At 62.3% G+C, this 56879-nt stretch carries 52 protein-coding genes and 2 pseudogenes (1 of these 54 running past the window's edge); 24 read left to right on the top strand and 30 right to left on the bottom strand.

Annotated features, from left to right (window positions below; all coding sequences use genetic code 11):
* The 8 genes in view from trbE to ACS3WB_RS12550 are tightly spaced (at most 21 nt apart) and all read left to right on the top strand, a layout consistent with a single transcriptional unit that may run on beyond the window.
* A protein-coding gene (gene trbE, locus ACS3WB_RS12585; protein WP_046845509.1) for a conjugal transfer protein TrbE crosses the window boundary here: on the top strand, positions 1-1503 show its 3' portion. Its footprint begins 951 nt before the window's first position; only the last 1503 of its 2454 coding nucleotides appear in the window; its start codon lies beyond the left edge, outside the window; its stop codon occupies positions 1501-1503.
* The gene (trbJ, locus tag ACS3WB_RS12580; RefSeq protein WP_046845797.1) at positions 1503-2264 is read left to right on the top strand and encodes a P-type conjugative transfer protein TrbJ; all 762 of its coding nucleotides are present in this window, start codon (positions 1503-1505) and stop codon (positions 2262-2264) included. The genes trbE and trbJ overlap by 1 nt, the downstream gene beginning before the upstream one ends.
* Before the next feature lie 21 nt (positions 2265-2285).
* Entirely contained in the window at positions 2286-2573 is a 288-nt protein-coding gene (gene trbK-alt / locus ACS3WB_RS12575) for a putative entry exclusion protein TrbK-alt (RefSeq protein WP_046845796.1), read from the top strand.
* Positions 2574-2576: 3 nt separating this feature from the next.
* On the top strand, positions 2577-3944 hold the full coding sequence (gene trbL, locus ACS3WB_RS12570; RefSeq protein WP_046845508.1) for a P-type conjugative transfer protein TrbL: 1368 nt from the start codon (positions 2577-2579) through the stop codon (positions 3942-3944).
* Positions 3941-4630 (top strand): conjugal transfer protein TrbF, encoded by a 690-nt coding sequence (gene trbF / locus ACS3WB_RS12565; protein ID WP_046845507.1) that lies wholly within the window; start codon positions 3941-3943, stop codon positions 4628-4630. The genes trbL and trbF overlap by 4 nt, the downstream gene beginning before the upstream one ends.
* Positions 4627-5601: a P-type conjugative transfer protein TrbG gene (gene trbG / locus ACS3WB_RS12560; RefSeq protein WP_046845506.1), complete on the top strand. Its 975-nt coding sequence runs from the start codon at positions 4627-4629 to the stop codon at positions 5599-5601. Before trbF ends, trbG begins: the two co-directional genes overlap by 4 nt.
* A complete protein-coding gene (locus ACS3WB_RS12555) occupies positions 5601-6752 on the top strand; it encodes a TrbI/VirB10 family protein (RefSeq protein WP_046845505.1) in 1152 nt (383 codons plus the stop codon). Before trbG ends, ACS3WB_RS12555 begins: the two co-directional genes overlap by 1 nt.
* A gap of 4 nt (positions 6753-6756) precedes the next feature.
* A complete protein-coding gene (locus ACS3WB_RS12550; protein ID WP_046845504.1) occupies positions 6757-6984 on the top strand; it encodes a DUF2274 domain-containing protein in 228 nt (75 codons plus the stop codon).
* Between the two features lie 74 nt (positions 6985-7058).
* Here the strand turns inward: ACS3WB_RS12550 and ACS3WB_RS12545 are convergent, their stop codons facing one another.
* The 13 genes from ACS3WB_RS12545 to ACS3WB_RS12485 all read right to left on the bottom strand — a co-directional run bounded on the left by ACS3WB_RS12545 (position 7059) and on the right by ACS3WB_RS12485 (position 20887).
* On the bottom strand, positions 7059-8024 hold the full coding sequence (locus ACS3WB_RS12545; protein WP_083983989.1) for a LysR family transcriptional regulator: 966 nt from the start codon (positions 8022-8024) through the stop codon (positions 7059-7061).
* Positions 8021-8308, bottom strand: coding sequence for a copper-binding protein (locus tag ACS3WB_RS12540; protein ID WP_046845794.1), 288 nt, complete (start codon positions 8306-8308; stop codon positions 8021-8023). Before ACS3WB_RS12540 ends, ACS3WB_RS12545 begins: the two co-directional genes overlap by 4 nt.
* A 44-nt stretch (positions 8309-8352) precedes the next feature.
* Entirely contained in the window at positions 8353-8724 is a 372-nt protein-coding gene (locus tag ACS3WB_RS12535) for a hypothetical protein (protein ID WP_101536103.1), read from the bottom strand.
* A gap of 121 nt (positions 8725-8845) precedes the next feature.
* Positions 8846-9217, bottom strand: a complete 372-nt coding sequence (locus ACS3WB_RS12530; protein ID WP_046845503.1) for a hypothetical protein — start codon at positions 9215-9217, stop codon at positions 8846-8848.
* A complete protein-coding gene (locus ACS3WB_RS12525) occupies positions 9214-12423 on the bottom strand; it encodes an efflux RND transporter permease subunit (RefSeq protein ID WP_046845502.1) in 3210 nt (1069 codons plus the stop codon). Before ACS3WB_RS12525 ends, ACS3WB_RS12530 begins: the two co-directional genes overlap by 4 nt.
* Positions 12416-12781 carry a P-II family nitrogen regulator gene (locus tag ACS3WB_RS12520; protein WP_046845501.1) on the bottom strand — a complete coding sequence of 122 codons (366 nt, stop codon included), beginning with the start codon at positions 12779-12781 and terminating at the stop codon, positions 12416-12418. Before ACS3WB_RS12520 ends, ACS3WB_RS12525 begins: the two co-directional genes overlap by 8 nt.
* Positions 12774-13718: a divalent metal ion exporter adaptor subunit IhpB gene (gene ihpB, locus ACS3WB_RS12515; RefSeq protein WP_046845792.1), complete on the bottom strand. Its 945-nt coding sequence runs from the start codon at positions 13716-13718 to the stop codon at positions 12774-12776. The genes ACS3WB_RS12520 and ihpB overlap by 8 nt, the downstream gene beginning before the upstream one ends.
* Complete coding sequence (ihpA, locus tag ACS3WB_RS12510) at positions 13718-14992, bottom strand: divalent metal ion exporter subunit IhpA (protein WP_046845500.1); 1275 nt, start codon at positions 14990-14992, stop codon at positions 13718-13720. The genes ihpB and ihpA overlap by 1 nt, the downstream gene beginning before the upstream one ends.
* A gap of 62 nt (positions 14993-15054) precedes the next feature.
* Entirely contained in the window at positions 15055-15357 is a 303-nt protein-coding gene (locus ACS3WB_RS12505; RefSeq protein WP_046845499.1) for a hypothetical protein, read from the bottom strand.
* Between the two features lie 141 nt (positions 15358-15498).
* Positions 15499-16401, bottom strand: coding sequence for a lipid kinase (locus tag ACS3WB_RS12500; RefSeq protein WP_046845791.1), 903 nt, complete (start codon positions 16399-16401; stop codon positions 15499-15501).
* Between the two features lie 84 nt (positions 16402-16485).
* The gene (locus ACS3WB_RS12495; protein ID WP_046845498.1) at positions 16486-17220 is read right to left on the bottom strand and encodes a cytochrome c biogenesis CcdA family protein; all 735 of its coding nucleotides are present in this window, start codon (positions 17218-17220) and stop codon (positions 16486-16488) included.
* Positions 17221-17222: 2 nt separating this feature from the next.
* A complete protein-coding gene (gene lspA / locus ACS3WB_RS12490; RefSeq protein WP_244465968.1) occupies positions 17223-17747 on the bottom strand; it encodes a signal peptidase II in 525 nt (174 codons plus the stop codon).
* Between the two features lie 83 nt (positions 17748-17830).
* The gene (locus tag ACS3WB_RS12485) at positions 17831-20887 is read right to left on the bottom strand and encodes a heavy metal translocating P-type ATPase (RefSeq protein ID WP_101536102.1); all 3057 of its coding nucleotides are present in this window, start codon (positions 20885-20887) and stop codon (positions 17831-17833) included.
* Between the two features lie 185 nt (positions 20888-21072).
* Here ACS3WB_RS12485 and ACS3WB_RS12480 point away from each other — a divergent pair, with 185 nt between their 5' ends.
* On the top strand, positions 21073-21495 hold the full coding sequence (locus ACS3WB_RS12480) for a MerR family transcriptional regulator (RefSeq protein ID WP_046845497.1): 423 nt from the start codon (positions 21073-21075) through the stop codon (positions 21493-21495).
* A 36-nt stretch (positions 21496-21531) separates the two neighbouring features.
* Here the strand turns inward: ACS3WB_RS12480 and ACS3WB_RS12475 are convergent, their stop codons facing one another.
* The 3 genes from ACS3WB_RS12475 to ACS3WB_RS12465 form a co-directional block, all read right to left on the bottom strand.
* Positions 21532-22089 carry a phosphatase PAP2 family protein gene (locus tag ACS3WB_RS12475; RefSeq protein ID WP_046845496.1) on the bottom strand — a complete coding sequence of 186 codons (558 nt, stop codon included), beginning with the start codon at positions 22087-22089 and terminating at the stop codon, positions 21532-21534.
* A gap of 59 nt (positions 22090-22148) precedes the next feature.
* Positions 22149-23366: an MFS transporter gene (locus tag ACS3WB_RS12470; protein WP_046845495.1), complete on the bottom strand. Its 1218-nt coding sequence runs from the start codon at positions 23364-23366 to the stop codon at positions 22149-22151.
* A gap of 84 nt (positions 23367-23450) precedes the next feature.
* The gene (locus ACS3WB_RS12465; protein ID WP_348270886.1) at positions 23451-24107 is read right to left on the bottom strand and encodes a Chromate resistance protein ChrB; all 657 of its coding nucleotides are present in this window, start codon (positions 24105-24107) and stop codon (positions 23451-23453) included.
* Between the two features lie 909 nt (positions 24108-25016).
* Here ACS3WB_RS12465 and ACS3WB_RS12460 point away from each other — a divergent pair.
* The 4 genes and pseudogenes from ACS3WB_RS12460 to ACS3WB_RS12445 form a co-directional block, all read left to right on the top strand.
* Positions 25017-25277 carry a hypothetical protein gene (locus ACS3WB_RS12460; protein ID WP_244465967.1) on the top strand — a complete coding sequence of 87 codons (261 nt, stop codon included), beginning with the start codon at positions 25017-25019 and terminating at the stop codon, positions 25275-25277.
* Positions 25270-28413 (top strand): annotated as a pseudogene (locus ACS3WB_RS12455) (efflux RND transporter permease subunit). Before ACS3WB_RS12460 ends, ACS3WB_RS12455 begins: the two are co-directional and overlap by 8 nt.
* A 427-nt stretch (positions 28414-28840) precedes the next feature.
* Entirely contained in the window at positions 28841-29068 is a 228-nt protein-coding gene (locus ACS3WB_RS12450) for a helix-turn-helix transcriptional regulator (protein WP_046845494.1), read from the top strand.
* Positions 29069-29171: 103 nt separating this feature from the next.
* Positions 29172-29336, top strand: a pseudogene (locus tag ACS3WB_RS12445) (JAB domain-containing protein); the annotation flags it as partial.
* A gap of 59 nt (positions 29337-29395) precedes the next feature.
* On the opposite strand, the gene ACS3WB_RS12440 reads toward ACS3WB_RS12445, so the two are convergent.
* The 5 genes from ACS3WB_RS12440 to ACS3WB_RS12420 are packed head-to-tail and all read right to left on the bottom strand — an operon-like array spanning position 29396 to position 33827.
* Positions 29396-30118, bottom strand: a complete 723-nt coding sequence (locus ACS3WB_RS12440) for an AprI/Inh family metalloprotease inhibitor (RefSeq protein ID WP_438275867.1) — start codon at positions 30116-30118, stop codon at positions 29396-29398.
* Positions 30119-31102, bottom strand: coding sequence for a 2-hydroxyacid dehydrogenase (locus ACS3WB_RS12435; RefSeq protein WP_438275866.1), 984 nt, complete (start codon positions 31100-31102; stop codon positions 30119-30121). It lies immediately after the preceding gene.
* Positions 31102-31941: an ABC transporter permease gene (locus ACS3WB_RS12430; protein ID WP_438275865.1), complete on the bottom strand. Its 840-nt coding sequence runs from the start codon at positions 31939-31941 to the stop codon at positions 31102-31104. The genes ACS3WB_RS12435 and ACS3WB_RS12430 overlap by 1 nt, the downstream gene beginning before the upstream one ends.
* The gene (locus ACS3WB_RS12425; protein ID WP_438275873.1) at positions 31938-32744 is read right to left on the bottom strand and encodes an ABC transporter ATP-binding protein; all 807 of its coding nucleotides are present in this window, start codon (positions 32742-32744) and stop codon (positions 31938-31940) included. The genes ACS3WB_RS12430 and ACS3WB_RS12425 overlap by 4 nt, the downstream gene beginning before the upstream one ends.
* A 12-nt stretch (positions 32745-32756) precedes the next feature.
* Complete coding sequence (locus ACS3WB_RS12420) at positions 32757-33827, bottom strand: ABC transporter substrate-binding protein (protein WP_438275872.1); 1071 nt, start codon at positions 33825-33827, stop codon at positions 32757-32759.
* Positions 33828-33952: 125 nt separating this feature from the next.
* On the opposite strand from ACS3WB_RS12420, the gene ACS3WB_RS12415 reads away from it, so the two are divergent.
* From ACS3WB_RS12415 to ACS3WB_RS12405, 3 genes are all read left to right on the top strand, one after another.
* On the top strand, positions 33953-34765 hold the full coding sequence (locus ACS3WB_RS12415; protein ID WP_438275864.1) for a creatininase family protein: 813 nt from the start codon (positions 33953-33955) through the stop codon (positions 34763-34765).
* Between the two features lie 136 nt (positions 34766-34901).
* Positions 34902-35162, top strand: coding sequence for a hypothetical protein (locus ACS3WB_RS12410; RefSeq protein WP_438275863.1), 261 nt, complete (start codon positions 34902-34904; stop codon positions 35160-35162).
* A 423-nt stretch (positions 35163-35585) separates the two neighbouring features.
* The gene (locus ACS3WB_RS12405) at positions 35586-37604 is read left to right on the top strand and encodes a carbohydrate porin (RefSeq protein WP_438275862.1); all 2019 of its coding nucleotides are present in this window, start codon (positions 35586-35588) and stop codon (positions 37602-37604) included.
* 16 nt (positions 37605-37620) lie between these two features.
* Here the strand turns inward: ACS3WB_RS12405 and ACS3WB_RS12400 are convergent, their stop codons facing one another.
* The gene (locus tag ACS3WB_RS12400) at positions 37621-39246 is read right to left on the bottom strand and encodes an FMN-binding glutamate synthase family protein (protein ID WP_438275861.1); all 1626 of its coding nucleotides are present in this window, start codon (positions 39244-39246) and stop codon (positions 37621-37623) included.
* A 341-nt stretch (positions 39247-39587) separates the two neighbouring features.
* On the opposite strand from ACS3WB_RS12400, the gene ACS3WB_RS12395 reads away from it, so the two are divergent.
* Positions 39588-39746, top strand: a complete 159-nt coding sequence (locus tag ACS3WB_RS12395; protein ID WP_438275860.1) for a hypothetical protein — start codon at positions 39588-39590, stop codon at positions 39744-39746.
* Between the two features lie 184 nt (positions 39747-39930).
* Here the strand turns inward: ACS3WB_RS12395 and ACS3WB_RS12390 are convergent, their stop codons facing one another.
* The 4 genes from ACS3WB_RS12390 to ACS3WB_RS12375 all read right to left on the bottom strand — a co-directional run bounded on the left by ACS3WB_RS12390 (position 39931) and on the right by ACS3WB_RS12375 (position 45838).
* Positions 39931-41148 carry an MFS transporter gene (locus tag ACS3WB_RS12390; RefSeq protein ID WP_438275859.1) on the bottom strand — a complete coding sequence of 406 codons (1218 nt, stop codon included), beginning with the start codon at positions 41146-41148 and terminating at the stop codon, positions 39931-39933.
* A gap of 105 nt (positions 41149-41253) precedes the next feature.
* Positions 41254-41781, bottom strand: coding sequence for a PRC-barrel domain-containing protein (locus ACS3WB_RS12385; protein WP_438275858.1), 528 nt, complete (start codon positions 41779-41781; stop codon positions 41254-41256).
* A gap of 43 nt (positions 41782-41824) precedes the next feature.
* Positions 41825-44032, bottom strand: coding sequence for an amylo-alpha-1,6-glucosidase (locus ACS3WB_RS12380; protein WP_438275857.1), 2208 nt, complete (start codon positions 44030-44032; stop codon positions 41825-41827).
* A gap of 42 nt (positions 44033-44074) precedes the next feature.
* Positions 44075-45838 (bottom strand): ABC transporter ATP-binding protein, encoded by a 1764-nt coding sequence (locus ACS3WB_RS12375; RefSeq protein ID WP_438275856.1) that lies wholly within the window; start codon positions 45836-45838, stop codon positions 44075-44077.
* Between the two features lie 276 nt (positions 45839-46114).
* On the opposite strand from ACS3WB_RS12375, the gene ACS3WB_RS12370 reads away from it, so the two are divergent.
* A complete protein-coding gene (locus tag ACS3WB_RS12370; RefSeq protein WP_438275855.1) occupies positions 46115-47182 on the top strand; it encodes a glycosyltransferase family 4 protein in 1068 nt (355 codons plus the stop codon).
* A 157-nt stretch (positions 47183-47339) separates the two neighbouring features.
* Positions 47340-47576 (top strand): DUF3551 domain-containing protein, encoded by a 237-nt coding sequence (locus ACS3WB_RS12365; RefSeq protein ID WP_438275854.1) that lies wholly within the window; start codon positions 47340-47342, stop codon positions 47574-47576.
* A gap of 149 nt (positions 47577-47725) precedes the next feature.
* Here ACS3WB_RS12365 and ACS3WB_RS12360 read toward each other — a convergent pair whose 3' ends face one another.
* The 4 genes from ACS3WB_RS12360 to acnA all read right to left on the bottom strand — a co-directional run bounded on the left by ACS3WB_RS12360 (position 47726) and on the right by acnA (position 53275).
* Entirely contained in the window at positions 47726-48334 is a 609-nt protein-coding gene (locus tag ACS3WB_RS12360) for a hypothetical protein (protein ID WP_438275853.1), read from the bottom strand.
* A 274-nt stretch (positions 48335-48608) separates the two neighbouring features.
* Positions 48609-48980 (bottom strand): DUF2794 domain-containing protein, encoded by a 372-nt coding sequence (locus ACS3WB_RS12355; RefSeq protein ID WP_438275852.1) that lies wholly within the window; start codon positions 48978-48980, stop codon positions 48609-48611.
* 626 nt (positions 48981-49606) lie between these two features.
* Positions 49607-50383 carry a DUF1223 domain-containing protein gene (locus tag ACS3WB_RS12350; RefSeq protein ID WP_438275851.1) on the bottom strand — a complete coding sequence of 259 codons (777 nt, stop codon included), beginning with the start codon at positions 50381-50383 and terminating at the stop codon, positions 49607-49609.
* A 174-nt stretch (positions 50384-50557) separates the two neighbouring features.
* A complete protein-coding gene (acnA, locus tag ACS3WB_RS12345; protein ID WP_438275850.1) occupies positions 50558-53275 on the bottom strand; it encodes an aconitate hydratase AcnA in 2718 nt (905 codons plus the stop codon).
* A gap of 222 nt (positions 53276-53497) precedes the next feature.
* Between acnA and ccmA the strand changes: the two genes are divergently transcribed.
* The 5 genes from ccmA to ACS3WB_RS12320 all read left to right on the top strand — a co-directional run bounded on the left by ccmA (position 53498) and on the right by ACS3WB_RS12320 (position 56374).
* Entirely contained in the window at positions 53498-54112 is a 615-nt protein-coding gene (gene ccmA / locus ACS3WB_RS12340) for a heme ABC exporter ATP-binding protein CcmA (protein ID WP_438275849.1), read from the top strand.
* Positions 54109-54777, top strand: a complete 669-nt coding sequence (gene ccmB / locus ACS3WB_RS12335) for a heme exporter protein CcmB (RefSeq protein WP_438275848.1) — start codon at positions 54109-54111, stop codon at positions 54775-54777. The genes ccmA and ccmB overlap by 4 nt, the downstream gene beginning before the upstream one ends.
* A gap of 94 nt (positions 54778-54871) precedes the next feature.
* A complete protein-coding gene (locus ACS3WB_RS12330) occupies positions 54872-55603 on the top strand; it encodes a heme ABC transporter permease (RefSeq protein WP_438275871.1) in 732 nt (243 codons plus the stop codon).
* A 4-nt stretch (positions 55604-55607) separates the two neighbouring features.
* Positions 55608-55787 carry a heme exporter protein CcmD gene (gene ccmD, locus ACS3WB_RS12325; RefSeq protein WP_438275847.1) on the top strand — a complete coding sequence of 60 codons (180 nt, stop codon included), beginning with the start codon at positions 55608-55610 and terminating at the stop codon, positions 55785-55787.
* A complete protein-coding gene (locus ACS3WB_RS12320; protein ID WP_438275846.1) occupies positions 55784-56374 on the top strand; it encodes a DsbE family thiol:disulfide interchange protein in 591 nt (196 codons plus the stop codon). Before ccmD ends, ACS3WB_RS12320 begins: the two co-directional genes overlap by 4 nt.
* Positions 56375-56879: the final 505 nt, after the last annotated feature.

Below are 56879 nucleotides of genomic sequence, written 5' to 3'. Positions count from 1 at the left end.
GCCTTGCAGGAGCTTGGGCAGGATGTCGCCGGCATGGCCTATGTCACCGCGACGATCACGGTCTGGGACGCCGATCCGCGTCTCGCCGACGAGAAGCTGCGGCTGGTCGAGAAGGTCATTCAGGGCCGCGACTTCACGGCCATGATCGAAGGTGTGAACGCCGTCGATGCCTGGCTCGGCTCGCTCCCCGGACATGCCTACGCCAATGTCCGCCAGCCGCCCATCAGCACCTTGAATCTCGCCCACATGATCCCCCTGAGCGCCGTGTGGGCGGGGCCGGAACGGGATGAGCACTTCGGGTCGCCCCCCTTGCTCTATGGCAAGACCGATGGAAGCACCCCGTTCCGGTTATCCCTTCATGTCGGAGACGTCGGCCACACGCTGGTCGTCGGCCCGACCGGCGCGGGCAAGTCCGTGCTGCTCGCGCTGATGGCGCTTCAGTTCCGGCGCTACGATCGTTCTCAGGCCTTCGCCTTCGATTTCGGCGGCAGCATCAGGGCGGCTGCGCTCGCCATGGGAGGCGACTGGCACGATCTCGGCGGCGGCCTGACCGAAGGCTCCGACGCTTCCGTTTCGCTCCAACCGCTCGCGCGCATCCACGACACCTATGAGCGTGCCTGGGCGGCCGATTGGATCGTGGCGATCCTGATGCGCGAGGGCATCGCGATCACCCCCGAAGCCAAGGAGCATATCTGGACGGCGCTGACCTCGCTCGCCTCCGCGCCGGTCGAGGAACGCACCATTACGGGCCTCAGCGTCCTGCTCCAGTCGAACGACTTGAAGCAGGCATTGCGCCCGTATTGCGTCGGTGGCGCCTATGGCCGGCTGCTCGACGCCGAGGCCGAGCAGCTCGGCCGTGCCGCCGTGCAGGCATTCGAGATCGAGGGGCTGGTCGGCACCGGGGCGGCTCCGGCCGTACTGTCCTACCTGTTCCATCGCATCGGCGACCGGCTCGACGGACGGCCGACGCTGCTCATCATCGACGAAGGCTGGCTTGCGCTGGACGATGAAGGCTTCGCCGGCCAGCTCCGCGAATGGCTGAAGACCCTGCGCAAGAAGAACGCATCTGTCATCTTCGCCACGCAGTCGCTATCGGACATCGACGGGAGCAATATCGCGCCGGCCATCATCGAGAGCTGCCCGACACGGCTGCTCCTGCCGAACGAACGCGCGATCGAGCCGCAGATCACGGCGATCTATCGCCGCTTCGGTCTCAACGATCGCCAGATCGAGATCCTGGCGCGGGCGACGCCCAAACGCGACTATTACTGCCAGTCGCGGCGCGGCAACCGCCTGTTCGAGCTGGGCCTGTCCGAAGTCGGCCTCGCGCTCTGCGCCGCCTCCTCGAAATCCGACCAGACGCTGATCGCCAACCTCGTCGCCGAACATGGCCGCGAAGGCTTCCTCGCCGCGTGGCTGCGCGCCCGCGACGCCGGATGGGCGGCCGATCTCATCCCGACTTTCCCGTCCCTCATCCCCCAAGCCGAAAAGGAGATTGCATGATGAAGACCCGTTTTATCCGCTCGCGCGCCGTAATGCTGGCCGCGACCATGCTCGCGGCGCCCATCGCGCTCACACCGATGCTCGCAACGCCCGCGCACGCACTGATCGTGTTCGATCCGTCGAACTATGCGCAGAACGTGCTGACCGCCGCGCGCTCACTCGAACAGATCACCAATCAGATCACGTCGCTCCAGAACCAAGCGCAGATGCTCATCAACCAGGCGCGCAATCTGGCGAACCTGCCGTATTCCGCGCTCCAGCAGCTTCAGCAGAACGTCCAGCGCACCCAGCAGCTTCTCAGCCAGGCGCAGAACATCGCCTTCAATGTCCAGCAGATCGACCAGATTTTCAGCCAAAAATACGGGAGCGTCTCGATGTCGGCGACCGATCAGCAACTCATCACCGACGCGCGCTCGCGCTGGCAGAACACGGTCGGCGGTTTGCAGGACGCGATGCGCGTGCAGGCGGGTGTCGTCAGCAATATCGACAGCAACCGCACGCAGATGTCGGCGCTGGTCAGCCAGAGCCAGTCGGCGACCGGCGCGTTGCAAGCGACACAGGCCGGCAACCAGCTCCTCGCGCTTCTCGCCCAGCAGCTTGCCGATCTCACCGCTGTCGGCGCCGCCAATGGCCGCGCGCAGATGCTGACCGAAGCCGAGCGCACGGCTGCCGCCGAACAGGGCCGCGAGCGGCGCCGCCGCTTTCTAGCGCCGGGCAGCGGCTACCAGCCCGGCAACGCGCAGATGTTCAACGGCAACTGAGAACCAGAAGTGAGCATCGTCATGGACGGCAAGATGCTGGCGCGCATCGGCGCAATCATGTTCGTCGCGGTCGCCATTACGGCGACGGCGATCGAGCTGACCCGCAAGGACGACGCGCCGACATCTTCGTCAATGCCGCAGCTCCGCCCCGCAACCGATCCGCTGCGCGACGCGCAGCGCCGCTGTCAGCAGCTCGGGCAGGCCGCGGCGAACGACGCCGAATGCCTGCGCGTCTGGGCCGAGACCCGCGACCGCTTCCTCGGAAAGACGCCGGCGCCCACCGCGCCTCTCACTCCGGAAGGGCGGTGATGCATGGGTAGCGGCGTTATCGACAATTTCCTCGGCGTTTTTACCCGCTATATCGACTCCGGCTTCGGGCTGCTGTCCGGCGAGGTCGCATTCGTGGCGAGCACGCTGATCGTCATCGACGTGACGCTGGCGGCCCTGTTCTGGAGCTGGGGCGCCGATGACGACATCATCGCGCGCCTCGTCAAGAAGACGCTGTTCGTCGGTGTCTTCGCCTATCTGATTTCCAGCTGGAACAATCTCGCCAAGATTGTCTTCGACAGCTTCGCCGGCCTCGGCCTGAAGGCGAGCGGGACGGGGTTTTCGGCGGCGGACCTGATGCGTCCCGGCAAGGTCGCGCAGACAGGCCTCGACGCCGCCCGGCCGTTGCTCGACGCGATCTCGCCCCTGATGGGCTGGATCTCGGTATTCGAGAACCTGATTCAGATCGTCTGCCTGCTCTTCGCCTGGGCGCTGGTGATCCTCGCCTTCTTCATTCTGGCGATCCAGCTCTTCGTCACCCTCATCGAATTCAAGTTGTCGACGCTCGCCGGCTTCGTGCTGATTCCCTTCGGCCTGTTCGGCAAGACCGCCTTTATGGCCGAGCGGGTGCTCGGCAATGTCATCTCCTCCGGCATCAAGGTTCTCGTCCTTGCGGTCATCATCGGCATCGGTTCGACGCTGTTTTCGCAGTTCACGCAGAGCGCCAGCGCGCAGACGCTGACTGTCGATCAGGCCATGGCCATCGTGCTGGCCGCGCTGTCGTTGCTCGGTCTCGGCATCTTCGGTCCCGGCATCGCCAATGGTCTCGTCTCCGGCGGTCCGCAGCTTGGCGCGGGCGCCGCCGTGGGAACCGGCCTTGCAGTCGGGGGCGCGGCAGTGGCTGCCGCCGGAGCGGCGGGCCTGGCCGCCAAGGGAGGAGCAGCGGCCATCTCGGGCGGCTCGGCGGCCGTTCGTGGCGGCGCCACGGCTGCCGGCGCCGCTTCGTCAGCCTACACTCTTGGTTCTCTCGGGCAGTCTGGCGCATCCCGCGTGGCCTCCGGCCTTGGTGGCGTCGCGCGCGCCGCCGGCTCGGCCGTCGCATCACCGCTACGCCGCGCCGCCGCCCGCGCCGGCGAGAGCGTCAAATCAAGCAACGCTGATGGCGCGAAAGCCGGATTCGCCATGACAGGCGGCGCCTCGACCAAGGGAACGGTGGGGAGCGCCCCTGCAGCCGATGCCTCATCCGCCGAAAGCCAGGCAACGGTAAGCGGCGGCGCGCCCGGCTGGGCCAGGCGCATGAAGCGCCATCAGGCCGTGAGCCACGGCGTCAGCGCCGTTGCTCATGCCGTCCGCTCCGGCGACAGCCACGGCTCCGGCTCCTCCGTCAACCTCTCCGAAAGCGACCGCTCATGAACCCCTTCAGACGCCCCGCCGCACATTACGGCAAGACACCACAACCCGAGACGCCCTACCAGCGCGCTGCCCAAGTATGGGACGAGCGCATCGGCTCGGCCCGCATACAGGCGAAGAACTGGCGCTACATGGCCTTCGGATCGCTGATCCTGTCGGCCGGCTTCGCCGCCGCGCTTGTCTGGCAATCCGTTCGCGGGACCGTCGTGCCGTGGGTGGTGCAGATCGACAATCTCGGCCAGGCGCAAACCGTCGCGGCCGCTACGGCCGACTATCGCCCGACCGATCCGCAAGTGGCCTGGCATCTCGCCCGCTTCGTCGAACAGGTCAGGAGCATTCCAGCCGATCCGATCATCGTCCGGCAGAATTGGCTGCGCGCCTATGAATGGACAACCGATCGCGGCGCGGCCGCGCTCAACGATTATGCCCGCGCCAACGACCCCTTCGCCAAGGTCGGCAAGCAGCAGGTCGCGGTGGAAGTCTCCAGCGTCATCCGCGCTTCGGCGGATTCCTTCCGCGTCGCCTGGATTGAGCGTCGATACGAGGACGGAAAACTCTCCGCGACCGAGCGCTGGACCGCGATCCTGACCATCGTGGTTCAACCGCCGCGCGACGCCGAACGGCTCAAGGCCAATCCGCTCGGCATCTACATCCACGCAATCTCATGGTCGCGGGAGATGAGCCAATGACCGGGCCGACGATCCGCAAAGGCGGGATGCCATCTTTCCGTAAATACGCAATCGCGGCTTTGCTGCTTTCCGCAAGCGCGCTTGCGGGCTGCGCCAGCAAGCCGCCGGAGATTACCTACGATTCAAGCGTGCCGCCTTTGCCCGCCGTTCCGGCCGCTGTCACCGATGACCGCCCGAAGCCGCTGCATGTTCCACCAGCGTGGACGCCTGCACGCGGAGGTGTCGCCGCAGGCACGCCGACAGCCCGCGTTGAGAACGCCAACGCCGCCGCCCGCGTTCAGCCGCGCCGCGAAAGCTATTACAACGCGATCCAGATTTATCCGTGGTCGGATGGCGCGCTCTACCAGGTCTATGCCGCGCCGGGACAGATCACCGACATCGCGCTCGAGCCCGGTGAAAGCCTGACCGGCGCAGGCCCGATCGCAGCGGGCGACACCGCGCGCTGGATCATCGGCGACACCGAGAGCGGCAGCGGCGCCACGCGGCGCGTCCATGTGCTGGTGAAGCCTTCGCGCGCCGACATCACGACCAATCTCGTCGTCACCACCGACCGGCGCACCTACATGCTCGAACTGCGCTCCGGCCAGAAGCCCTATATGCCCGCTGTCGCCTGGGCTTATCCGCAATCCCCCAGCCAGCGGCAGGCCATGCCGGCGACGCCGGTCATTCCGGCCGCCGCCGAGCGCAACTATCGCTATGGCCTCACCGGCGACAATCCACCTTGGAAACCCATCGCTGTCTATGACGACGGCCGCCGCGTCTATGTCGAATTCCCGCGTGGCATCGTGCAAGGCGAGATGCCGCCGATCTTCGTGATCGGCCCTGAGGGCGAGACACAGATCGCCAATACACGCATCCATCAACACATTCTGATCGTCGATCGCCTGTTCGGCGCGGCCGAGCTGCGCCTCGGCAGCGGCGACCGCCAGCAGACCGTTCGTATCGTCCGGACCGACGGGAGGCCGTCATAATGAGCGACAATTCAACCAATACCGCTGCCCCGATGCGTCTTCGTGCCGAGCCGCCGCGCGTCACCCGCCTGTCGCGCAAGGTGCTCGCCAGCGTCGCGGCCGTTGCCCTGGTCGGCATCGGCGGATCGCTGATCTACGCCCTCCAGACCCGCAATGCCGGAAAGGAGGGCGAGGAGCTGTATTCGACCGGCAACCGGCAGCCCGCCGATGGTCTCGCCGGCCTGCCGCGCGACTATACTGGCCCCGTTCTCGGGCCGCCGCTGCCGGGCGATCTCGGTCGGCCGATCCTGTCCGCACAGAATGCAGGCCAACCCGTCGTGCCGCCTGTCGTTCCGGCGCCCGCCGTCGACGAGACCGAGCAACGCCGTCGCGCCGAGGAGGAAGCCGCCCGCACCAGCACCGTGTTCTTCCAGTCGCGGGCAGGTTCGCCGGCCGCGGCCGGAACACCAACGCCGGGCTTTGCCGGCTTCGACATGCCGGGCCTGTCAGGGCTGCCCGGTCAGCAGACGGCGCAGGACAAGCAACTCGCATTCCTGAACGCGCCCGTCGATCGCCGCACGACCTCGTCGGATCGCGTCATGGCGCCAGCTTCGCCATTCGTGCTCCAGGCCGGCGCCGTCATTCCGGCCGCGCTCATCACCGGCATCCGTTCCGATTTGCCAGGTCAGATCACCGCGCAGGTGACCGAGAACATCTATGACAGTCCCACGGGCCGCATCCTGCTCGTGCCGCAGGGCGCCCGCATGATCGGCCAATATGACAACAACGTGCAGTTCGGGCAGCGCCGTGTGCTGCTCGTCTGGAACCGCATCATCATGCCGAACGGTCGCTCCATCGTGCTGGAGCGCCAGCCCGGCGCCGACACGCAAGGCTATGCCGGGCTTGAAGATGGCGTCGATTACCACTGGTGGGATCTCGCCAAGGCTGCCGGCCTCTCCACTTTGCTCGCGGTTGGCTCCGAACTCGCCATCAGCGACGAGAACCGGCTGCTGCGCGCAATCCGCAGCGGCGGGCAGAACACCATCAATGACGCTGGCCAGCAGATCGTCCGCCGTCAGCTCAATGTCGCGCCGACGCTGACCATCCGGCCGGGATTCCCGGTCAGGATTGTAGTGACGAGAGATTTGATACTCGAGGCATACAGAGGATAATCCCATGACCAAACTAAAACTCGGCCCCATCGCCGACGACAGACCGGTGAAGATCGCACTGGAACTGCCGGCGGCCTTGCATCGCGATCTCTTGGAATATGGCCGTCTGCTGGCCGAAGGCGCGACGCCGATCGAACCCGCCAAGCTGATCGTGCCGATGCTGGAGCGCTTCATCGCCACGGATCGCGGATTCGCGAAGGCGCGGCGCATCTCCGGTTCCGCGAAGCTTTGACCTGCACTGGCGCCGGATTTCCTTCCCCCTCGACCGCTCTCGCTCCCCCAATCGTATTGTCATCGGAGCGGGTTCTATGTCCGAATCTTTGAGGCCATCAAACGCGCGAGGTTCAACAGCCGGTCGGCAGCGGGATTGTTGTTCATCGGCGACCACACAACGCTGAACGGCAGGATTTCGTTGCGCATCGGCCGATAGCTGATCCCCGGAATCTGCATCGCGGTCGTCGCCTCGCTGGTCAGCGTCAATCCTCGCTCGGGGGAGACGAATGCCAGAATACTATCCCGCCCGACGAATTGCGCATTGATTTCCGGATGCTGGCCCAGGTCCGCAAGGTGCTGGACCAGATAGTCGCGGATCTCCTCGCCGGGCGCCCTGTCGCTGACGATGAACTTTTCTCCCAACAGATCCACCCAATCCAATTCGTCATGTTTGCAGAGAGGATGTCCACTCGGCAGCACCAGAAACACACGCTCAGACCAGAGCTGCTCAGTCTCGCATTCCGACCAATGGATTGTTCCGGTAATGAAGGCCACGTCCAGCCGAAGCTGTCGAATTGCCGCGATATGTTCGGAAGGATTTCCGTCGATCAGTTCGACATAGACCCCAGGATGCACCTTCGCGAAAGCATCCAGAAGTTCGCGTAGAAAGCCGGAGGCTATCGAGGAGAAAATGCCAGTTCTGATCCTTCCTTCTCGCCCGTGCGCGACGACGGCGGCGTCTCCAGCTCCCTCCTGAACATGGCGAAGCGCGCGTTTCGCTCGCGGCAAAAAGCGCTCACCGGCGCTTGTGAGCTCAACGCCCCAACTGCATCGCTGGAAAACGGCGACGCCGAGATGCCCCTCAAGGTCGCGAATGCGGCGGCTGATTGCCGATTCCTGGACGCGAAGCGCAGCACTGGCCTTGCGGAAGCTGCCATGCTCGACCGCCGCTACAAAATAGCGCAGGTGTCGAAGTTCGATCGCAGAAATCCGTGTGCCATTCGCGCAATCTCCGCGCAGGGAGCCGGCAACAGCACTCCCTGCACGGGACGCTGTCATTTTGCCCTTTCTCTTTTCGTGACAGTGAGACGACCGTTGACCCCTTCCGCCTCGAACTTCACCTCGTCTCTGACCTTCACCGCCTTCAGCATTGCCGGGGCGGCGGCAACGAACACCATGGCCATGCCATCCATATCCAGATTCTCGATCGGCCCGTGCTTGAGCGTCACCTTGTTCTGGCCTTGATCGATTTTGGTCACTTGGCCTTGGGTCGGAATCGTCTGGGCCGACACGGCCGTTGAGAAGATAGCTGCGGCCCTGGCTATGGTAAGTTTACGCCCCATCCCTTGTATGCGGGCGCGCGCCGCCGATAACAGCATGACAGTATTCACGTCTTGCCCTCCTGACGCAGCCGCTTGTAGAGGGCTTCGACGGCATCGGAAAAATCCAGCAACGTGTTTTTCGCGCAATGATCTTCCAGAAACTGAAGTTGATTGACGAGGCCGAAGGTTGCGGGATTAAGATCCAACCCCTCATCGACGCCGGGAGGCCTGCTCAGGATGATTCCGCTCATGTAGCCTTGAGCCCACGCCAGATAGTCTCTCCGAACCAACGGATTCGATCTGACGTCATCGTTGAACTGGCGGCATGTCGCAGCGCCCAAGCCGACAATCTTTGCCTTTGGCGCTTCCGCCCGCAGGTCCCGCCCTGCGTCGGCTGCAAGCAAGGCAAGCGAAGACAGGGTCAGTAGACCAAACAAGCGGCCAACGCTCCCGCCGGCGAACCGGACGAATTTGGTCGCATTGCGGATGCGGCGGCACGATGCTGCGTTTCCAATCACCATTCGATCCACCAAGGGATTCGGGTCACGATCGGCGTTTCTATTTTTTGAATTTGGCCTGGCCGGATTTTCCGTCTGCGGTCTTGATCGTCAATGTGATAGTCGCGCCCGCAGCTATCGCGTTCTTCGCGTCTCCCTTCAACGAATTTTCGCCCTGGGGAGCGAGCGTGATCGTCTCCCGTCCGCTACCGCCCGCAATAAGCACTGCCGCAGTAAAGCCCTTTGTAGAAACCGGCTTTGGGGTGTTTGGGACGAAGACGTTGATGGTGACGGTATTCCCGGCGGTAAGAAGCTCAGCGTCAATGCCGGCGACGTCGAGCATGAGGCCGCCGTTTGGTCCTTTTTCGTATTCTTCGGCGCAAACCGGGGCGGCAAACGTCAAAGCGGCGACAAGCAGCAAAACGTATTTCATGATTTCACTCCGTTCGGTTCCGGCGTTTTCAATTCACCGCTCTCGATGTCCTCGCGCCGGAACAGGACATAGAGAGCAGGCAGCACAAGCAGCGTAAGAATGGTTGACGAGATGATTCCTCCGATGACGACCGTGGCTAGCGGCCGCTGCACCTCCGCACCGGCGCCGGTCGCGATCGCCATCGGCACGAACCCGAGGGAAGCAACGAGCGCAGTCATCAGGACGGGCCTCAGCCGGGTCAGCGCGCCCTCGCGGACCGCATCCACAAGGGCGTGTCCCTCCCTGCGGAGGCGCTCTATGAACGTGATGATAACGAGGCCGTTGAGCACCGCGACGCCCGATAGAGCGATAAAGCCGATGCCCGCGCTGATCGACAGCGGAATGCCTCTGAGCAAGAGGGCCACGATGCCTCCGGTAAGGGCCAGCGGTACGCCGCTGAACACCAGCAGCGCGTCGGGCATCGAGCCAAGGCTGATGAAGAGCAACAGGAAGATCAGCGCCAACGCGATCGGTACCACTATCGTTAGCCTCTGCGTGGCCGAAACCAACTGTTCAAATTGGCCGCCCCAGCCAATCCAGTAACCCGCGGGCAGCTTCACCTTTTGCTCGACTTGACGCTGAGCGTCCGCGACGAACGACCCGAGGTCGCGGCCTCTGACGTTCGAGGTCACGACGATCCGCCGCTTGCCGTCTTCGCGACTGATCTGATTGGGACCGGGCGCGAGATCGATTTGCGCGAGCTCCGACAACGGCACGTAACGGATTTGGGCAAGTGGCGAGTGGCCCCACACTGCAGGCACCGCCTTGGATTGGTTCTCAAGGGGTGGTAGCGGTATCGGTAACGACCTGATAGCCTGAATATCCGCGCGCAAATGCTCCGGAAGCCTGACGACAATGCTGAAGCGGCGGTCGCCCTCGAAGACCAGCCCGGAGCTCTTTCCTCCGACGGCGATTTCGACCAGGTTTTGGACATCACCGACGCTGATTCCGTAGCGCGACAAGGCCTGACGGTTGAGCTTGACCGTGAGAACCGGAAGACCCGCGGCCTGTTCGGTCTTTACGTCCGCTGCTCCCTGAATCGTCTGCAAAACGGCCTGCACCCGTGCCGCAGACTGGACCAATATTTCGAGATCGTCTCCGAATATCTTGACCCCGACGTCGCTTTTGACGCCGGATATCAGTTCGTTCATGCGTTGCTGGATCGGCTGCGAAATCCCATAGACGCTTCCGGGAACATCTTCGGCGGCCTGCTGAATTTCCGAAACCACAGCCGCCTTCGATTTTTCTGGATTAGGCCAGTCCTTCCGTGGCTTCAGCATCACGTAGCAGTCCGATGTTGACGGCGGCATCAGGTCGGTCGCAACCTCCGCCGTGCCGGTGCGCGCGAACACCTCCTTGACTTCGGGCAGCTTAAGCAGCCGCCGCTCGAGCATCGCCTGCATCTCAACCGACTGCGTCAAGCTCGTCCCTGGGATTCGCACCACCTCCATGGACACATCGCCTTCATCGAGACTTGGAATGAATTCACCCCCCATCCGCGAAGCGGCGATTCCGCAGACAACGATCAACAGTGCAGCGATGGCAGCGACGCCGAACCTGTTGCGGATGGAAGCGGCAAGCAGCGGCGTATAGATCCGACGCGCTCCACGCATGAAGAAATTCTCATGTTCGGAAACCTTGCCGGTGACGAGGAGGGCAACGGCTGCCGGGACAAACGTCAGAGAGAGGATGCTGGCGCCGGTGAGCGCCATCAGCACTGTCAAAGCCATCGGCGTAAACATCTTCCCCTCGACACCGGTGAGCGTCAGGATCGGGATGTACACCACACCGATGATCAGCGTTCCGAAGAGACTTGGGCCGATGACTTCCCGGGATGCCGCCAGGATCGTCTCGAAGCGTTCCTGGCGGTCGAGAACGCGCCCCAACCGGTGCTGTTCTGTCGCCAGCAGGCGCAAACAGTTCTCGACGATGATGACAGCACCATCGATGATGATGCCGAAATCGATGGCTCCGAGACTCATCAGATTGGCGCTGACTTTGTTTTCCACCATGCCGGTGATGGTGAAGAGCATGGAAAGCGGAATGACGAACGCGGTCGCAATGGCGGCTCTAAAATTCCCCAGGATCATGAACAGAATCACGATTACAAGAAGCGCGCCTTCGACGAGATTTTTCTCGACGGTTGCAACGGTGGCTTCGACCAACCGCGTTCGATCGTAGACGGTTCGTGCAACGACGCCATCCGGCAGAGAGCGTCCGATTTGCTTGAGCTTGACCGCCACGCGCTGCGCCACCGTTCGGCTGTTTTCGCCGATCAGCAGCATGGCAGTTCCAAGCACAACCTCCTTGCCGTTCACTGTGGCTGCGCCGGTGCGCAAATCCTTGCCTTCCGTGACGTCGGCGACATCCGAAACCCGAACCGGGACGCCGTTTCGCGATCCGATCACGATGTCCTTGATTTCTTCAATATTTGCGACCTGCCCGGGTGTGCGGACAAGATATTGCTCACCGTTGCGCTCAATGTAGCCAGCGCCGACGTTGGCGTTATTCGACGCCAGCGCCGTCATCACGTCGCGGAAGCTGAGCTTGTAGGCCATCAGTTGCGCGGGATCCGGCAATACGTGAAATTGTTTCTCGAATCCCCCGACAGTGTTCACCTCGATGACGCCGGGAACATTCCGCAACTGCGGCTTGATGATCCAGTCCTCGATCGTGCGCAAATCGCTCGGCGTGTAAGGCTCGCCGCTCGTTTTGCGGGCATCCGGCTTCGCTTCCACCGTGAACTGATAGATCTCGCCGAGACCGGTCGAGACCGGCCCCATCGCCGTTTCGATCCCGGGCGGAAGCTGGTCCTTGACCTGCTGGATCCGTTCGTTGACCAACTGTCTGGCGAAGTAGATGTCGGTGCCATCCTTGAAGATGACGGTGACCTGGCTCATGCCATATCGCGACTGCGATCTAGTGCTGTCGAGATGCGGAAGCCCGCCCATGGCGGTCTCGACCGGAAACGTGATGCGCTGTTCGACTTCCAGCGGCGAGTAGCCTAGCGCCCGGCTATTGATCTGGATCTGGACATTGGTGATATCAGGAACGGCATCGATCGGAAGCCGCGTGAAATTCCAGGCACCGAAGGCGGCCATGCCCAGCACGCCGATCATCACAAGCCATCGCTGACGGATGGCAAACGAAAGAATTCCATCAATCATCGTGCTTTTCCGAGTGTCTGCCGATTTCCCTGATGCGTGCAAATTTATGGACCGCCGTCGTGAATACGACGCCGTCACCTTTCCTGCCCGTCCAGGCAGCCGACGCGATGCGTTCGCAAATCTGATCCGCTAACTCGGACCGACAGACCAATTTCATTTCCAGAAACTGGTGATAGGTCAGATCGGTATCCGCCGAAACGTAGCTCCCGCCTTGCCCGCGGCCGCGGCCTTGCCCTCGGACCTCATCGAAAGTGAAGCCGGGAAAGTCGGGCAAGTCATGCAGCGCGCGCACCACGTGGCCTTCCATGTGCGGCCTGATGAGGGCGGTGATCAGCGTCATTGCAGCGTCATCAGTCATTGTCTCCCGATCCTTTCCCCAGTTCAGCCTTGATGATGAAACTGTTCTGCGCGGCATAGACGTCGCCTTCCAGCACACCGAAGGTGATTTCGACGAACTGCGGATCCCGCTCTCCGACCTCGACATCCCGCGCTTCGAATTTCCCTCCGTTACGGACGAACACGACCGTGCGATTCTCCCAGGTCTGTAGCGCCGACGACTTCACTGCGACGCTTACCCGCTTCGCAGACAGGGTCAGCCGGCCCGTGATGAACAACCCGGGACGCAACCGCTGTTTCGAATTCGTCACCACAGCTCTGGCAATCGCGCTCTGGGTGTCGCTGCTGCCGACCGGCGACAGATACGAAACCTTGGCCTCAATCGCGGGGCCGCCGTCGGCGGGATCGATGAACACCTGGTCGCCGATGCTGACCCGCTTCAGGTCGCGGCGGTAGACGGAGAAGTCCACCCACACGCTCGATAGGTCTGCGACGACGAAGGCCGGTTTCTGCTCGGAGACGTACTCGCCCAAGGTCGTCTGTCGATCGATCACCGTACCGCCGAGCGACGCCTTCAATTCATACAGCGTCAGACTCTGATTGCTCTCGATGACAGCTAGGACATCGCCCTTTTGGACCACGTCGCCGATCCGTTTACGCACGTCGCGAACGATCCCGGGAAATCGGGGGGTGACCTGCACCAGCGATTCCTGGTTGGGCTGGACCATTCCGTTCAATAACAGGCTGTCGCGCAGCACGCCGGACGATGCTTTCGCAAGCTCGATTCCTGCCGTCTCGATCTTGGCATCGCTCAGCGTGACGCTGTCGGCGTGCTCTTCCTTTTCGGCCTTTTCGGTTGGGGTTGGTTTCGGCGCTGCGGGCGTCAGCATCTGATAGCCGCTGTAGGCAAGCGCGGCGGAGACCAGAATGAACACGGAGTAGCGGACAATAGCCTTCATCATCGCGAACTCTGATGCGTGAGCGAAAACGGATTGCCGACGAGACCTTCGATTGTGGCCACGGCGATATGGAAATTCTGCTGGGCCTCCTGTTCGCGCAGCAGCGCCTGCAGCAGCGATCCCCGAACGTCGAGCAATTCGAGCAGCGTGAAGCGACCCTGCGAGTAGCCGCTGAGGATCGTCTCGGCGGCGCTGCGGGCGTTGGGAATGACCGACGACCGCAGCAGCTTGAGCTCCGCCAGAGCACCAGTCAGGGTATCGTAGGCGCGGCCGGCGATGCTGAGCAGCACCAGCTTGTTGATCGCCCGCTCCGCATCTGTCTTCGCGAGCGTCTCATGTGCCGCGATGATGTTACCGGTGTTTTGGTCGAAGACCGGAAGCGGGATCGAAACGCCAAGTCGCACCGCGTTGTCGTTCGTGTCCTGGTAATGCCGCCAGCCGGCTGAAATGCGTAGGTCCGGAATGGCCTTCAGTCGGGCGATAAGGAGTTCGGCATTGCGCTGCGCAGTGACAGCGGTCCAGCGCGCCAATTGCGGATTAGCGTCGATCGCCTGGAGTACGGCGTTGAACGGCGGCGGTAGACCGGTACTTGCCAGCCGTCCCACGGCTTTGCCGAACTGCGGGCTGGCATCCCCCATTAGGACCGCGAGATCGCGACGCGCCGTAGCCAGCAGTGTCTTGGCGCGTTCCCGTTCGACCCGGAACAGGTCTGCGGCGACCTGCGCCCGCAGCGTTTCAGCAGGCGAGGACGCGCCCTCCTGGACGCGTTTTTGCAACAATGGAATCAGCGGATCGAAGCTCGCTATTTGCTCATCGAAGATCTCGATGCGCCGCTGCGCGCTGATAATCATGATGAAGGCAATCGCTGTTTCGGACAGGACTTCCAGTCGCGTCGCCCGCCGCTGCCAGACGGCCATGCCGATGCCGGCCTCGCCGGCCGCCACGCGTGCTTCCCGCTTGCCACCCAGTTCGACGAGTTGGCTAAGTTGCAGGGTCGTCTCGGCCGACCGAACCCCTTTGTACGGCCCCGTTCCGAGCGCGTTGTCGAGTTCGAACGAGGCCTCTGGGTTGGGAAGCGCACCGGCTTGAACGCGGAGGCCGCCCGCGATGCCGATATCACGCTCGGCCGCGGTCAATCGCGGATTCGCAGCCAACGCACGCTGTAATGCCTGAGGCAGCGAGATGGTGCGCGAAGAACGTTCGGCAGCCTCGACGGGAACTGTAAGTATGAGCAGTGCGCACGTCAGGCGCACGGCCACTCGAACCGAAAGCATATTACCGACCTGAATAGCGAAAAGACTACAACGCGACTGAGTTACGCGCTGCGGCTAAGGCTTCAGATCAGATGTTTGGGGGGTGGCGGTTCAGGCAGGCGCACTTCAAGGTCAACAGCAATGTCGCTTGAGAACGACATTTGCAGGGACATGCTGGCTGGTATGTAGACCAACGCGGCCACGGGCACTGTGATGGGGGCGCAAGTGGAACAATGCTCGACCACAGTCGGGGCCTTTTTCGAGCCTTCGTCGCCCTTGTCCAGAGCGGCGCTTATGCTGGTCGAGACGAGGGTTTCCTTCGCGCACGAAATCTCGCCCGCAAATCCAACCACCAGATATACCGCAGCAAGGAACGCCGTCAGCACCCGGCGAAAAGCCGATGCCCGTGTAGTCCCTCTCTGGGTAGATGTTCGCTTCATCGAGGTCTGCAATATCAAGTTTCAGGGTGCAACACTACCACGATTTTAGGGCACGATGCGCCGCCCTTCACATCAGCGTCGTTGGTGTCAGGCCCGAGCCGCCGGCGCAAAGACGGTCAATGCGAGCGGCAGCAATTTGAACCTGGCGGGCGTGAAGGTCGTAATTTCACCATCGGTATTGATTGGGAGTGGCGGATCCGTGCGGACCTCAAGAGGCCCTGAGCTGCAGAAAGCCCGCATGCCGCCCAAATTTCGGTTACGCCCCCGCCGAAAGGCAGCCAGTAAGAGCGGCCATTGCCAAAATTGTCGCGGCGCAACACTGTAAAAATCTAAGCATTGGTCGTCGATTGCCGCAGCCTCGTAGACGGCCATGCCGCCGCCGTAATATACACCATTGCCAACAGCGATCTGCAAGCTTCGAAGTTGAATGGTGCTGTCGGTAGTAATGACTTCAGCCGTAAAGGGCCTCATGTAGATTGCTGTTTTAACCGCCGCTAGCGGGTAGCTAAGCCGCCCCAAATGCCGTTTGAGGTTACCAGTCATCCTACGCGCAAGTTCAACGCCTAGCCCCATGCTCGCAACGTTCAGGAAGAACTGGTCATTGACTTGGCCGACGTCAATCCGGCGCTTGTAGCCTGCGGTGATAATTGCAGCCGCCGCTACTGGGTTATTCGGAATGCAAAGTGTCCGAGCAAGGTCATTTGCCGTGCCGAGTGGCAAGATGCCAAGCGGCAGTCCCGTGTTCACCAAGCCGGCGAGAGTCGCGTTAATTGTTCCGTCACCACCGCCGACGATCACACAATCGACTTCTTGTGCTCTGCGGGCGATCTCGTGTCTCATCTCTTCCGGTTTGTGGCACAGGCTTGGCGTGAGCGTGATCCCGCCGACCTCAAGTTGTCGAACAGCGTCATTCGCCGCGCGACCGCTCCCATTGCGACTCTGCGGATTCAGAAATAAGAGCGCACGTATTTCATCTGAGCGATGGTCCATCATTGCTTCCTCGAAAATCAAATTGCAGTAAGATAACGTGCAGAGATTCGACCACGCCGCCCATCAAATGCGGTGGTGTGCGCATCAACCAATCCCTCCCAGCGCCGGAAACGTCGTCAGCATCCAGATTGCGATCTCCTGCAATCTGCCGGTCATCATCAGGATGCCGACACCGATCATGACGGCTCCCCCGCCGATATTCAGTGCGACGCCGAGGTGGCGCATGCGCTTCAATGCGGCGGCTGCGTTTCCCATGAAGAGGGCCGTGAGCAGAAAGGGTGCGCCGAGTCCGAGACCGTAAGCTCCGAGAAGAATCGCACCATTGCCCGACGAAGTAGCAGTTACCGTAAGGATCGAGCCTAACACCGGGCCAATGCATGGCGTCCACCCGAAGGCAAAAGCGACGCCCAGCAAGAAGGCACCGACCGGTCCGTTGACCTGACGAGGCCCATTCCATCGATGGTCGGCCATCAACATCGGGAGGCGGACGAGCCCGGTCATCGCCAATCCGAAGACGATAATCAAAGCTCCACCGATCAAGTTGGTTTCCGTCTGGAAGCGTTGGAGAACGCCGCCGAGAGCCATCGCGCTGATTCCAAGCAGCACGAAGATGGTCGTGAACCCGAGCACGAACAGGAGCGCCGGGCGGAAGATGTGAAGCCGAGATGCCACACCGCCGCTGCCAGTCGTGCCGGCACCACCAGCAACATAGGACAGGTAGCCCGGAACGAGGGGCAGGACGCAGGGAGAAAGGAAAGAGATAGCGCCAGCAGTGGCCGCTGTCGCCAGACCGAGCAGAGATATATCCAGCGCCACCATCCTCAGCGCTTTCCGTTACTGGACGCTTCCTGAGTACAGAGTGCCGGTCGGGACGAAAGAAACGATCTCGCCAAGAGGAGCACAACGCCAACGCCGATCGCAACGTCCGCCATGTTGAAGGCAGGCCAATGCCAATTGGCGGCATGGAAATCGAGAAAGTCGGTCACAGCGCCCTGACGCACGCGGTCAACAATGTTGCCGGCGGCGCCGCCGGCGATCAAACCAAGAGCCGTGGCCTCAACAATCCTGTGGGTCCGCATTGCCCAAACGAGAAGACCGACCGTGATCGCCACTTTGATCCCGACCAGCACCAGCGGACGCTCGAGAAAAAGATCTTGAAACATGCCGAAGCTGACGCCAGTGTTGAAGCTGAGCGACAGGTTGAAAAAGGGCGTAACCTCGATAATGCGCGGCGGGACCATAACGACATTGAGGATCAACCACTTTGTTGCGACGTCGAACAGAAGCGCGGCGGCAAATCCGCCACCAACCCATATCGCGCGATCTCTACGGGAGCTTCCGGCCACGACAATTCCTCATGCTATTGGAGTTCAGGTCGGCATTTCTCTGCCGGCAGCGGCCGCCCCAACACAGGGCGACCGCTGTTGGTTCAATGCGCAGGTGCGGGGCGAGCCACGACGGAATGCCCACGCTCATCTGTCCGAATTTTTGCGCCGCCGGTTGGACCACCTTCCGTCTGGCGCTGTCCGTGATTGAGGAGGCGCAACCCGTTGAGGACGACCAGCAGGGACGCGCCGACATCGGCGGCGATCGCGCCCCAAAGCGACGCGAGACCGATGATGGTCAGTACCGTGAACAATAGCTTTACCGCGATCGAGAAGGCGATATTCTGTCGAATAACGGTGAGCGTGGCTCGCGAATGGCGCACAAGCCAGGGCAACCTCGAAAGATCATCCGACATCAGCGCAACGTCGGCGGTTTCAATGGCCGCATCGCTACCCATCGCGCCCATAGCGATGCCGAGATTGGCGCGGCCCATGGCAGGAGCGTCGTTGACTCCATCGCCAACCATGGCGACGGCCCCATAACGCCGAACCAGGTCCTCGACGGCGGCGACCTTGTCACCAGGCAGAAGCTCGGCGCGAACTTCGTCAATGCCGGTCTGCTTGGCAATCGCCTCGGCGGTGGCCCGGTTGTCGCCTGTCAGCATCACCACCTTTTCGACGCCAGCGCGATGGAGCGCGGCCACGATCTCCTTGGCCTCTGCCCGCACGGCATCGGCAACGGCGATCAGTCCCCAAACCTCTTGGTCGTTGCCGACGGCGACAATGGTGCGGCCCGCGTCGGAAAGAGCGCCGGCGCGCTCCAAAATGGCCGGCGAGCTGATCGCACGTTCATCGAGATACCGACGCGACCCAAGCCAGACGTCGCGACCGGAGACGCGGCCGGTCATGCCTCGACCCGTGATGGCCTGGACCGCCTCGGCCGGTTGCGCGGCGATGCCGCTTTCCGTGGCTCTTGCCAGAATAGCGCGCGCTATCGGGTGCTCGCTACGGGCCTCGAGGGCTGCGGCCAGCCGAAGAACGTCGCCTTCGCTGCGGTTGCCAAGCGCGACGATCTCCACGACCTGAGGGCGTCCTTCGGTGAGGGTCCCGGTCTTGTCCATGGCGATCGCCTTCAGACGCGCCGGCGTTTCGAGATGGACGCCGCCTTTCACCAGGACGCCTTGCTTCGCCGCTCCTGCGAGGGCGGCTACGATCGTTACCGGCGTCGAGATCACAAGGGCACAGGGGCAGGCGATCACGAGCAGCACGAGGGCGCGATAGAACCAGATCTCCCAACCACCGCCGAGCAACAGGGGCGGGATGAGGAATACAGCGATCGCGAGCACCATCACAACCGGCGTATAGACGCGTGCGAACTTCTCGACCCATTGCTCGCTCGGTGCGCGTCGGCCCTGCGCGGAGCCGACCATGCGGATGATTTGCGCGAGCGTCGTGTCGTTCGCGGCCTTGGTGGTCACGACGTCGAGGGCGCCTTCGCCATTGATGGTGCCTGCAAAGACCTCGTCTCCTTCGGACTTGAAGACGGGAACGCTTTCGCCGGTGATCGGCGCCTGATTGACCTCGCTCTCGCCAGCGGCCACCCGGCCGTCGAGCGGAACCTTGTCACCAGGTCGAATGATGATGTGCGAGCCGACACGAACCTCGGCTGCCGGAACATCGCGCTCGCTACCATCATCGAGCTTGATACGGGCCGTGGACGGCGCGAGCTCCATCAGAGCCGCAACGGCGCGCCGTGCCCGGCCGAGGCTCCACGCTTCAAGCGCAAGAGCCAGTGCGAAGAAGAACGAGACCGTCGCAGCCTCGAACCAGGCGCCGATGCTGATCGCGCCTACGACCGCTATCACCATCAGGAGGTTCATGTCGGGACGCAGGCGTCGTGCCGCGAGCCAAGCCTTCGGGGCGACATAGCGCACCGCACACAGCACAGCGAGCGTATAAAGAATGATGCTCGCCAGCGGCGTTGCGCCTGCACCGTGTTCGCCAGCCTCGAAGGCCGCGACAATACCGCCTAAGAGCCAAGCGTGGACCGCAAAGCCGAGCGCAGCAAAAACGCCGCTCGCAGCGGTCAGCCATGACTGAATGCGCCTTCGGCGTTCTTCTGCCTGCGCGGCCTCGCTTGTCGCGCCCTCGGTCCAAGGCTCCGCCCGCAGACCTGCACGTGAGACAGCCTTTTCGATGCGAGCTTCCAACGTGGCGTCGGGCGTCATGTCGATCGACATGCGGCCGTTAAGGAGGTCAAAGGCAAGCTTGTCTTCGCCAACGAGCGGGCCAACTTCGCGCTTCAGGGCGGCGATCTCGTCGGCGCAATCCATGCCGTGGATTCGATAGATAACGCCACCAGGCAGATTGGTTGGGAGCGGCGGGCTGAGAGCTTCCTGCACGTCGACCGCGCAACTGCACGCAAATCCAACAGCATCGCAGGTTGCCGAATCTTGAGGGGTTGGCGATGACCACGGTTCCGCCCGCATTCCCGTCCGCGCGACCGCCTGCTCGATCTGTTCGAGCGTTGCCCGGCTCTGGGGTGCAACGGTCATGGCGCCCTGCGCAGTGTCGAAGGCGAGCTTATCCTCGCCGACGAGCGGCCCCAGTTCCCGGGTTAGAGCAGCTACCTCATTCTTGCAGTCGAGACCGTGCACGCGCAGAAGTAAGGTGTCGTCCGTACCATCTTCGACGAGAGCACCGGACATTCCGGTCTTTGAGACGCCGCGCAAGAGGTCGTCGATCGAGACCCGCTGCTGAATCGCGATCGTCATCAGTCCCTTTGTCGTGTCGAAAGCAAGCCGGTCGTCACCACCCACCAGTGGACCGATTTCGCGCTTGAGGATCGCGACCTCGTTCTTGCAATCGAGCCCTTCAACCTTGAACAGCCACGCAGATGTCGTCGGTTTATCCGGCTGCGGCAACAGCTTGGCTTGCATCCCTGTCGTGGCGACCGCCTGTTCGATTACATCGAGAGACGAGATGCCCTGGCCCGCCACCTCCATGATACCGCCCTTGGTGTCGAACGCCAGCTTGTCATCGCCACCCACGACCGGACCGACCGCGGCACGAAGCATCCGAACTTCGTTCTGACAATCCAAGCCGTCGACCTTGAAGCGTAGCGAGCTTGACGTGCTCCTTGTCCCGGCATCTGCGGTCATCATGAACTCCTGAATTGCTTAACTTTCTTGAGCGTGGCTCGAATCGTGAGCGCACCCAACGTTCTGTAGTCGCCACAAAATCAAGGAGCCCAAGCCAAGTTTGCCGTCGGCTGCCATTGGGATCCCCTCGACAAGTTAGACATGACGACCCATATGCACCCTGTAGCAACTACAGGGTCAAGGCCATGACAGGCAATTTTCTGACGATCGGAGAACTGGGGCGAGGAACCGACACCAAGGTCGAGACCATCCGCTATTACGAGCGGATCGGGCTGCTGGCCGCGCCGGGCCGGACGGCGGGCAATTATCGCGCCTATGGAGCGGAGCACCTCAAGCGCCTAAGCTTCATCCGGCGCTCGCGCGACCTTGGCTTTTCGCTCGACCAGATCCGCGCATTGCTCGATTTGGCCGACCAGCGCGACCGATCGTGTGAAGCCGTCGATGCCATTGCCAGAGAGCATCGAGTTGAAGTCGATCGAAAGATCGCCGACTTGCGCGCGTTGCGCCGCGAGCTGGACAGCATGATCGATCAATGCCGCTGCGGCACCGTTGCTGATTGCCGGATCATCGAAGCTCTGTCGCCTCAAGCTCAACCACAGCCAAGATAACTGGGCCTTTTCTGCGCCCGGATTACCGCACTGGCCCTAAAGAATGCTGGTGATCATGCGATCGGCCCGCGTCCCTTCCCTATAGAGCGAGCGGACCAGCATGGCGGCGACAATCCCGGTCGAGGCGCCGCCAAGAACGTCGCCGAGATAGTGCGTTCCGACATAGACTCGGGAGAACGTCACAAGTACGGCGGCTGCCAGAAACCACGCACCAAGCCGCCGCATGCCGTGCAGCAGAAAGGCCGCGGCGATGGCGAAGGTCGCGGTGGCGTGATCGGAGGGGAATGACGGATCGGCGCTGCGATCGATCAGAAGATGCGTGATGCCACCGTCATAAGGTCGTATCCGATGGACGAACAACAAGATGATCTGGTTGATTGCAAGGCCGAGGAGAAAGGAAAACCCGGCGGCGACCAATACATGCCGAACGTGCTGCCGGTCGTCGTGCCGCCACCATTGCCCGGCGACCGCCAAAACAAGAAGCGGGATACCGAGCGCCGAGCTCCAGATCATCAGAAAATCGATGGTGGTGCTCGCTCCAGCCAGACTGTTGATGGCACGCGTCGCTGCGGCGTCTACGTCGTGTAACTGCAATTCTGAATCCTTATCTCGTCGTCGGCATCTTGTGAAAGTGTCGGTGTTGCTGTTCAAACTTAGCGCGGGTGTTTCATCTGGCCGCGAACAAGCAGCAGACCCAACGTAGTCAGCACGGCGAAAGCCGCGCCAGCCATAAAGGTGGCTTGCGGACCGATCACATCCCAGAGCGCGCCGGCGATTATACTGGCAGCCAGCAGCGCCAAGCCGGCAACCAGATTGAACATGCCGAAGGCGGTGCCGCGCAGTTCGGCGGGTGCCGCTTCGGCTATCAGGGCCGCGAGCAGGCCCTGGGTGAAGCCCATATGCAGCCCCCAGAGCACGACGCCGATGCCGACGCCCCAAAGGCTACCCGCGAAGGCGAGCACGAGATCGGCAAGGACGAGCAGGATCATGCCGAGTATCAGAATCGTCATGCGATCCATCCGGTCGGAGAGAACGCCGATCGGATAGGCCGAGGCCGAATAAGCGAGACTCATGAGCACCAGCACGATCGGGACGAGCGCCAACGGCAGACCGATCGACTGGGCGCGCAGGATGAGAAATGCTTCGCTGAAGCGCGCGAGCGTGAACACCGCCGCGACCGCTACGACCCACCAATAGACCGAGCCGAGGCGTCGTAACTCCTCGCGATGCAGCGGCATGCGAACTTTGCGTAGGTCCCTCGACCGCTCCGGCTCCTTGACCACGACGAGGATCAGCGCGACCGACAGGAAGGCCGGAATGACGGCGATCCAGAACACCGTCTGAAAATGGTCCGCCGTCAGCCACATGAGGCCGATGGCGAGTAGCGGGCCGATGAAGGCGCCGATCGTATCGAGTGACTGACGCAGGCCGAAGGCGGCCCCGCGCAGCTCGGGCGGCGCGATGTCGGCCACCAGGGCGTCGCGCGGTGCGCCGCGAATACCCTTGCCGACACGGTCGATGAAACGGGCGGCGACGAGCCAATCAAGCGAGGCGGCGAGCGGAAAGATCGGTTTGGTGAACGCGGCAAGCCCGTAGCCGAGGGCGGCTAGAAACTTCCGCTTGCCTAGCCAGTCGCTGAGAGCGCCCGAAAAAACTTTGGTGATCGAGGCCGTCGCTTCAGCGATGCCTTCGATGATGCCAACGGCAAGGGTCGAGGTCCCGAGCACCGTCACCATGTAGACAGGCAACAACGCGTGGATCATCTCCGACGATATGTCCATCAGCATCGATACGAAGCCCAGCGCCCACACGCCGGCGGGAATGCCGTGCCGCGCTTCGTGGACCGGGGTTTTCTCCGTAATCTTGTCCATCTCATCTCTTCTGTTCGCGGGCGTTGACGACGCGCTTGGCGTCGCCGCCGAGCAGGACTTCACAGCCAAAGAAGGTCTGCCTCTTCAGGCGGAATTGGTGCTTGTGCTGTTTTCGTCCTGCGCCTCGAACACTTCGCGCGCATATTCATCCAGCAGTGCTGCACAACGAGCGAACCGTTCCTCAGCTTCCTCGCGGAGCGAGGCACCGTAGAAATCGAGACGGACGATTTTATCGAGCCACGCCCGCAGCTTCGTCAGATCCTCTTCGTTCTCTTCAACCTCGGCATAGGTGAACTTTCCGTTGCCGCGCTCCTTCGCGATTTCGCCGTCAAAGTCGTCGCAGCGACTGATGAATTCGCGATAGGCCTCATCTCGCTCGGCCGAAAATCGAGCGATCACCCTCTGCTCCTGTGCGTGGTCGAGCCCAACGGTTTCGAGAAGCACCGCGTCCCCGTCCATCTCGAAGATCTCGTTCTGCAGGACCTTCAAACGTCGCTCGTGTGCGTCGATTTTCGGTAACAGGCATACGCCGCTTTGCAGATAGATGGCCCCCAAGGCCTTCAGCTTGCGCCACAGCGCAATGCGGCGCTTTGCCGGCTCGGCGGGCACCTTGTAGGTCAGAAGCAGCCATGACCGAGAACCGCCTTGGCGGGCTTTCCCGGACTTCGACTCTATGGCCTGTGGCTCTTCTTTGATTTCCGGACGACGCGCTTTTTTTGCGCGGCTGCGTTCTTTTGTCATGATTTTTGATTCGACTTGGGCAGACCTCGTTCGGTCCCCTGCCAGCCGCTCCTTGAACCGATTCAATATCCGAGATAGATGTTACGGCTGTAACATTTATTTTGTCCACACGCTCTATGAAAGCCTAAATATGCTTTGCCAACAGGTGCGCTCTGTGGCCGCACTCCGCGCGGCGCTGCTTGTGCTGACTCTGTCATGTTGGGTCGGTGCCGCCCAAATCGGGCGGGCCCAGCCCGCCATTCACCCTCAGCCGTTGGGTTTGGCCGCTGGCGATCCGACAACGGTCAAGCTTTCTCCGGAACAGCAGAAGCAAATTGGGCTTCAGACCACGGTGTTGATCGTGGAACCCCATCCCGAACAGTTCCGTGCCTACGGCGCCGTCCTCGATATCGCCCGCGTCACCGAACTCACCAACAGCTATGCCAATGCCTACGCTCAGCTTCAGATGGCGCAGGCCAGGTTCGACGTCGCAAAGAGCGCATTTGAGCGCGCGAAGAATCTGGCGCAGTCCGCAGCTCTCCCCAGGAAGGATGCCGAAGCCGCTGAAGGAACGTTTCGGACCGAGCAGGCCGCACTGTCCGCCGCTGAATCGCAGGTGAGAACCTTAGGGGCGACGGCGCAACAGGAATGGGGGCCGCTGATCGGCGGGGCAATCATCGAGCGTTCGCCAACCGTTGTCCGACTGATCGAGCGCGAAAGGTTTCTGGTTCAGGTAACGCTACAACCCGGCGCCACCTTGGCGGCCCCTCCTCGGACAGCTCTCGCGCAGGCGCCCACGCGTGACGCCAATATCGACCTCCAGTACCTCTCACCCGCAACACGGACAGACGCGCGCATTCAGGGCGTGAGCTACTTCTTCACGGCGCAGGGAGACAGCGGCCTCCTGCCGGGTATAACACGACGGTCTATGTGCCGTCTGGCAAGACATACGAGGGGGTATTCGTCGAGGACACAGCCATCGTGCGCTGGCAGGGGCGCTCCTGGGTGTACCTGCGCGTCGGCCCCGAGGCGTTCAAGCGGCACCCGATCAACACCGACCAACCGGTCTCCGACGACGATTACGTCGTGCGGGACCTTCCCGTCGGCGCGGAAGTCGTGACCCGCGGCGCGCAGGTCCTCCTTTCCGAGGAGGCCAAGAGCGAGCTTCGGGCCAGCGCTGACAATGACTGACAACCGTCTCGGCAGCCACGCGGGGCCTCAAGCTGCCCTTGTCTCGTTCGCCATTCGCTTCCGTGGAATCGTGCTCTGCACGCTATTGGGCTACGGACTGTGTTCGCTTGCGAGCGCCAAATACGCCGTGTTCCCCGAATTCGCGCCGCCGCAAGTCGCGATCCAGACGGAAGCGCCCGGCCTGAGCCCAGAGCAAGTCGAGGTTCTTGTCACCCAGCCGATCGAAACGTCCATCAACGGGTTGGCGGGCGTCGAAAGTATGCGTTCGTCCTCGATCCAGGGGTTGTCGGTCATAACGGTCGTATTCCGCCCCAGCAGCGACATTTACCGCGCGCGCCAACTCGTCAACGAGCGTCTCGCGGTGGTCGCCACCCGGCTGCCGCAAGGCGTCCTACCTCCCGCGATGACGCCGTTGACCCCCACGGCTGGCACGGTGCTCGTCATCGGTCTGACATCCGAGCAGCGCTCGCTGATGGGCTTGCGCACCATCGCGGATTGGACCGTGGCGAGGCGCCTATTGGCTGTGCCAGGTGTTGCGCAAGTTTCGATCTACGGCAGAGACGTGAGATCTCTACAGGTGCAGGTCCGTCCGGATGATCTGATCCGATTTCGGGTTGGCATGAACGATGTCTTGGCTGCCGCGCGCAAGGCCACGGGCGTGCGGGGTGCCGGTTTCGTTGACACGGTCAATCAGCGCTTGACCCTCCAGACCTTCGGCCAGTCTTTGACGCCGGAGCAAGTCGCCCGCACCGTTCTGATGCACGAGGGCGGCGCAAGCATCGTGCTCGGCGATGTCGCGAACGTCGTCATGGCTCCCGAGCCGCCGATCGGTGCCGGTCTCATCAATGGTCGGCCTGGCATCGTGCTAATGTTAAGCCAGCAATACGGGGCCAACACGCGGGACGTCACGACGCGGGTGGAAGCTGCACTGCACGAACTGCGGCCGGCGCTGAGGGCGAAAAGGTTCAACTTCATGCGGATCTGTTTCGTCCGGCCAATTTCATCGATACGGCAACCCAAAATGTGTTGCACGCCCTCCTGATCGGCGGTGCGCTTGTAATCATTGTTCTGTTCCTTTTCCTGTTCGACTGGCGCACCTCGATCATCAGTTGCACCGCGATCCCGCTCTCGTTGATCGCGGCCGTGCTTGCCCTGCAATGGATGGGTGAGACCCTCAACACCATGACGCTCGGTGGACTCGCGATTGCTATCGGCGAGGTGGTCGATGACGCTGTGATCGGCGTCGAAAACGTTGTGCGCCGACTGCGCGAAAATCGCCGATTGGCTGAACCGAGGACTGAGGGGCGCGTCGTGCTCGATGCGATCCTCGAGGTCCGCAGCGCGGTCGTGTACGCGACTTTCGCCGTTTTGCTGGTGTTCTTGCCTGTCCTCACGCTCTCGGGCGTCGGCGGCCGTCTGTTCGGACCTTTGGGGGTCGCCTACATCCTTGCGGTGCTCGCCTCCCTCGCGGTCGCGCTGACCGTTACGCCCGCACTTTCGATGGTGCTGCTCGTCGGAAAGAGCCGACGAGAGCATCGGGACCCGCCAATGGTCCGCTGGTCGCGCGGCTATTATGAGACGCTGCTCCGGCATATCGAGCGCTTTCCGAGGCTCGTCATCGCGACGGCTTTTGCCCTTACCATCGCGGGCGCGGCGATGTTGCCGTTCTTTGGCGGTACGTTCCTACCCGACCTACGGGAAGGACATCTCATCCTCCACGTCTCGGCGATACCGGGCACTTCGCTCGATGAGTCACTTCGGATCGGAGGCTTGATCACGGAAGCCCTCCGAAAGGTTCCGGGCGTGCGCAGCGTCGCGCAGCACGCAGGGCGTGCCGAAGCCGGCGTGGATACCGTAGGCCCCACTACAGTGAGTTCGAGATTGACCTGCAGCCGGGCCTCTCCGGCCACGATCAAAGCGTGGCCGAAACGCACATGCGAGCAGCCCTTGCGAAGTTCGCTGGCATCAGTTTCTCGCTCAAGACCTATTTGGCGGAACGGGTCGAGGAAACGGTATCGGGCTTTACCGCCGCGCTCGCCGTGAATGTCTACGGCGCTGACCTCGATTCACTTGAAAAAGCTGCACGGGATGTCGCACGCGAACTGAGCGAGGTTTCAGGCGCCGTAGATGTCCAGCTACAATCTCCGCCGGGGATGCCGCAGATTAACGTAACGCTCCGTCCTGCCGACCTACAGCGATGGGGGATCGACGCGGTGGAAGTGCTTGAGTTGATTCGCACAGCCTACCAAGGGGATGTAGTCGGGCAGGCATATGAAGGCAATGCAGTCTTCAACGTTACCGTGATCCTCGATGCGCAGGCGCGCGCCAGGCTCACGCAGATTGGCGATCTCCCGCTGCGAACCTCGGGCGGAGCCTACGTTCTTCTAAAACAAGTAGCTGATGTCTACGAAACATCCGGGCGATACCAGGTCCTGCATCGGAGCGCGCAGCGTGTTCAGACGGTGACCGCGAACGTGAGCGGACGTGATCTCGCGTCCTTTGTGAGTGACGTCAAACGGAAGATCGCCAAGGAGGTTACGTTGCCGCCCGGCGCGCACGTGGAGTTTGCGGGTTCGGCCGAGGCGCAAGCTCAGTCGCAGCGCGACCTACTCGTGAATGCACTGCTGGCTGCACTCGGCATCGTTCTCCTGCTTTCGATCGTCACCGGCCACTGGCGCAACCTCGTCCTGGTTCTGATAAACTTGCCTTTCGCGTTCGTGGGTGGGGTCTTTGCGGTCGCTTTGACCGGTGGGCTGCTTTCGCTCGGATCACTGGTCGGCTTCGTAACGCTGTTCGGCATCACGCTACGCAATTCCATCCTGATGATTTCGCATTACGAACATCTCGTCATGGTCGAAGGCCGCGCATGGGGCCTCGAGACTGCCGTTGAGGTGCCGCGGATCGACTCGTTCCGATTCTCATGACCTCTCTGGTGACTGGCCTCGGTTTACTTCCGCTCGCGCTGGGGGCGGGCGAACCAGGGCGCGAGATCGAAGGCCCGATGGCGATCGTTATCCTGGGCGGCCTCATGACGTCGATGGCGCTCAACCTGCTGGTCTTGCCAACCCTCGCTCTTCGATACGCCCGCTTCGATCGTGGAGAGGCAGATGCGCATCGAGAGAAGGCGATAGCCTGACGGTGGATTCCCTGAGGCGGTTGCAAGATCGCTCGTAGTGCCTGGGCAGACAGCGGTCGGGGCTGGGAATCACGCGATCAGCATCGCTTCAACCGCGTGTCGGCACACCCATCAGTTTTCGAACCTGAGGCCTCCACCTTCGGAGAGCAAGGACTAAATGCACGAGCGATCTTGAACAAGGAATAGCCAAGCACGGTTGTTCCACCGTCCTATATCTAACCCTGGCTATCCGCATTCCCTACTCCGATAAAATCAGACTTCCCCAATTTCACCTCCGCGCTGCATGGTCACTCGTGCAACAGCGTGAGCGACCGATAACAAGCACGCCCAATGGTGACGTCGGGTGACATTGTACTCAAGGAAATCGCCTCGCGCTCGATGACCATCGAATGAGCGACACCACCTTGTCGATCGAGGGAGGCTGACATTGGACAACAAATTTCTTACCCCGGAGGAAGTCTCGGAGCGCTATCGCGGCGGCGTCTCGGTTGGAACGCTTCGGAACTGGCGTGCGATGAAGATCGGCCCGTCGTTCGTTAAGATTGGCAAAGCCGTCCTCTATCCGATCGACGAGCTTGAAGCGTGGGACGGAAGGAATAAAGTGAGTTGCCGTGCATCAAGGCGACTCACTGAACTCACCGGTGATCAGCCGTGATAATCACGGTCGATCATTGGGAACATGCCCCATTCCCCGGCACCAGCTCCACCGAAATCCAGAAAAATGTCTGGAATATCAATGCGGTTCGGATTTTAGGGGGATGATCCACAACCACCCCTCCGGCGATCCGACGCCGTCGCAGGCCGACATCCAGATGACAAAGTCGATCGTGGACATCTCGGCGCCGCTCGGAATTTCCGTGCACGACCACATCATCGTCGGCAAGAACGGCCACGCCAGCCTCAAGGGGCTGCGGCTGATCTAAAGTCTTTCACCGTTTCACGGAAATGGTGAAAGACTCCAGGTTCTTGATCTGACTTGCCCTCATTGCCTCACGAGAATCAGCGGATTCGCGGTGTCGGGAACGAGTCGCCACTGCGCATTGTCGTCCGCCTGAAAATGCCAGGTGTCGCCACTCGCCGACACCAACAGGATTTCGCCGTGCTCAAGCCGCCAGACCTCGGGCTTGAAGCCGGCGATCGCCGGATCGCATTTGGGTTTGAGAAAAGCCTGGAAATTGTCTGGCGGGACCTCCGTGTTGGTCAGCGTGATGCCGCAGACCGTCTGGCCGTTACCGCGAACGAAAGCCCAGTCGCCGATCATCTGATCCATCGATTTGGCGAGCGAACGGGCTTCGGCGAGGTTTTGCAAGATGTAGATGCCTTCATTCTCCCGCCGACCTTCGAAAATGCCGCTCTCAACTTCGGTGAAATCGATCACCGGTTCTCCGGTGGCGCTCTGCAAGCGCACGATATCGAGACCGGCGACGGTCCAGCCCGCGATGTCCTTCGTGAACGGCAGCGAGGCCGCGCAGCCCGGCTCGAGTTCGAGCTTGAGACCGTGCGGCGATGAATCGCCCTTGAGCGTCACGACACAAGTTTTGCTGCGTTCGGTCGTCGACAGTTCCCACTGCCCGATCATGCCTTTTTTCAATGCGGACGCGTCTTGCGCCGATGCGGCCGATCCGCAGGTCATCAATGCCGCGACGGCGGCGAGGATGAGTCCCCGCTTCCGCCACGCAGGCTTGCCGCCGTCTGTGCTCGCCATCTAGCGTCCCTCCACCGGCGTTTCCGGCACCGGCGTCAGCGGCGGCTTGCCGGCGAACCAGGCCGTGATGTTGTCGACGACAAGCTGGTCCATCGCATTACGCGTCACCACCGACGCCGAACCGATGTGCGGCAACAACACCACGTTCTGCAACGCGCGCAATTCCTCCGGGACGTGCGGCTCATGGGCGAACACGTCGAGGCCGGCCGCCAGGATAACGCCGGACTTCAACGCATGGATCAGCGCCGGTTCATCGACCACCGAGCCGCGCGCCAAATTCACGACGACGCCACGCGGCCCGAGCGCCGTCAGAACGTCGGCATTGACCAGCTTCTCCGTCGATGCGCCGCCGGGCGTGATGACGACCAGCGTATCGACCGCCTTTGCCATCTCGATCAGGTCCGGATAGTGCCGATAGGATACGCAAGCGGCCGGACGGCGCGAGTGATAGACGACCGGGACCCGCGACGCATCGAGCCGCCTCGCGATCGCCTGGCCGATCCGGCCCATGCCGACCATGCCGACCTTGCGGTCGCGCAGCGAGCCGGCGCTCAAAGGAAAATTCCGCTTCGCCCACAATCCCTCGCGCACGTAACGATCGGCCCTGACAAAATCGCGCAGTGTCGCGATCAGAAGGCCGAGCGCAACGTCCGCGACCTCCTCGGTCAAAACGTCGGGCGTGTTGGTGACGACAAGCTTGTGTTCGCGCGCGTAGCCCGTATCGACGTGATCATAGCCGACGCCGAAGGTCGATATGATTTCGAGTTTGGGAAAGTGCGCCTGCACCGCGCTGCCGCAAGGAACCAAACCGGTGACGGCCATGCCCCGGATTTTCCCGGCGACGGCCGGCGCCAGCCGTTCCAGATCGGCGTGTTGCTCGCAATGATGCAGCACGAACACGTCGTCAAAGCCGTTGTCGATGGTCGGCTTGCGCGGTCCGTAGACCAGGAGTTCGATCTTTTCCGGCGGGCCATCAGCGGCCATCAGTTCTCCCTCCCGAGCGCGCTTTCGTGCCAGCGCCGCAACATCAGATACGACACCGCCGCAAGGCACATATAAATGACGATGCCCGCCACCGAGAGCAACAACAACGCCGCGAACATGCGCGGAATGTTGAGCCGGTAGCCGGATTCCGCGATCCTGTAGGCGAGCCCGGAACCGGCGCCCGCCGACCCCGCCGCGATTTCCGCAACCACCGCTCCGATCAGCGACAAGCCCCCGGCGATGCGCAATCCGCCGAGAATGTAGGGCAGCGCGGCCGGCAGCTTCAGATAACGCAGCGCTTGCAGCCGCGATGCGCCGTAGAGACGAAACATTCCTTCCAAATTCCGGTCCACCGAATTGAGGCCCAGCGTGGTATTCGACAGCACGGGAAAGAATGCGACGATCCAGGCGCAGACAACCACCGCGGTCTGCTGCGGCAGGTAGATCAGAAGCAGCGGTGCAATCGCGATCACCGGCGTGACTTGCAGGATGATCGCATAGGGCAGGAGCGCATGCTCCAGCCATTTCGACTGGTTGAACAACAACGCCAGCGCGATGCCGCCCACCACTGCTGCGGCAAAACCTTCCGCCGTGGTCAGCAAGGTGGTCAGCAGCGATTGCCACAGGATCGGCCAGTCCTGCACCAGCGTCGCCGCCACCAGCATGGGGCCCGGCAGCACATAGGGCGGAATGGCGTAGACCTGCACGACCAAATGCCACACCAGCACGCCGGCTCCCAGCACCGCGACCGGCAACAGCACGCGCGCGAACGGCGCTCGCCGATCGCGCTCCGATACGTCACTGCCGGCCGGCGCAGCCGATGAACCGGACACGGTCATTGGCGGGGCGCTCCCTTGCTGGTCGCCAGCGACAACCCGATCGATACCTCGCGGCAATAGGCGGCGTATTCCGCCGACGTCCTGAAATCCTCGCCCCGCGGTTCGGCCGTGTCGATGCGATACTCGGCGCTGATGCGGCCGGGGCGCGGCGTCATCACCACGACGCGGCGCGAAAGATAGACCGACTCGAACACCGAATGGGTGACGAAGATGACGGTCTTGCGCAAGTCGCGCCACAGCGCCAGCAGGTCGTTGTTGAGGCGAAAGCGGGTGATCTCGTCGAGCGCGGCAAAGGGTTCGTCCATCAAAAGAATATCCGGATCGGTGACGAGCGCGCGCGCCAGCGACACCCGCATCCTCATGCCGCCGGAGAGTTCGCGCGGATAGGCGGCTGCGAATTCGGACAATCCCACCCGCGCCAGCGCCGGCTCGACGTGTCCCTTGATGTCCGAGCGTGAACGACGCGCAAGCTTCAGCGGCAGCGCCACGTTGTCGCGCACGCTTGCCCATGGCATGAGCGTCGGTTCCTGAAACACGAAGCCGATTGAGCGCCCATCCCCGGCAATGCGAACCGCACCGGACGTCGGCTCGCTCAGGCCGGCGATGATCCGCAGCGCCGTCGATTTTCCGCAGCCGGACGGCCCGAGCAGCGATACGAAATCGCCTTTGCTCACATCGAAATCAAGCGGTCCCAGCGCTGCGACACCGCCCGCATAATGTTTGGTGACGCCCTTCATGCTCACGGCGTCACCCGCGCGCGGACTCGTGCCGGACTCGGATGGCGCTGTTGCGGGCTCGATCATCGGCACCGGATTTTATTTCTCGGGCTGCAGATTCTTGGGATTCAGGTTCTTGGGATTCAAGTTCTCGGGCCGCAAGTCGAGGCCGACTCCCTTGTTGACGAACTGCAGCGTGTAAGCCTTGCGAAAGTCGATATCCCGCCGCACCACGCCCGCCAGCACCATCTTGTCGAAGAAGCTCGCATAACGCGTGTCGCTCATGGCGCCGATGCCATCGCGCAAGGAGTCGCCGGAATCGACGATGCCATACTCCCGCATCTTCGCCACCGAATAGGCCAGCAGACCGTCGGTCATTTCGGGATTGAGCTTCTTGATCATGGCATTGCCGGCCGTGTTGTCGCCGTACAGGTAAGTATACCAGCCGATGATCGAGGCGTCGACGAAACGCTGCACCAGATCCTGCTTGTGCTCGACCAGATCGCGGCGGGTTTCGATCAGAGTCGAATACGGATTGAATCCGGCATCCGCAAGCAGGATCACAGTCGGCTTGAATCCGGCCTGCTTTTCCACCGCAAACGGTTCCGAGGTCACGTAGCCCTGCATCGCGCTGTTTTTGTCGGCGAGAAAGGGCTGCGCGTTGAAGGTGTAGGGTTTGACTTTCTCCCCGCTGAAACCGTACTCCGACTTGAGCCACTGGAAATAGCTGGCGATGCCTTCTTTGGAGACGAACAGAGTGAGCGGCTTCAGGTCCTCGATTTTCGTCACCTTCGATTCAGGATGCGCGAGAAAAACCTGCGGATCCTTCTGGAACATCGCGGCAACCGCGACGACCGGCACGTTGTTCGCCACCGCATCGAACGATTGCAGCGTGTTCGCCGTCATGAAGAAATCGAGCTTGCCGGAGATCAGCAAAACCCGATTGTTCACATTGGGGCCGCCCGGAACGATGGTGACGTCGAGGCCATATTTTTTGTAGGTGCCGTCGGCCAGCGCCTGAAAGAAGCCACCGTGCTCGCCCTCGGCGACCCAGTTCGTGCCAAAGGAAACCTTGTCCAGCGCAGGGCCAGCCGCCGCCGCGCCTCCAGCGAGGCCGAGCACCAACACCAGCCCGGCCGTTAACGTTCGCAGCAAAAGGACAAGACGCATCATTGGACTCTCTCGATCGTTCCGGCTCATGATGGGAAGGCGGCCCGGCGCGAAACCCGGCCTCGGACATGCTCTGCTCGAAAACGCTATAACCCGCATTCCGCCTCGATGAAACGCTGCGTGATATGACCCGGACACCACCTTTTGACTGGACCGCCATCCACTGGCCCGACGTGCCGCCCGGCGCGGCGGCGAGTTGGATCGCGGTGCTGCCGCTGGCGGCGACCGAGCAGCACGGTCCGCATCTGCCGTTTTCGACCGACGTTCTGATCGCGGAAGCCTATCTTGCGCGCGTTCGTGAACTGCTGCCGCAGGACATACCCGTGATCTTTCTGCCGGTGCAGCCTGTCGGCATTTCCACCGAGCATACCGATTTCCCGGGCACGCAGACATTGACCAACGAAGCGGCGCTGAAGGCCTGGACCGCGCTCGGCGAAGAGGTGGCGCTCACCGGAACCCGGAAGATCGTGATGGTGTCCAGCCACGGGGGCAACAATGCGGCGATGACGATGGTGGCGCAGGACCTGCGCGCGCGGCATCACATGCTCGCGGTCACCACCGCGTGGTCGCGCTTCGGCGTGCCAGACGGATTGTTCGATGGGGAGGAATTGCGTCACGGCATCCATGGCGGTGCGGTTGAAACCTCGATCATGCTGGCGCGCTATCCCGATGAAGTACGGCGCGACAGGATCGCAAACTTCCGCCCCGCGAGCATCGCAATCGAAAAGAGCTATCGCTGGCTCGGCACCCAGCGGCCGGCGCCATTTGCGTGGCAGACGCAGGACCTTCACGCAAGCGGCGCCGTGGGCGATGCGACGCAGGCGTCCGCGGAAAAGGGCGAAAGGCTGATCGAGCACGGCGCACGCGCGTTCTGCGAATTGCTGGCCGACATGGAGAGGTTCGATCCGGCAACTCTGAAAAGCCGCTCAGACGGCTGAACCGTTAACCCTTCGAGCCACATCGCAACCACGACAAACCGAACCAATCAAAACTGCTTCGAACCGAAATCGACGACGCCTCCACCAATGAGCGTGCCGGCCAGGCAGGCCGCGTCAACAGGATGGAGTTTTCAAAATGTCGCTCAAGACCAGTATCGCTGCCGCCGCGCTCGTTGCCCTCACCGCTACCGGCATGATCGCCAGTTCAACACAGCACGCTGATGCCAAGGGCCTCGGTCTCGGCTTCGGTATCGCGGCCGGAGTGATTGGCGCAGCCGCGATCGGCAGCGCCATCGCGGCTGACGGTTACTACGTCGACGACTATCGCCGCTGCGGCTGGATTCGCCAGTACGACTCGTACGGCAACTATGCCGGCCGCGTCCGAGTCTGCGATTGAGGACCCGCGTCATCTCTCCGCGACGGACGCGCCAACCGTCTCCGCTGCTGAAAACGGCCTGCCCATTCCTCGGGTGGGTCGCTTTCCGTGCATCCGCCGTTTTCGTCGCGTCGGTCAGCTAACACGGCGGCCTTCCGGCGGCGCAGCAGCCGGCCAACCGCTGTCGCGCCGTTGTCGTCAAACAATGGCAGTCACGATTTTACCCCCTCATTCATCAATTACAGTTGCAATTGCGAATTAGTTGCAATTATAATCTGGGAACGGAGAGACATTTGTCCGGGTAATGGACCCGATTGAGCCAAAATAACGGTATCACGCAGTCCTTGGCCGGATTCGGTCCAGCTTCATCCGGGCTGACGACCTTTTGACGAGCAGGCAAGAAATGGTTGAGCGAAGTCCAGGCCAGTTCCAGCGGACAGCCGGATGAAGGTGATCCCGCCATTTCGGCTGCCGCGAAAGCGGCACATCATGCTCGCCGCGGGGACGCTGGGCATGCTGGCGCTGCCTGACGGCCCGGCCGTCGCTGCCGACCTGCACGCATCCGCCCTGCCGGTTAAAGCCATGGTCCGACCGGCGGTGGATTGGACCGGCCTTTATTTTGGCATCCATGCCGGGTTCGGCGGCGGCCGATCGGCCGCGACCCTCCTGGATCCGGCCTCCACCGAGAGTAGCCATGGTTTCGGCGGCTCCATCGGGGGCGTCCAGGCCGGCTATAATTACCGGCTTCCCTCGGGCCTGTTGTTCGGCCTCGAAGCCGACGTTTCCTTTCCGAGCTATATCGAGTCCAATTCGATTGTGTCGAAGCTCGCCACCGCGCGCTCCGACATCACCCACCAATGGGACGTCATCGGATCAGCGCGCGGACGGATCGGCTATGCAACAGGCCCGTGGCTCGCTTTTGCAAGTGGCGGCCTTGCCTTTACCGGCGAACGCTATCTCAACACTCTGCCGTCGGGCGATCAGGAGAAGTCGCTTGACATGCGTCTCGGGTGGGCTGCCGGCGCAGGCCTCGAATACGCCTTTGCACCGCACTGGAGCGCCCGGCTCGAATATCTCTATTACCGGTTCGACAAGGCTGCCGTTCAGTTCCCGTCGGCTGCACAATACGCTTCGACGATGGATTTTCAGTCGATCCGCATCGGGCTCAACCGTCAGCTCGGTGGCTCGAGCGGAATCGCGGACCGCCATGTCGGGGCCCTCGCCGATCCCGAATCCGACCGCTGGGAGATTCACGGCCAGACCACCTATCTCGGCCAGGGCTATCCGTCGTTCCGCGCGCCCTACACCGGCGCCAACAGCCTGAGTCCGGCCGCGCAATATCAGGCGACCTGGAGCAACAGCCTGTTTTTGAACGCGCGGCTCTGGGACGGCGGCGAGGTCTACTACAATCCCGAACTGCTGCAGGGTTTTGGCCTCAGCGATACCGTCGGCGTCGCAGGCTTCCCGAGCGGCGAGGCGCAGAAATCCAACTTCCCCTACCCCCATTACAACGCTTCACGGCTTTTTGTGCGCCAAACCTTCGGCTTCGGGGGCGAGCAGGAGGATTTGCCCAGCGAACCGACGCAACTGGCGGGCAAGGCCGACATCTCGCGGCTAACACTTCAGGCCGGCAAGTTCGCCGTCACGGACGTCTTCGACGGCAACGCCTATGCCAAGGACACGCGCAAGGACTTCATGAACTGGTCGCTATGGGCGCCGGGCGCTTTCGACTACTCCGCCGACAAGCTCGGACTGAGCTACGGCCTGACAGCGGAACTTAACCAGAAATACTGGGCGGTACGCGGCGGCTACTTCCTGATGGATTCGGAATCGAACTCCAACAGCTTCGACACCCGCCTGCTCCAGCGCGGCGAATATGTAATCGAACTGGAGACGCGCCACTCCCTGTTCGGCCAGCCCGGCAAGATTCGAACCCTCGGCTGGCTCAACAGCGCCTACATGGGCAGCTATCGCGACACGCTGAACGATCCCGCTTTCAATCTCGACATCGCGCTAACCCGTACCGGCCGCATCAAGTACGGCTATGCAGTCAATCTCGAGCAGGCGCTCTCCGACGATGTCGGACTGTTCGGCCGCTGGAGCTGGAACGACGGCAAGACCGAGATCATGGCGTTCACCGACATCGATGCCAGCCTCTCGCTCGGCACCTCGATCAAGGGCACGCGCTGGGGGCGGCCGGAGGATGTGATCGGTCTTGGCGGCGCGATCAATGCTTTGTCGCGGGATCATCGCGACTTCATCGCCGCCGGCGGCCTCGGCGTGCTCGTCGGCGACGGCCAGCTCAACTACCGCCGCGAACGCGTGCTGGAAGCGTACTATGCTTATGCACTGGACAAGCACTTCACCCTGACCGCCGACTATCAGTTCATCGCGAATCCCGCCTACAACGCCGACCGCGGCCCCGTGCATGTGTTTTCTGGACGACTGCACGGAGAGTTTTGAAGCTGCTGACCCCCCCTTATCCCGCCGGCGCGAACGAGTCCGCCTGCGCCCGCGCCCAGGCGTCGCGGAAGCGCGGGTCGGTGGTGCCGTCAAGCAGTTCCCCTCGCCGCAACGTCGGATAAAGCGTGTCGAACGATGCCACCTCGGTGTTCGACACGCGCTGTGAAAAATGCACCGGGCGCAGCTCGCTCGGATGCTCCAGTCCCGCCGCTGCGATCAGCTCGGTGAGCGCAAGCAGGGTGGCGCGATGATAGTTGTAGACCCGCTCAAGCTTGTGCGGCACCACCAATGCGCGGCTGCGCGACGGATCCTGCGTGGCGATCCCGGTCGGGCAGCGATCGGTGTGACAGTTCAGCGACTGAATGCAGCCGAGCGCGAACATGAAGCCGCGCGCCGAGTTGCACCAGTCGGCGCCGAGCGCCATGGCGCGGGCGACATCAAAGCCGGTCGCGATCTTGCCCGACGCGCCGATCTTGATCCGGTCGCGTGCATTGATGCCGATCAGCGCATTGTGGACGAAGTTGACGCCTTCGCGCATCGGCATTCCGAGGTGGTCCATGAATTCCAACGGCGCGGCGCCGGTGCCGCCCTCCTTGCCGTCGACGACGATGAAGTCGGGATAGATGCCGGTCTGCACCATCGCCTTGCAGATCGCGAGAAATTCCCATTTGTGCCCGATGCAGAGCTTGAACCCGGCCGGCTTGCCGCCCGACAGGCGCCGCATCTCGGCGATGAATTTCATCAGGCCGACCGGCGTCGAGAACGCCTTGTGGCGGGACGGCGAAATGCAGTCCTCTCCCATGCCGACGCCGCGAATTCTGGAAATCTCCTCGGAAACCTTGGCGGCCGGCAAGACCCCGCCATGGCCGGGCTTTGCTCCCTGACTGATCTTGAGCTCGACCATCTTTATCTGGTCGTCGGCCGCGACGCGGGCGAATTCGCGGGCATTGAAGCCGCCGTCTCGGGTCCGGCAGCCGAAATAGCCGGAGCCGATCTCCCAGATCAGGTCGCCGCCGCCTTCACGATGGTAACGACTGACGCCGCCCTCGCCGGTGTCATGGGCGAAGTCACCCTTTTTTGCGCCGGCGTTGAGCGCACGCACGGCGTTGGGACTGAGCGCGCCGAAACTCATCGCGGATATGTTGAAGACCGAGGCCGAATAGGGCCTGGTGCAATCCGGCCCGCCGATAGTAATGCGGAATTTCTCCTCGGCATGAGACGTCGGCGCCATCGAATGGTGCATCCATTCGTAGCCTTCGCCATAGACCTTTTCCTGGGTACCGAATGGACGCTTGTCGAGCATCATCTTCGCGCGCTGGTAGATTACGGAGCGCGTGTCCCGGCTGAACGGCATGCCGTCCTTTTCGCTCTCGAAAAAATACTGCCGCATCTCCGGGCGGATCTCCTCGAGCAGGAAACGGATATGCGCGGAGATCGGATAGTTGCGCAGGATGGCATGGCTCTTTTGCAGGAGGTCGCGGATACCGAGTGCGGTCAACGCCCCGAAGATCAGGATCGGAACAACCACTACCTTGAAGGTTTCGTGATCCTCGATCCCAAGGCCGACCAGCAGCGCCGTGACCACGGCACAGATCGTCAGCACGATGAAGCGCGGCGAAAAGGGAAGCAGCAACGTTTCCATGGACCCTCGCTGAACCAACCCTTACGAACTGATCCTTGCCCGCAAACCCGCGGCGAGCCGGCGGGACGACGACCGCGAGGCTGCGCGATCGCCGCGGGCGCGGCGGTGCAGCCCCTTTGAGTCTCCCGATATTACACGACATCCGCGGCGTTTGGACGCGTTGCCCTTCCTCAAACCACCGTAACTCCTGTGCATAACCGGGAACGCAAGACTGCTGCGCGGGTTACCCAGCATTCGCATTGATCCGGTGAGCGTAGCTTCCTTTTCGTTTCAGATTCTCGGGGGAATTCTTCCTGACGGGCATTGAACGCGGACTGACATTCAGGATTTCAGACGGCATCATGGACATCGATTTCCTGAGACAACAGGCAGAACGCTGCCGCCGTCTCGCAAAAGGCACCGATCCGTTCACCGAAAAGCGCCTGCTCAAGCTGGCCGAAGAATACGACGTGCAGATCAAGGAATTCGAGAAACGCAGTTCGGAACCCTGGAGCCATTAGGCGGCAGGCTCATGATCCTCGCTAGTGTCCCGATTCCGAAGTTCGCATACCCTTGCAGCAACCTTTGATGCGAACTTCGGAATCAAAGGGACAGCAGCAACTTTATGATTCCAGTGTGGTTTAGGCTCAGGAGTTCGCTTGACGGACTCGTTTGGGCAATAAAGCGAACTTCTGAACCACCACACTAGGGCTGCTCCGCCGCAAGGCGGGTTTCAGGCATAAGGGTCCAGACCACCAGCAGGCCCGATAATGCGGCGGCGGCCAATCCCGTGAACGCAACACCATGTCCGAAGTGATCGCTCATGGTGCCGGCAACTACCGTGCTGAGCGAGGCCCCTACTCCGGTAGCAGTGCCAATGACGCCCTGCGCGAGATTGAAATGACCGGAGCCGAAGGCGACGTCTGCGACAATGAGCGGGATCATGACACCGAAGACTGCGGCGGTGATGCCGTCCAGCACCTGCACCGCGACCAGCAGCGACGGGTCGTGGACCGTCGCAAACAACATCCCTCGAACGGCCAGCGCGGCGAAGGCGATCATGAGCAGCGGGCGGCGCCCCCAGGCTTGCGCCTTGCGGCCAACTGAAGGCGAGATCAAGGCGACGATCGCCTGCGGGACGATAATGCAGAGCGCGATCAGCGCCGGTGCGCCCTCGCTCGAACGTTCGGTCACGATGCCCGCCATCAACGGCAGCATGGCCGCGTTGGCGAACTGGAGAAGGAAAACCGTACAGGCAAAGACCAACAGCGGTCGCCGATGCAGAAGATGCAGGACGCTGGTCGCAGCGGGATCCGGCTCGGCGCGCTCGATCGCTCCGTGGGCCTGCTCCGGATCGATTTCCCGGTCGCGGATCCGCGCCAGTGCGAGCACCGTCGCGACCGCAAACCCGAAACTCACCACGAACACCGCGCGGCTCGACAGCAGGTATCCGACAAGGCCCATCACTCCCGCCGCCACGCCGTTGCCAAGCGAGGCGAAGCGCGCATTGCGTCCGAGCCTCTCGCCGATCGCTCGCGGCCCCACAAGGCCGAGGCTGATGGCGGCAATCACAGGGCCGAGCACACAACTCGCCGCGGCATGCAGGATCGCCGCCAGCGCAATGACCGGAAAGATCGGCCAGGCCGCATAGGCGAGCGCGCTGACGCCGATCGTGGCGACGGCGAGCCCCGCCACCAGACGCTCCGAGCGGGCCGCATCGACAACGGCGCCGCCCGGCATCTGACCGATCAGACCGACGATCCCGCCGATCGACAGGACCAGCCCGATCTCGGACTGCGTCCACTTCTGCGTGGTGAGATAGACTGCCACGAAGGGGCCGAATCCGGTCTGCAGGTCGGCAAGGAAGAAAATGAACCAGTCGAGGCCACGCTGGCTTTGCGCCGAGGGATGACGGTCCTGCATGCCGGGCACCGGATTCACACCCTCTACGCCCGCCCGCCACTGGGGCGCGCTATCCGGATCGAGCGACCGTCGGCCAGTTGCGAAAACAGATTGGATATCTCCTTATCAAGGGCCCAGGTTGAGAGGCTGAAGAGTTCCCGATGCGCCCAGCACCACGACAGGCGCGCCTTCCTTGTATTCCGGCGCCGCCTTCACCTGGTCCTGCGTCAGTTCGAGACTGATGCTGTCGCTCGCGCCCTTCACCTTGCCGAAGCGAAGCGCATTCCAGTCGACCACGATCTTCCGGCTGCCGACCCCAAGGAAGCCGCCGAAATCGATCACGGCGGCGCGAACCGCGCCAGCCCGGTCCACGATCACGTCGACGATCCGCCCCATGTCCTGACCGCTCGTGCTTCGCACCTCGCGTCCCAGCACGCTATGCGCATCGGCGGGACCGATCACGGTAATCGACGGCGGCGGAGCGGTCGCCTTGTCCGAAGGCTTTGCGGCCGCCGGCGGACTTGCTGCTACCGGCGGACTTGCGGGGGCGGGATCGGCCTGCGGTTGAGCCGCGTCGTCGGCCATCGCGTACGTGGCGGCGAGCACCAGGACGGCGATCGAAAGAACGGCTTTCGTCGAACCTGTTCGAGACATGAGTCCTCGCTGCCCAATTGAAATCGCGGCGCGCGAAAGCGGTTTAGCGCGTCAGAACGATCGACACCTGAATGTGACCTCGCGTCCGCAACACCTCGAGCGACACATCTTCGTCGTGGCGGCGCAGGCGCAGATCGACACTGGATTCGCCGAGATGGAGTCCACGCAGGATGATCTCGTTCAGGAATGCCGGAAGCCGCGGATTGCGCAGCCTGATCTCGTTCCTTGCGGCATCGAACTCCAGACCCAGCGCCGCTTCCAGCAGCGTGAAGGGGGTGGCGCTCGCCCATGCCTGCGGCGAGCAGGCGACGGGATAAAGCGTCGGTCCGCGCCGCGGCTCACGGCGGAACCCGCAGAACAATTCCGGCAACCGCCGCAAATCCATGTAGGTTGCCGCATCGAATAGTCCCTTGAAGACCTGTTCGACCGAATGCTTGAGGCCGTATCGCGCAAGTCCGAGCGCAATCAGCGCATTGTCGTGCGGCCAGATCGAGCCGTTGTGATAGGACATCGGATTGTAACGCGCTTCGCCGGTGGCGACAGTGCGGATGCCCCAGCCGGTGAAGAGCGACGACCGCATCAGATCGGCGGCGACCATACGCGCCCGTTCTTCCCGGACCATGCCGGTGAACAGCAACTGTCCGGCGTTCGATGTCCGTACCTTGCAGGGCCGTTTCTTTCCGTCGAGCGCCAGCGCGTAGGTGCGCAGATCCGGCAGCCAGAACGCCTCCTCGAACCGGGACGCCAGGTGTTCCGCGGCGCGTTCCAGTTCGCGGGCGCGATCGGTCAGACCGAGCGCACTCGCGCACCGCGCCGCCGACCGCTTGGCGGCAAAGACATAACCCTGCACCTCGGCCAGCGCGATATTGCCTTCCGCAAGTGTGCCGTCGGCATGAAAGATCGCGTCGAACGAATCTTTCCAGCCCTGGTTGGCGAGCCCTTGTTCGGACGCGCGCCGATACTCGACGAAGCCATCCCCATCGGGATCGCCGGGCCCGTCGATCCAGTTCAGCGCAGCCTCGATCGCCGGCCACAGGTCTTCAAGGATCGACTTATCGCCCGTGCGCTCGACGTAGAGTCCCGCAAGCAGCACGAACAGCGGCGTCGAATCGACGCTGCCGTAGTATCGCTCGAACGGCACCTCGTGCAACGCGGCCATTTCTCCGCCGCGCATTTCGTGAAGAATCTTTCCCGGCTCCGCATCGGCGCCGGGATCGACGACCTGGGCCTGGAACGCCGCGAGCCTGTTGAGAACGCCGCGCGCGATGCCGGGATCGATCCACAACATCTGCAGCGCCGTTATCAGTCCATCACGCCCGAACGTCGTCGAGTACCAGGGGATGCCGGCATAGGGATAGCGGCCGTGCGGCGTCTGCGTCATCAGGATATTCAGATCGGCCATCGACTGGCACACGACCTCGTTGAAGATATTGTTCGAGGTCTCGATGTTCGTCGCGCCGGACCAGGCGCGCCGCATTTCGCGGCGATGCGCCAGCAGGCCCCGATAGAACGGAGCGGGCACCTCCGTCGCCGGCTTGTTGCAGGACACGGTGAGAAATATTGCGGTTGTCCGCTGCGGTGACAGATCGAGATGATAGATCGCGCGGTTGACGGACAGGCGTGTGGGGCGCGGCTCGAAGTGCAGGCGCGAGGTTCGAACGATGTCGTCGAGACCGATATAGGACAGGACGACGGTCGACGGATCGGACAGTTCGCCGGCGCCGACGCCACGGCGGGCCCGCCGCTCGCCGCGCACCTCGAACAGATCCGCGAAATCATTGTCAAACAGCAGGGAAAGATCAAAGCTCGCAGTCTGCTCGCCGTGGTTCTGGATGCCGATCCGCTGATACGCGGTGCCGCGCCAGAGAAAGACCGTGCGCACGATATGGATCGTATCCTTGCGGAACACGATCCGGTCGCCGTCGTAGATATCCGGATTGGTCAGATCGACCGTCAGGCCGGAATTGTCGTTGCGCAGATTGGAGCCGAGCAGCAGCGGCTGCATGTCGTTGAGAACCATCTCAAGTCTGGCGAGATAGCGCGTGTCGGTATTGAACAGACCGTCGGGTCCTCCTGCGGACGCTCCGATATCACCGTGACTGTCGAGCACCACGAAGGTATCGTCGTGCTTCAATGTGCGGCGCGGGCGGGCCGAGGGACCCGTCATCGGAATATAGAACGGCGACTCTGTCACAACGCCATCGGGCGACGGCATGAGTGTGATTTGTGCCGTGGCTTTGATTGCCGTCATTCTGACCCCTGCCGGATTCCCATCGCGCGGCCCCGGACGGCCTCAGGCCGCATGAACCGAGAGGCGGCTCATCTCCTTCGCGACGAGCTGCCCGTAGTGTCCGTCCTTGCGAATCAAGCGGCCGGGCTGACCGTCTTCGATGATCTTTCCATCCTTGAGCACAATGACACGATCGAAATCACGCAACGTCGAAAGCCGGTGCGCAATCGCAATCACGGTGCGGCCCCGCATCAAGCGACCGAGTGCTTCGCGGATGACTTCTTCGGATTCACTGTCCAACGCCGCGGTCGCCTCGTCAAGCAGCAGGATCGGCGCATCCTTGAGGAAGGCACGCGCGATGGCGATGCGCTGGCGCTGCCCGCCGGAGAGTTTCACGCCGCGATCGCCGACCATGGTCGCGAGCCCTTCAGGCAGGCTTTCGACGAAATCGCAACGCGCCGCGATCGCCGCTCGCAGCACCTCGTCGTCGCTCGCCGTTGGACGGCCATAGCGGATGTTCTCGAGAATGGAGCGATGAAACAGGGAAATGTCCTGCGGCACCACGGAGATGGCGGCGCGCAGGCTCTGCTGCGTGACCCGCGAAATGTCCTGGCCGTCGATCGTGATGCTGCCGCGCTCGAGATCGTAGAACCGCTGCAACAGCGCGAACAGCGTGGACTTGCCGCCGCCGGATTTACCGACCAGTCCGACGCGCTGTCCGGGCTGAAGGCGGAGATTGAACCGTTCGAACACCGTCTGACTGCCGGGATAGCTAAACGTGACGGTGTTGAATGCGACGGCCGCGCCATGGCCCCGCAGCGGCTCTGCTTCGGGATGATCGGTCAATTCGTGGGGAACCAGCAGCGTCGCGACGGCTTCGGACAAGCGCGCGACATGTTGGGTGATGTCGACGAGAGCGACCGCCAGATCGCGCGTCGCATGCAGTATCGAGAGGCCGAGCGTGCAGACCAGCACGACGTCGCCGGTCGTGGCGCCGCCGCGCTGCCAGAGCGTGATAACCCATGCCAATAGCAAAATCGTCAGCACGACGGTAATGGCGGCATGGGTGATCCTGAGCTTTTCGAGATAGCGAAGGCTCCGTCCGCGCGCGCTCAGCTCCCGTCCGACTGTCGTATCAAAACGGTCATGCTCGTGATGGAGCCCACAGAACGCCCGGACCAGCGGCATGTTGTTGACGACATCGACCATCTCGCCGTCAACCGCCGCGGCCTTGTCGGCGAAATCATCATGCAGGGGCTTTCCCGCCGCCGCCATTTTAAACATCGCGGCAATCATGACGACGGCGATGATCGTCAGGCCCGCCGCCATCGCCGGACTGACGGTTCCGATCAATGCAATCGCAGCGATGGTCGCGATGCAGGGCGGCAATACGTTCCAGAGCAGCATGTTTTCGACGGTATACACAGCGTTCGATGTCGCCGTGATCCGGCTCGTCAGCATCCCGGGCATCCGGTCCGCAAAATAGCTCGGCGCATGGCCGGTGAGATGCCGAAAAATATCACGGCGAAGATCACCGGTGACGCCGACGAAGGTGAAGCTCGCGACCCAGCCTGCGATTCGCCAGAGACAGTTGTCGGCGGCGATCAGCGCAATGAGAAAGATAAGTGCCAGCCACACCGCCCCGCTGTGCGCAGGCCCGTATGCCAGCGCATCGACCAGCGATTTCACGCCGTATTGCGTTCCCACCGAACAGGCCACCGCCGCCACAACGCAAAAAAGGATTGCGAGATGCGAAGCCGATCGCTGACGGCAATAGCGCATCACGAAGGAGAAAGGCCGACCGGCATATCCCGATAAATCGTTCATGCATTCCCACCGAGGCGCTTTCAGAGTTGATCGGATGTGACGTCTCCTCGGATCCAGCCGCCCCACAAGACCCTCAGAAAAGCCGTCAATACGCAGAAACTTCGTTGCATTGACTGCTTAGCCTATCTGAAAGGCTGTGATGGCATCAGCAAGACGACAATGTGGAAGAATGTAGGGAACTGCGCTGACGCGAATGCGTTCCCCGAAGCGGCGAAGCTGGCGCTGTCGAGGGCTTTTAAATCTCATGAAAACGTAAATGTGACAGGAGACGATTAGATGCGCATTGCGCAGGTTGCTCCGTTGACGGAGGCTGTCCCGCCGAAACTGTATGGCGGCACTGAACGCGTGGTTCACTGGTTGACCGAGGAGCTCGTCGCCTTGGGTCACGACGTGACGCTTTTCGCCAGCGGCGATTCTCACACCTCGGCCCGGCTCGATGCGATGTGGCCGAAAGCCCTGCGGCTCGATGGCGCCGTGCGGGATCCGAACGCCCTGCATATGGTCATGCTGGAACGGGTCCGTCGGAAGTGCGACGACGAGGAATTCGACATCCTCCATTTCCATCTCGACTACTATCCATTCTCCTTGTTTTCACGGCAGCCGACGCCCTTTCTCACGACGCTTCACGGACGGCTCGATCTTCCGGAGCATCAGCCGGTATTCAACACATTTTCATCAATTCCGGTCATTTCCATCTCGAATGCGCAACGCCGTCCGGTGCCCCAGGCCCGCTGGTTGCGCACGATCCATCACGGACTCCCAAAAGATCTGCTGACGCCGCGGCCCGTCAGACCGGACTATCTTGCCGTCCTTGGACGCATCGCTCCGGAAAAAGGCGTCGACCGCGCGATCAAGATCGCCATTCGCTGCGGCATCCCGCTCAAGATCGCCGCGAAGATCGACCGGGCCGATCAGGACTACTTCGATGAATTCATCCGCCCGATGATGGACCATCCGCTCGTGGAGTATATCGGCGAGATCAGCGACCGCGAAAAACCGGATTTCCTCAGTGGCGCCCTCGGGCTGCTGCTACCGATCGACTGGCCCGAACCGTTCGGCCTTGTCATGATCGAGGCCATGGCGTGCGGAACTCCCGTCATCGCCTACAATCGCGGCTCGGTCGCCGAAATCGTCGAGGATGGCCTGACTGGCTTTATCGTCGAGGACGAGATCAGCGCCGTCGCCGCCGTCGACCGTCTGGCGACCCTCGACCGCAGGACGATCCGGGCCGAATTCGAGGCGCGCTTCACGGCGCGACGCATGGCGCTGGATTACCTCGATGCCTATCATGAGCTGGTCGAGGCCGCGACGCCGAAGATCAAGCTGGTCAGCAGCGCGGAATAGTACGACTATCCACTCGGCGGCGAGCGTCACGACGATATCCGCGAGACGGCTCCCGCCAACCGGTTCGATTGTTCTTCGCATCAGCCGAGGACAATTGGAACGTCCTCATTTGCGATTTGTTCATTTCACAAAGTTCATTTCACAAAGGAGATGCGAAATGCGCAATCCGATTGGCGCGGCTTTATTGACGGCTTTCGTCCTGATGGTCGCAGCCGCGGCTTCGCCGGCTTCGGCTTATGATTACAGGTACTGCCTGCAAGGCAGGGAATGGGGTTATCCCGGAAACTGCCAGTTCTCGACCTACCGGCAGTGCATGGCCACGGCGTCGGGAACCTACGCCCATTGCGGCCTCAACCCGCGCGTCGCTTTTCGCGAGCGGGAACATTACCGTTAAGCCGCGCCATGATGGATGGATCCGTGTTCATCCGATGCGACCGCTTCGGGGTCTGATCCAGCTTCGTGAACCAGCCTGATCCTTGTGATCCAGCAAATCCGAAACCGGTTCCACCCCGGAGCCGGAGCGGCCTTTCGGCCTCATGCTCATTAGCTTCGTTCATGTTTGCCGGAGGACGAGCCGAACAGGACCCTTTTTAGGGTCTGCATGCCGGTCGAAATCTGCGACCAGCCACAGGCCGAGAAAAGTTCCTTTTCACAGCGAGGCATGATCCTGGGACGGGGGAGCGGAAGCGCGGCTGCGCGCTTGTCCAACGCTTTCGGCGCTGCCGCCGGCTTGATGCTGCCGGCGCGCATATGAGGATCGGGCGCCGGCTTGGGAACAGCCGGGGTCGCGATCTGGGTCCGCTCTAGCTGTTGCTGCTTCCGGAAAAACGCCGCCGCGATGATGCTGCGGCGCTGGTCCTTGAGAAAGGCGGCATATTGCTGGTCGATGTATTTCTGCTCTTCCGCAGTCGGGTTTGGTCCTGCGATGTCGAAATGCCGGTTCTGCATGAAGTCGAAGTAGGTATAGCCGCCTCCGGGCTTGCGTCGCCCGGCAAACTGGACCTCGCACGCCGTGAGCCGTTTGTCCTTGTCCTCGGACGACGCCGCATTCTTTTGCGCGTTCGCAGCGCATTCCTCGAAATCAGCCGGGGCGCGCGACCACCACCCCGCATCCGCATGGTTCGAGACCAGCCCCATCGCGCCGCAAGCCATTGCAAAACCGGCTAGAAGTCTTCTCGCGCCAGCCACCGCCAACAGCCTCGTTCACCCTCTTCGGATCAAGTGATCCTCGGGAAATATCGACGCTTTGTCACTCCCCGATCACGGCTTATCCCGCGTTTGCTTGACGGATTCCAAAAGCGGTTGTTTGACCCCGTCGCCGATCCGGCCGATGGCGTGCGCGGTCGTTCGCGTTTTCAAATTTTCTGCAAAAGGCCGCCCGCGATATCGCCCACGGCGACGACACGGCGACCGAGAGAGGTTGCCCTCAGATCAGCGCCAGCTTGCGGTCGATGACGAGCAGGACGCGATCGAGTTCGTGACCCCGCCGCAGAATCAACCCGCTGGCCGAAATCACGCTATAGGCGCCCTGCTTGCGCGTCAGCCGCGGGTCTTTCTCGATACGGTAGATTGGAACCTCGCAGGCGCGGCGAAAGATCGAAAACACCGCACGGTCCTTCAGAAAATCGATCGCGTAATCCCGCCATTCACCGTCGGCAACCATGCGCCCATAAAGATTGAGGATGCGATTGAGTTCGAGACGATTGAACGTCACCCGGCTGGAAACGGGGAGCACGGCGGGACTGCGTTCTGCCGTGCGGTTCTCGCTTGGATCGACGTCGTCCGATGGCGAACTCATCGGCGCCTCCTGTCAGGGTCACGACATGATCGCGCCGGACGGGCCGCGCCGCAAGGGGCCTCGTCTCGACAGAACCTGCCGGAACCGATCCCGCACGTTGCGTCAAAACGGCGCGCTCGGAACACCGCACTCACGAAATCGCTGATCAAAAATCATAATGCAGCCCAATTTCCGTCAAGCAACCGCCCCGCTGTATTGCGAGAAAAGCTTCTCTGCGATGGCCCGATTCTTTCGGCACCGGATCCTCAGCCCCCAGCCCCCCGGGGTCGTCAGGATCGGGCCCCTTCGCAGGGAACTCATAACTGGACGGCTTGGGACCGGCGAAAGCTGGTCCTTTCTTTTTGCGCAGGCATTCATCTCGGGCAGGCATCTCGGAAAGTGGTCATCGGTGCTGACCGACGCTGATGCATGATCGCGCGCGTTCGAAAGTGCTGCAGCACGGAGGCGATGACGTTGCCGCAACCGGCATGAGCATCGGACGATTGCCGGAGTTCGTCCGCTTCTGGTGGAACCAGAAACGGGCTCCCATGATGCTTGACGCGTTTTCTTCCCGCGTACCGGTATCCATCCTCGGATCAAGGCCGAGGACAGGCTTCGCTTGAAAAAGCTCTCATGAAAGAAGCGAGTCAGTGAAGCGGGGTGTAGGCCGCACCGAGCATCAGACCGGGCCTGTCACGATTGCCGTCCTGAACGTAGACCACTGCTGCATCGACGCCATCGCGCGCAATGTTCTCGATCGGCACGGCCCAGGTGCCGGCCTTGCCGGTCCAGTCACCGACCTTGAGCCAGCTTCGCACGACGTTGTGGTAGGTCACTTCGCGGCCGCCGTTCTCACCGCGCCCGATCGCGATGGGCACCGCCTTTGCGATCGCACATATCCAGATCTCACCGTGATCGGAAGGATGGTTGGCCCTGGCGGATGCCACCGACACATTGAGCTGCTTGCCCGATATGGCCATCGAAACCGGCACGGACATCACCTCGTCGTTTTTCCGCGTATCGCGGACGGCGGTGTCGATCGCTGCACGATCGTTGCCGATCACATGAGCCGATCCGTTGACGATTACCTGCGGCGTGTAGACATCGCGATCGCCGCGCATCATCGAATAGGCTTTCTGGCGCGCGGTGAAACGATTGTCGGCCAGCGTGTCCTTCCAGCCGAGATAGTCCCAGTAGTCGATCGGCATGCTCATCGCAACGATCGAGGGATCCTTGGAGAGATCGCCAAGAATCTTGTCGGCGGCCGGACATGACGAGCAGCCTTGCGACGTGAACAATTCGACCACGGCGCGCGGATCCGCCAGGGTCGGACGAACGACCGCGACGGACGCGCAAACGCCAAGCGCGCAAACGCCGAACAGTCGAGACAAACGATCACGCGACGAACAGCCTTGAGACATCATCGAGGCCACACCGAAATCGCGGCACGACGTGTGCCCGCGTTATGAAGGGAAGCACGCTTCCGAGCGCGAGAGGCCGGCATTTTCATAGGCTGCCTTTCGCTCACCCGCCACTCAATTCGCGGTGAGGCCATCATCGCTGAAATGAGGCGCGAATGCCGTAATCGGACCACGCGATTACGCCGCGAGCTTGCGCAGCACATAATGCAGAATGCCGCCGTTGCGGTAATAATCGAGTTCGTCCAGCGTGTCGATGCGGCAGAGCAGCAGGACGCGATGCAGCGTGCCGTCGCGCGAGACGATGTCAGCCGTCAGCTTCTGACGCGGCTTCAGATTGCCCTGCAAACCGCGGATCGTCACCGTCTCGTCTCCCTTGAGACCGATCGATTGCCAGGACGCGCCGTCTTCGAAAGTCAGCGGCAGCACGCCCATGCCGACGAGGTTGGAGCGATGGATGCGTTCGAAACTTTCGCAGATCACCGCGCGCACGCCGAGCAGGCGAGTGCCCTTGGCGGCCCAGTCCCGCGATGAGCCGTTGCCGTATTCAGCTCCCGCGAACACGACGAGCGGCACGTTCTCCTGCTGATACTTCATCGCCGCATCATAGATCGACATCTGCTCGCCGTCGGGCCAGTGCCTGGTCAGTCCGCCTTCCGGGATGTTGCCGTCCGCGTCCTTCAGCATGAAGTTCTTGATGCGGATATTGGCGAAGGTGCCGCGCATCATCACCTCGTGATTGCCGCGCCGGGTGCCGTACTGGTTGAAGTCCGCCGGCCGCACCTGATGTTCGCTCAGATATCTGCCTGCGGGCGACGTCAGCTTGATCGATCCCGCCGGCGAGATGTGATCTGTGGTGATCTTGTCGCCGAACACGGCCAGGATCCGTGCATCGACGATGTCGGCTATCGGCTCCGGCTCTTTCGTCATGCCTTCAAAGTAAGGCGGGTTCTGCACATAGGTCGAACCCATGTTCCAGCGAAAGGTCTCGCTCTGCACGGTGTCGATCTTGCGCCAGTTGGCATCGCCCTTGAACACGTCTGCGTATTTTTTCTTGAAGATTCGCGAGGTGACGAATTTCTTGATGAACGCGTTGATCTCCTTCGATGTCGGCCAGATGTCCTTCAGGTAAACCGGTTTGCCGGCCTTGTCCGTGCCCAGCGGCTCGGTGGCGAGATTCTTGGTCACCGAGCCCGCCAGCGCATAGGCGACCACCAGCGGCGGCGAGGCGAGATAATTCGCCTGCACGTCCGGCGATACGCGCCCTTCGAAGTTGCGGTTGCCCGAGAGAACGGCTGCGGCGACGATGGCGTTGTCGTTGACCGATTTCGAAATCTCCGGCGCCAGCGGCCCGGAGTTGCCGATACAGGTGGTGCAGCCGAACCCGACGAGATTGAAGCCGACCTTGTCGAGGTCGAGTTGCAGTCCGGAGTTCGCGAGATATTCCGCGACGACCTGGCTGCCCGGCGCCAGCGAGGTCTTCACCCACGGCTTTGCGGTGAGTCCCTTTGCCGCCGCCTTGCGGGCGAGCAACCCGGCGGCGATCAGCACGCTCGGATTGGATGTGTTGGTGCACGAAGTGATCGCCGCGATCACCACGTCGCCGTGCCCGAGATCAAAGTTGCGGCCTTCCACCGGGAAGCGGGCTGCGGCGTCGCTCTTCCTGTATTCATTCACGAGCGCACTCGCAAAACCGTCGGCGATTGTGGGCAGCGCCTGCCGACCCTCGGGACGCTTCGGTCCCGCGAGCGATGGCACCACCGTGCCGAGATCGAGCGTCAACTTTTCGGTGAAGACCGGATCCGGCGACGCGGCGGTGCGAAACAGGCCCTGTGCCTTGGCATATTTCGCCACCAGCGCGACCCGGGCCGCCGCGCGGCCGGACGTCTTGAGATAATCGATGGTCGCGGCATCGACCGGGAAGAAGCCGCAGGTCGCGCCGTATTCCGGCGCCATGTTGCCGATGGTCGCCTTGTCCGCGACCGACAGATGATCCAGACCGGGACCATAAAACTCGACGAACTTGCCGACGACGCCCTGCTTGCGCAGCATCTGCGTCACGGTGAGCACGAGATCGGTGGCGGTCACGCCTTCCTTCAACGCACCCTTGAGCTTGAAGCCGACGACGTCGGGCAGCAGCATCGACAGCGGCTGACCCAGCATCGCGGCTTCCGCCTCGATGCCGCCGACGCCCCAGCCCAGAACGGCAAGGCCGTTGACCATCGTCGTGTGGGAGTCCGTGCCGACCAGCGTGTCGGGATAGGCGACCTCGATGGTCGCGGTCTTCCTGCCGATCGTCAGTTTCTCTTTCCTGGTCCAGACCGTCTGCGCGAGGTATTCGAGATTGACCTGATGGCAGATGCCGGTGCCGGGCGGCACCACAGAGAAGTTCGAGAACGCCTTCTGTCCCCACTTCAGAAACTCGTAGCGTTCCCGGTTCTGCCTGTATTCCTCGACCACGTTCCTGGCGAACGCCTTGTTGTCGCCGAAGAAGTTCACGATCACGCTGTGGTCGATAACGAGATCGACCGGCACCAGGGGATTGATCTTGTCCGGGCGGCCGCCGAGATTCTGCATCGCGTTGCGCATGGCGGCGAGATCGACCACGGCCGGAACGCCGGTGAAATCCTGCATCAGCACGCGCGCCGGACGGAACGATATCTCATGCTCGAGCTTGCGCTTCTTCAGCCATTTAGAGAAGGCGACAATGTCCTCCTTCGTCACCGAGCGGCCGTCCTCGTTGCGAAGCAGATTTTCCAGCAGCACCTTCATGGAATAGGGCAGCCTGGAGATGCCTTTGAGACCGTTTTTCTCAGCCGCCGGCAAACTGTAATAGGCGTAGGTCTTGCCGCCGACCTTGAGGGTTTTCAGACATTTGAAGCTGTCGAGCGAAGCCATGTGGGGAATCCCGATCCAGGGGTTAGGGTACCGGATTGGTTGACGGTATCAAAACACCGCAGAAGAAATTGACGCGCGGGGTTTCGTTGGGGGGAATTTTGTGCTGCATCAAGTTCCGAATTTATAGAGTTTTTCCAGACTGTCCGCCACGCCAACAATGCTTGCTCCCCGCCTTTCAGCCATGCACACAGATCGCACGCCGGCTGTGCAAACAGGGTCATCATGAAACTTTCAGGGCGCGGCTTGCGGTGCGTGCGGGGCGGACGGGAGGTGTTTTCCGGTCTCGACGTCATGGCGGAATCAGGCGGTGCGGTCGCGGTCACCGGACCCAACGGAGCGGGCAAAACCTCCCTGCTGCGGCTCCTGGCGGGGTTGTTGGCGATGGCGGGAGGGTCGGTCAGTCTTGAGGGCGGCGACCCCGAACTGACGTTGCCCGAGCAGGCGCATTACCTCGGCCACCGCGACGCTTTGAAACCCGCGCTCAGCGTCAGCGAAAACCTGTCCTTCTGGCGGGAGTTTCTTGGCGGCGCGGCGCGCTCATCGGAAGCCGATGCCGCGCAGGCGCTGGCGACGGTCGGACTTGACCACGTCGCGCATCTGCCGGCGGCCTATCTCTCGGCCGGGCAGCGGCGCCGGCTGTCGATCGCGCGGCTATTGGCGGTGAAACGGCCGGTCTGGCTGCTGGACGAGCCGACCTCCGCGCTCGATGTTTCCGGCCAAAGCGCCTTCGCCGCCATCATGACCGAGCACCTGAAAGGCGGCGGCATCATCCTGGCCGCGACGCACACGCCGCTCGGCATCGTCGTACAGGACCTGCGAATCGGGGGAACGGCATGACCGCCCTCGCCGCACTGATTCGCCGGGATGTCAGCGTCGCGCTGCGCGTCGGCGGCGGCGCGCTGATCGGTGTGCTGTTCTTCCTCACGGTCGTGGTACTGATGCCGTTCGCGGTCGGCCCCGACCTCGCGCTTTTGAGAAAACTCGGCCCTGCGATCCTCTGGCTCGGCGCACTGCTGGCGAGCCTGCTGACGCTCGATCGGCTGTTCACCGCCGACCACGACGACGGCTCGCTCGACCTGATCGTCATGAGCCGCACGCCGCTCGAACTGGCCTGCGCGGCGAAGGCACTGGCGCACTGGCTGGCGGCGGGGCTGCCGCTGGTCGCCGCGACGCCGGTACTCGGACTGCTTCTCAACCTCGACGGCACCGCGACCGGCGCGGTGGCGCTGACGCTCCTGGCGGGAACGCCCGCGCTCACCTTCACCGGCATGATCGGCGCCGCGCTCGCCGTGGTGCTCCGTCGCGGCGGCCTGCTGCTCTCGGTGCTGGTGCTGCCGCTGTCGATTCCGGTGCTGATTTTCGGTGTCGCCGCCTCCAACGCCGCGCTGTCGGGACCATCGCCGTTCGGAACGCCTTTCTCGATTCTGTGCGCGCTGTCGCTGATAAGCCTCGTGATCGGCCCGTTTGCAGCGGCGGCAAGCCTGCGGCACGGGCTGGATTGAGTCCCCCGATGCGGCCGATCAACTTTTGCTCAAGCGGGAAGCCGGACCCAAATCCGCATTGCCTGCGCTGGCTCCGGCGACTATCAGTGGTGCCATGACGCTGATCGATCTCGCCAATCCCTCCCGCTTTCTCTCACTCGCCGGACGGCTTTTGCCGTGGCTCGCTGCCCTGACCGTGCTCGTGCTCGCGGTCGGCCTGTACCAGTCCGCGACCGCGCCCGACGACTATCAGCAGGGCGCGACCGTCAAGATCATGTTCATCCACGTTCCCAATGCGTGGCTGTCGATGTTCGTGTGGGGCGTGATGAGCATTGCCGCGCTCGGCACGCTGGTGTGGCGGCATCCGCTGGCAGACGTCGCGGCAAAGACCGCGGCCCCGATCGGCGCGGCGTTCACATTCCTTGCGCTGTTGACAGGGTCGCTGTGGGGCCGCCCGATGTGGGGTACCTACTGGGAATGGGACGCCCGGCTGACCTCGGTGCTGATCCTGTTCCTGATGTATCTCGGCCTGATGGCGCTGTGGCGCGCGGTCGACGATCCGTCACGCGCGGCACGCGCCGCCGCGGTGCTGACGCTGGTCGGCGCGATCAACATTCCGATCATCAAGTTCTCGGTGGACTGGTGGAATACGCTGCATCAGCCGGCCTCGGTGATCCGCATGGGCGGCTCGACGCTCGACCGCGCCTTCCTGATTCCGCTGCTGGTGATGGCGATCGGATTCACGCTGCTGTTCCTCACCCTGCATATCGCCGCCATGCGAAACGAAATTCTGCGCCGCCGTGTCCGCACCTTGCAGATGCTGCAAGCCAGCAAGTCGGCGGCATAAGATCATGACGCTCGGTCCGTACGCTTCGTTCATCGTCATGTCCTATGTCGCGGTCGCAACCGTCGTCACGGCGCTGGTTATCTGGGTGATCGCCGACTATCGCCGCCAGAAGGCGCGCCTGCGCGACCTCGAGGCCGCCGGCGCGGTGAGGCGATCGGGACGCAGCGCAGCGGACGTCAAATGACCGATCCCACGATGCCCGCGACGGCGAAACGACGCTGGCTGATGGCGCTGCCGCTCGTGGTCTTCGCCGCGCTGGCGCTGCTGTTCTGGTTCCGGCTCGGCGACAGCGACATTTCGCGAATCCCCTCGGCGCTGATCGGCCATCCCGCACCCAAAACCACGCTGCCTCCGCTGTCCGGACTGGTCAGCGACGGCAGGCCAGTACCGGGCATCGATCCCGCGACGTTCGAGGGCAAGGTCAGTCTGGTCAACGTCTGGGCGTCCTGGTGCGTCCCCTGCCACGGCGAGGCGCCGCTGCTGACCGAACTTGCCAAGGACCGGCGGGTGCAATTCGTCGGCATCAACTACAAGGACGCGCCGGACAACGCCCGCCGTTTCCTCGGGCGCTACGGCAATCCATTCGGCGTCGTCGGCGCCGACGACAATGGCCGCGCCTCGATCGAGTGGGGCGTCTACGGCGTGCCGGAAACCTTCGTGGTCGGGCGCGACGGCACCATCGTCTACAAGCTGGTCGGCGCGATCACGCCGGACAACGTCGACACCGTGCTGAAGCCGGAGATCGAGAAAGCGCTGAAGGCGGGCTCCTGATCCCACCCGGCCGAGTCATTCCGGCCTGGTCCGAAACACCCGGAGCCGAAATCTCTCACCTCTCCGGCTTTGCGCGTTGTCAAAAAAATAGTCCAAGTCGATTCGCAGAACTCGTGCAGGTGACGTCGCAAATATATTCCCGTCGTTTATCTGTCGTTCATTTTACGGCCATCGCGCCGCCGCAAATCAGCAGATAGCTTTGCCGTCAGGGTCCGGTTCAACTACGTTGAACCAGACCCTGACCTTGTATTTTGATTGAGCATGATCTTATCCGAAAACCGGTTTCCACTTTTCGGGATCATGCTCTAGCAACAGCCCCGGGAGGGAGACTTTTTATGCGTCATTTCACGCTCGCCTCGATCACCGCCGCCGCGCTTGCGCTCGGTCTGCTCGCTTCAACGCCGTCGATGGCCCAGTCGACCCAGCCCTCCGCCCACTCCGACCGGATGGCGCCCGCGGGGAAGATGGCTCCTGCCAGCAAGATGGCGCCCGCGAACTCAGAGGC

The sequence above is a fragment of the Nitrobacter sp. genome (assembly GCF_051535215.1).
Classification (GTDB): domain Bacteria; phylum Pseudomonadota; class Alphaproteobacteria; order Rhizobiales; family Xanthobacteraceae; genus Nitrobacter.
The sequence above is the reverse complement of the archived record's forward strand: the minus strand, read 5'-3'. Positions and strand labels throughout refer to the sequence as shown.

Excerpts from the sequence above, each read along its gene's own strand:
- ACS3WB_RS12330 (WP_438275871.1), top strand. The coding sequence starts at position 54,872 with ATGACGCTGATCGATCTCGCCAATCCCTCCCGCTTTCTCTCACTCGCC.
- ihpB (WP_046845792.1), bottom strand. The coding sequence starts at position 13,718 with ATGAAGGCTATTGTCCGCTACTCCGTGTTCATTCTGGTCTCCGCCGCG.
- ACS3WB_RS12410 (WP_438275863.1), top strand. The coding sequence starts at position 34,902 with ATGTCGCTCAAGACCAGTATCGCTGCCGCCGCGCTCGTTGCCCTCACC.
- trbG (WP_046845506.1), top strand. The coding sequence starts at position 4,627 with ATGACCGGGCCGACGATCCGCAAAGGCGGGATGCCATCTTTCCGTAAA.
- ACS3WB_RS12320 (WP_438275846.1), top strand. The coding sequence starts at position 55,784 with ATGACCGATCCCACGATGCCCGCGACGGCGAAACGACGCTGGCTGATG.
- ccmB (WP_438275848.1), top strand. The coding sequence starts at position 54,109 with ATGACCGCCCTCGCCGCACTGATTCGCCGGGATGTCAGCGTCGCGCTG.
- ACS3WB_RS12360 (WP_438275853.1), bottom strand. The coding sequence starts at position 48,334 with ATGGCTTGCGGCGCGATGGGGCTGGTCTCGAACCATGCGGATGCGGGG.
- ACS3WB_RS12525 (WP_046845502.1), bottom strand. The coding sequence starts at position 12,423 with ATGATTGATGGAATTCTTTCGTTTGCCATCCGTCAGCGATGGCTTGTG.
- ACS3WB_RS12435 (WP_438275866.1), bottom strand. The coding sequence starts at position 31,102 with ATGGCCGCTGATGGCCCGCCGGAAAAGATCGAACTCCTGGTCTACGGA.
- ACS3WB_RS12550 (WP_046845504.1), top strand. The coding sequence starts at position 6,757 with ATGACCAAACTAAAACTCGGCCCCATCGCCGACGACAGACCGGTGAAG.
- ACS3WB_RS12495 (WP_046845498.1), bottom strand. The coding sequence starts at position 17,220 with ATGGTGGCGCTGGATATATCTCTGCTCGGTCTGGCGACAGCGGCCACT.
- ACS3WB_RS12555 (WP_046845505.1), top strand. The coding sequence starts at position 5,601 with ATGAGCGACAATTCAACCAATACCGCTGCCCCGATGCGTCTTCGTGCC.
- ACS3WB_RS12540 (WP_046845794.1), bottom strand. The coding sequence starts at position 8,308 with ATGGGGCGTAAACTTACCATAGCCAGGGCCGCAGCTATCTTCTCAACG.
- ACS3WB_RS12485 (WP_101536102.1), bottom strand. The coding sequence starts at position 20,887 with ATGACCGCAGATGCCGGGACAAGGAGCACGTCAAGCTCGCTACGCTTC.
- ACS3WB_RS12380 (WP_438275857.1), bottom strand. The coding sequence starts at position 44,032 with ATGACGGCAATCAAAGCCACGGCACAAATCACACTCATGCCGTCGCCC.
- ACS3WB_RS12545 (WP_083983989.1), bottom strand. The coding sequence starts at position 8,024 with ATGACAGCGTCCCGTGCAGGGAGTGCTGTTGCCGGCTCCCTGCGCGGA.
- ACS3WB_RS12400 (WP_438275861.1), bottom strand. The coding sequence starts at position 39,246 with ATGGAAACGTTGCTGCTTCCCTTTTCGCCGCGCTTCATCGTGCTGACG.
- ACS3WB_RS12420 (WP_438275872.1), bottom strand. The coding sequence starts at position 33,827 with ATGCGTCTTGTCCTTTTGCTGCGAACGTTAACGGCCGGGCTGGTGTTG.
- ccmA (WP_438275849.1), top strand. The coding sequence starts at position 53,498 with ATGAAACTTTCAGGGCGCGGCTTGCGGTGCGTGCGGGGCGGACGGGAG.
- ACS3WB_RS12425 (WP_438275873.1), bottom strand. The coding sequence starts at position 32,744 with ATGATCGAGCCCGCAACAGCGCCATCCGAGTCCGGCACGAGTCCGCGC.
- acnA (WP_438275850.1), bottom strand. The coding sequence starts at position 53,275 with ATGGCTTCGCTCGACAGCTTCAAATGTCTGAAAACCCTCAAGGTCGGC.
- ACS3WB_RS12365 (WP_438275854.1), top strand. The coding sequence starts at position 47,340 with ATGCGCAATCCGATTGGCGCGGCTTTATTGACGGCTTTCGTCCTGATG.
- ACS3WB_RS12390 (WP_438275859.1), bottom strand. The coding sequence starts at position 41,148 with ATGCAGGACCGTCATCCCTCGGCGCAAAGCCAGCGTGGCCTCGACTGG.
- ACS3WB_RS12530 (WP_046845503.1), bottom strand. The coding sequence starts at position 9,217 with ATGAAATACGTTTTGCTGCTTGTCGCCGCTTTGACGTTTGCCGCCCCG.
- ACS3WB_RS12465 (WP_348270886.1), bottom strand. The coding sequence starts at position 24,107 with ATGACAAAAGAACGCAGCCGCGCAAAAAAAGCGCGTCGTCCGGAAATC.
- trbF (WP_046845507.1), top strand. The coding sequence starts at position 3,941 with ATGAACCCCTTCAGACGCCCCGCCGCACATTACGGCAAGACACCACAA.
- trbK-alt (WP_046845796.1), top strand. The coding sequence starts at position 2,286 with ATGGACGGCAAGATGCTGGCGCGCATCGGCGCAATCATGTTCGTCGCG.
- ACS3WB_RS12355 (WP_438275852.1), bottom strand. The coding sequence starts at position 48,980 with ATGAGTTCGCCATCGGACGACGTCGATCCAAGCGAGAACCGCACGGCA.
- trbL (WP_046845508.1), top strand. The coding sequence starts at position 2,577 with ATGGGTAGCGGCGTTATCGACAATTTCCTCGGCGTTTTTACCCGCTAT.
- ACS3WB_RS12500 (WP_046845791.1), bottom strand. The coding sequence starts at position 16,401 with ATGGACCATCGCTCAGATGAAATACGTGCGCTCTTATTTCTGAATCCG.
- ACS3WB_RS12415 (WP_438275864.1), top strand. The coding sequence starts at position 33,953 with ATGACCCGGACACCACCTTTTGACTGGACCGCCATCCACTGGCCCGAC.
- ACS3WB_RS12385 (WP_438275858.1), bottom strand. The coding sequence starts at position 41,781 with ATGTCTCGAACAGGTTCGACGAAAGCCGTTCTTTCGATCGCCGTCCTG.
- ACS3WB_RS12520 (WP_046845501.1), bottom strand. The coding sequence starts at position 12,781 with ATGACTGATGACGCTGCAATGACGCTGATCACCGCCCTCATCAGGCCG.
- ACS3WB_RS12440 (WP_438275867.1), bottom strand. The coding sequence starts at position 30,118 with ATGGCGAGCACAGACGGCGGCAAGCCTGCGTGGCGGAAGCGGGGACTC.
- ACS3WB_RS12470 (WP_046845495.1), bottom strand. The coding sequence starts at position 23,366 with ATGGACAAGATTACGGAGAAAACCCCGGTCCACGAAGCGCGGCACGGC.
- ACS3WB_RS12375 (WP_438275856.1), bottom strand. The coding sequence starts at position 45,838 with ATGAACGATTTATCGGGATATGCCGGTCGGCCTTTCTCCTTCGTGATG.
- ACS3WB_RS12480 (WP_046845497.1), top strand. The coding sequence starts at position 21,073 with ATGACAGGCAATTTTCTGACGATCGGAGAACTGGGGCGAGGAACCGAC.
- ACS3WB_RS12430 (WP_438275865.1), bottom strand. The coding sequence starts at position 31,941 with ATGACCGTGTCCGGTTCATCGGCTGCGCCGGCCGGCAGTGACGTATCG.
- ACS3WB_RS12370 (WP_438275855.1), top strand. The coding sequence starts at position 46,115 with ATGCGCATTGCGCAGGTTGCTCCGTTGACGGAGGCTGTCCCGCCGAAA.
- ACS3WB_RS12405 (WP_438275862.1), top strand. The coding sequence starts at position 35,586 with ATGAAGGTGATCCCGCCATTTCGGCTGCCGCGAAAGCGGCACATCATG.
- ihpA (WP_046845500.1), bottom strand. The coding sequence starts at position 14,992 with ATGCTTTCGGTTCGAGTGGCCGTGCGCCTGACGTGCGCACTGCTCATA.
- trbJ (WP_046845797.1), top strand. The coding sequence starts at position 1,503 with ATGAAGACCCGTTTTATCCGCTCGCGCGCCGTAATGCTGGCCGCGACC.
- ACS3WB_RS12350 (WP_438275851.1), bottom strand. The coding sequence starts at position 50,383 with ATGATGTCTCAAGGCTGTTCGTCGCGTGATCGTTTGTCTCGACTGTTC.
- ccmD (WP_438275847.1), top strand. The coding sequence starts at position 55,608 with ATGACGCTCGGTCCGTACGCTTCGTTCATCGTCATGTCCTATGTCGCG.
- ACS3WB_RS12395 (WP_438275860.1), top strand. The coding sequence starts at position 39,588 with ATGGACATCGATTTCCTGAGACAACAGGCAGAACGCTGCCGCCGTCTC.